Annotated in this window: 43 protein-coding genes, 1 tRNA gene and 1 pseudogene (1 of these 45 cut by a window edge); 13 read left to right on the top strand and 32 right to left on the bottom strand. The window is 65.0% G+C overall.

The genetic code is table 11. From position 1 onward, the window contains the following. Positions 1–532 precede the first annotated feature (532 nt). The 10 genes from AWB68_RS10785 to hemN all read right to left on the bottom strand — a co-directional run bounded on the left by AWB68_RS10785 (position 533) and on the right by hemN (position 13,870). Positions 533–964, bottom strand: a complete 432-nt coding sequence (locus AWB68_RS10785) for a hypothetical protein (RefSeq protein WP_087644326.1) — start codon at positions 962–964, stop codon at positions 533–535. 182 nt (positions 965–1,146) lie between these two features. Further along, the gene (gene guaD / locus AWB68_RS10780) at positions 1,147–2,475 is read right to left on the bottom strand and encodes a guanine deaminase (RefSeq protein WP_087644325.1); all 1,329 of its coding nucleotides are present in this window, start codon (positions 2,473–2,475) and stop codon (positions 1,147–1,149) included. Between the two features lie 32 nt (positions 2,476–2,507). After that, positions 2,508–3,878, bottom strand: a complete 1,371-nt coding sequence (locus AWB68_RS10775; protein WP_087644324.1) for an NCS2 family permease — start codon at positions 3,876–3,878, stop codon at positions 2,508–2,510. Between the two features lie 9 nt (positions 3,879–3,887). Further along, positions 3,888–4,916, bottom strand: coding sequence for an adenosine deaminase (locus AWB68_RS10770; RefSeq protein WP_087644323.1), 1,029 nt, complete (start codon positions 4,914–4,916; stop codon positions 3,888–3,890). Positions 4,917–4,954: 38 nt separating this feature from the next. Further along, on the bottom strand, positions 4,955–5,965 hold the full coding sequence (xdhC, locus tag AWB68_RS10765; RefSeq protein ID WP_087644322.1) for a xanthine dehydrogenase accessory protein XdhC: 1,011 nt from the start codon (positions 5,963–5,965) through the stop codon (positions 4,955–4,957). A 33-nt stretch (positions 5,966–5,998) separates the two neighbouring features. Next, positions 5,999–8,419, bottom strand: coding sequence for a xanthine dehydrogenase molybdopterin binding subunit (gene xdhB / locus AWB68_RS10760; protein ID WP_087644321.1), 2,421 nt, complete (start codon positions 8,417–8,419; stop codon positions 5,999–6,001). 10 nt (positions 8,420–8,429) lie between these two features. After that, on the bottom strand, positions 8,430–9,947 hold the full coding sequence (gene xdhA / locus AWB68_RS10755) for a xanthine dehydrogenase small subunit (RefSeq protein ID WP_087644320.1): 1,518 nt from the start codon (positions 9,945–9,947) through the stop codon (positions 8,430–8,432). Between the two features lie 290 nt (positions 9,948–10,237). Next, positions 10,238–10,756, bottom strand: coding sequence for a disulfide bond formation protein B (locus AWB68_RS10750; protein WP_087644334.1), 519 nt, complete (start codon positions 10,754–10,756; stop codon positions 10,238–10,240). A gap of 110 nt (positions 10,757–10,866) precedes the next feature. Continuing rightward, a complete protein-coding gene (locus tag AWB68_RS10745) occupies positions 10,867–12,246 on the bottom strand; it encodes an amidase (protein ID WP_087644319.1) in 1,380 nt (459 codons plus the stop codon). A gap of 247 nt (positions 12,247–12,493) precedes the next feature. After that, positions 12,494–13,870: an oxygen-independent coproporphyrinogen III oxidase gene (gene hemN, locus AWB68_RS10740; RefSeq protein WP_087644333.1), complete on the bottom strand. Its 1,377-nt coding sequence runs from the start codon at positions 13,868–13,870 to the stop codon at positions 12,494–12,496. Between the two features lie 215 nt (positions 13,871–14,085). Here hemN and AWB68_RS10735 point away from each other — a divergent pair, with 215 nt between their 5' ends. The 3 genes from AWB68_RS10735 (at position 14,086) to AWB68_RS10725 (ending at position 15,917) form a co-directional block, all read left to right on the top strand. Then, positions 14,086–14,352: a YkgJ family cysteine cluster protein gene (locus AWB68_RS10735; RefSeq protein ID WP_087644318.1), complete on the top strand. Its 267-nt coding sequence runs from the start codon at positions 14,086–14,088 to the stop codon at positions 14,350–14,352. 87 nt (positions 14,353–14,439) lie between these two features. Beyond that, positions 14,440–15,027, top strand: coding sequence for a DUF1439 domain-containing protein (locus tag AWB68_RS10730; protein ID WP_087644317.1), 588 nt, complete (start codon positions 14,440–14,442; stop codon positions 15,025–15,027). 56 nt (positions 15,028–15,083) lie between these two features. Then, the gene (locus AWB68_RS10725; protein ID WP_087644316.1) at positions 15,084–15,917 is read left to right on the top strand and encodes an undecaprenyl-diphosphate phosphatase; all 834 of its coding nucleotides are present in this window, start codon (positions 15,084–15,086) and stop codon (positions 15,915–15,917) included. A gap of 82 nt (positions 15,918–15,999) precedes the next feature. On the opposite strand, the gene trmB is transcribed toward AWB68_RS10725, so the two are convergent. From trmB to AWB68_RS10700, 5 genes are all read right to left on the bottom strand, one after another. Continuing rightward, positions 16,000–16,734: a tRNA (guanosine(46)-N7)-methyltransferase TrmB gene (trmB, locus tag AWB68_RS10720; protein WP_087644315.1), complete on the bottom strand. Its 735-nt coding sequence runs from the start codon at positions 16,732–16,734 to the stop codon at positions 16,000–16,002. Between the two features lie 109 nt (positions 16,735–16,843). Further along, positions 16,844–16,918, bottom strand: a tRNA-Gly gene (locus tag AWB68_RS10715). A gap of 95 nt (positions 16,919–17,013) precedes the next feature. After that, a complete protein-coding gene (locus tag AWB68_RS10710) occupies positions 17,014–17,574 on the bottom strand; it encodes a YggT family protein (RefSeq protein ID WP_087644314.1) in 561 nt (186 codons plus the stop codon). Positions 17,575–17,660: 86 nt separating this feature from the next. Then, on the bottom strand, positions 17,661–17,981 hold the full coding sequence (locus AWB68_RS10705; protein ID WP_087644313.1) for an EthD family reductase: 321 nt from the start codon (positions 17,979–17,981) through the stop codon (positions 17,661–17,663). 159 nt (positions 17,982–18,140) lie between these two features. Further along, the gene (locus AWB68_RS10700; protein WP_087644312.1) at positions 18,141–19,085 is read right to left on the bottom strand and encodes a Rossmann-like and DUF2520 domain-containing protein; all 945 of its coding nucleotides are present in this window, start codon (positions 19,083–19,085) and stop codon (positions 18,141–18,143) included. A gap of 198 nt (positions 19,086–19,283) precedes the next feature. On the opposite strand from AWB68_RS10700, the gene AWB68_RS48840 reads away from it, so the two are divergent. From AWB68_RS48840 to AWB68_RS10690, 3 genes are all read left to right on the top strand, one after another. After that, positions 19,284–19,445 carry a hypothetical protein gene (locus AWB68_RS48840; protein WP_200828672.1) on the top strand — a complete coding sequence of 54 codons (162 nt, stop codon included), beginning with the start codon at positions 19,284–19,286 and terminating at the stop codon, positions 19,443–19,445. 359 nt (positions 19,446–19,804) lie between these two features. Further along, positions 19,805–20,110: a hypothetical protein gene (locus AWB68_RS10695; protein ID WP_087644311.1), complete on the top strand. Its 306-nt coding sequence runs from the start codon at positions 19,805–19,807 to the stop codon at positions 20,108–20,110. A 150-nt stretch (positions 20,111–20,260) separates the two neighbouring features. Beyond that, positions 20,261–21,226: a threo-3-hydroxy-L-aspartate ammonia-lyase gene (locus tag AWB68_RS10690; RefSeq protein ID WP_087644310.1), complete on the top strand. Its 966-nt coding sequence runs from the start codon at positions 20,261–20,263 to the stop codon at positions 21,224–21,226. A 20-nt stretch (positions 21,227–21,246) separates the two neighbouring features. On the opposite strand, the pseudogene AWB68_RS10685 reads toward AWB68_RS10690, so the two are convergent. The 3 genes and pseudogenes from AWB68_RS10685 to AWB68_RS10675 all read right to left on the bottom strand — a co-directional run bounded on the left by AWB68_RS10685 (position 21,247) and on the right by AWB68_RS10675 (position 24,566). Next, a pseudogene (locus tag AWB68_RS10685) lies at positions 21,247–21,923 on the bottom strand (LysE family translocator). 19 nt (positions 21,924–21,942) lie between these two features. Beyond that, on the bottom strand, positions 21,943–22,968 hold the full coding sequence (locus AWB68_RS10680; RefSeq protein ID WP_087644309.1) for an asparaginase: 1,026 nt from the start codon (positions 22,966–22,968) through the stop codon (positions 21,943–21,945). Then, positions 22,965–24,566, bottom strand: coding sequence for a UbiD family decarboxylase (locus AWB68_RS10675; RefSeq protein ID WP_087644308.1), 1,602 nt, complete (start codon positions 24,564–24,566; stop codon positions 22,965–22,967). The genes AWB68_RS10680 and AWB68_RS10675 overlap by 4 nt, the downstream gene beginning before the upstream one ends. Positions 24,567–25,125: 559 nt before the next feature. On the opposite strand from AWB68_RS10675, the gene AWB68_RS10670 reads away from it, so the two are divergent. Continuing rightward, positions 25,126–26,301: a lytic transglycosylase domain-containing protein gene (locus tag AWB68_RS10670; protein ID WP_087644307.1), complete on the top strand. Its 1,176-nt coding sequence runs from the start codon at positions 25,126–25,128 to the stop codon at positions 26,299–26,301. Between the two features lie 78 nt (positions 26,302–26,379). Here AWB68_RS10670 and AWB68_RS10665 read toward each other — a convergent pair whose 3' ends face one another. From AWB68_RS10665 to ribBA, 4 genes are read right to left on the bottom strand one after another with little or no spacing between them, the layout of a single operon-like run. Further along, complete coding sequence (locus AWB68_RS10665) at positions 26,380–27,573, bottom strand: pyridoxal phosphate-dependent aminotransferase (RefSeq protein ID WP_087644306.1); 1,194 nt, start codon at positions 27,571–27,573, stop codon at positions 26,380–26,382. A 51-nt stretch (positions 27,574–27,624) separates the two neighbouring features. After that, a complete protein-coding gene (gene nusB, locus AWB68_RS10660) occupies positions 27,625–28,059 on the bottom strand; it encodes a transcription antitermination factor NusB (RefSeq protein WP_087644305.1) in 435 nt (144 codons plus the stop codon). After that, positions 28,056–28,559, bottom strand: coding sequence for a 6,7-dimethyl-8-ribityllumazine synthase (gene ribH / locus AWB68_RS10655; protein ID WP_035926090.1), 504 nt, complete (start codon positions 28,557–28,559; stop codon positions 28,056–28,058). Before ribH ends, nusB begins: the two co-directional genes overlap by 4 nt. Positions 28,560–28,613: 54 nt before the next feature. After that, on the bottom strand, positions 28,614–29,771 hold the full coding sequence (gene ribBA / locus AWB68_RS10650) for a bifunctional 3,4-dihydroxy-2-butanone-4-phosphate synthase/GTP cyclohydrolase II (RefSeq protein WP_087644304.1): 1,158 nt from the start codon (positions 29,769–29,771) through the stop codon (positions 28,614–28,616). 221 nt (positions 29,772–29,992) lie between these two features. On the opposite strand from ribBA, the gene AWB68_RS10645 reads away from it, so the two are divergent. Both AWB68_RS10645 and AWB68_RS10640 read left to right on the top strand, forming a co-directional pair. Then, positions 29,993–30,289 carry a type II toxin-antitoxin system Phd/YefM family antitoxin gene (locus tag AWB68_RS10645; RefSeq protein WP_087644303.1) on the top strand — a complete coding sequence of 99 codons (297 nt, stop codon included), beginning with the start codon at positions 29,993–29,995 and terminating at the stop codon, positions 30,287–30,289. After that, positions 30,286–30,675 (top strand): type II toxin-antitoxin system RelE/ParE family toxin, encoded by a 390-nt coding sequence (locus tag AWB68_RS10640; RefSeq protein ID WP_087644302.1) that lies wholly within the window; start codon positions 30,286–30,288, stop codon positions 30,673–30,675. Before AWB68_RS10645 ends, AWB68_RS10640 begins: the two co-directional genes overlap by 4 nt. Positions 30,676–30,680: 5 nt before the next feature. Here AWB68_RS10640 and AWB68_RS10635 read toward each other — a convergent pair whose 3' ends face one another. The 4 genes from AWB68_RS10635 to AWB68_RS10620 form a co-directional block, all read right to left on the bottom strand. Further along, positions 30,681–31,319, bottom strand: a complete 639-nt coding sequence (locus tag AWB68_RS10635; RefSeq protein ID WP_087644301.1) for a riboflavin synthase — start codon at positions 31,317–31,319, stop codon at positions 30,681–30,683. Positions 31,320–31,340: 21 nt separating this feature from the next. Continuing rightward, positions 31,341–32,453 (bottom strand): bifunctional diaminohydroxyphosphoribosylaminopyrimidine deaminase/5-amino-6-(5-phosphoribosylamino)uracil reductase RibD, encoded by a 1,113-nt coding sequence (ribD, locus tag AWB68_RS10630; protein WP_087644300.1) that lies wholly within the window; start codon positions 32,451–32,453, stop codon positions 31,341–31,343. Between the two features lie 19 nt (positions 32,454–32,472). After that, positions 32,473–33,756 (bottom strand): glutamate-1-semialdehyde 2,1-aminomutase, encoded by a 1,284-nt coding sequence (gene hemL, locus AWB68_RS10625; protein WP_087644299.1) that lies wholly within the window; start codon positions 33,754–33,756, stop codon positions 32,473–32,475. Positions 33,757–33,880: 124 nt separating this feature from the next. Continuing rightward, positions 33,881–34,399, bottom strand: a complete 519-nt coding sequence (locus AWB68_RS10620; RefSeq protein WP_087644298.1) for a hypothetical protein — start codon at positions 34,397–34,399, stop codon at positions 33,881–33,883. A gap of 160 nt (positions 34,400–34,559) precedes the next feature. Between AWB68_RS10620 and AWB68_RS10615 the strand changes: the two genes are divergently transcribed. Then, positions 34,560–35,774, top strand: coding sequence for a Bcr/CflA family multidrug efflux MFS transporter (locus AWB68_RS10615; RefSeq protein ID WP_087644332.1), 1,215 nt, complete (start codon positions 34,560–34,562; stop codon positions 35,772–35,774). A gap of 90 nt (positions 35,775–35,864) precedes the next feature. Here AWB68_RS10615 and AWB68_RS10610 read toward each other — a convergent pair whose 3' ends face one another. From AWB68_RS10610 to AWB68_RS10580, 6 genes are all read right to left on the bottom strand, one after another. Next, positions 35,865–37,166 carry a mechanosensitive ion channel family protein gene (locus AWB68_RS10610; protein WP_160109995.1) on the bottom strand — a complete coding sequence of 434 codons (1,302 nt, stop codon included), beginning with the start codon at positions 37,164–37,166 and terminating at the stop codon, positions 35,865–35,867. 146 nt (positions 37,167–37,312) lie between these two features. Continuing rightward, entirely contained in the window at positions 37,313–39,424 is a 2,112-nt protein-coding gene (locus AWB68_RS10605; RefSeq protein ID WP_087644296.1) for a prolyl oligopeptidase family serine peptidase, read from the bottom strand. 850 nt (positions 39,425–40,274) lie between these two features. Then, positions 40,275–41,393 (bottom strand): ABC transporter ATP-binding protein, encoded by a 1,119-nt coding sequence (locus AWB68_RS10595; protein ID WP_087644294.1) that lies wholly within the window; start codon positions 41,391–41,393, stop codon positions 40,275–40,277. 88 nt (positions 41,394–41,481) lie between these two features. After that, entirely contained in the window at positions 41,482–42,339 is an 858-nt protein-coding gene (locus tag AWB68_RS10590; RefSeq protein ID WP_200828671.1) for a carbohydrate ABC transporter permease, read from the bottom strand. Beyond that, entirely contained in the window at positions 42,329–43,273 is a 945-nt protein-coding gene (locus tag AWB68_RS10585) for a carbohydrate ABC transporter permease (RefSeq protein ID WP_087644292.1), read from the bottom strand. The genes AWB68_RS10590 and AWB68_RS10585 overlap by 11 nt, the downstream gene beginning before the upstream one ends. A 160-nt stretch (positions 43,274–43,433) precedes the next feature. Then, positions 43,434–44,684 carry an ABC transporter substrate-binding protein gene (locus tag AWB68_RS10580; protein WP_087644291.1) on the bottom strand — a complete coding sequence of 417 codons (1,251 nt, stop codon included), beginning with the start codon at positions 44,682–44,684 and terminating at the stop codon, positions 43,434–43,436. Positions 44,685–45,256: 572 nt separating this feature from the next. Between AWB68_RS10580 and zwf the strand changes: the two genes are divergently transcribed. The 3 genes from zwf to AWB68_RS10565 form a co-directional block, all read left to right on the top strand. Continuing rightward, positions 45,257–46,717, top strand: a complete 1,461-nt coding sequence (gene zwf, locus AWB68_RS10575; protein WP_087644290.1) for a glucose-6-phosphate dehydrogenase — start codon at positions 45,257–45,259, stop codon at positions 46,715–46,717. Between the two features lie 156 nt (positions 46,718–46,873). After that, positions 46,874–47,575 (top strand): 6-phosphogluconolactonase, encoded by a 702-nt coding sequence (pgl, locus tag AWB68_RS10570; RefSeq protein WP_087644289.1) that lies wholly within the window; start codon positions 46,874–46,876, stop codon positions 47,573–47,575. Next, positions 47,556–47,958, top strand: the 5' portion of a protein-coding gene (locus AWB68_RS10565) for a bifunctional transcriptional regulator/glucokinase (protein WP_087644288.1). Its footprint extends 1,520 nt past the window's final position; only the first 403 of its 1,923 coding nucleotides appear in the window; its start codon is at positions 47,556–47,558; the stop codon falls past the right edge of the window. The genes pgl and AWB68_RS10565 overlap by 20 nt, the downstream gene beginning before the upstream one ends.

The raw sequence follows: 47,958 nt of genomic DNA, 5'->3' as shown, positions 1-47,958 counted from the left end.
CGGTGGTGAATTGAAGCATGCAGCAAGCACGAACGTAGGATGGTGATATAGCGATAGTGATAGCGATGGGTGTTGGTTTTGCCTGACGGGTGAGCGCGTAGCGCGAGGCTGGATGAATGACTGCTGGTCCACTTCGTTTAGCGGTGCGATGTCCGTGCCTCTTCTACATGCCAACAACGGGGAAACCCCGCTAACGACACTCCCCCGGTTGGACCACTCAGAGGGAACGGGCTAGCGGCGCCTGGCAAGGATTGGCGGTGGGAAGCTGCTTTCTTTGCTTACTTTCTTTGCAGCAGCAAAGAAAGTGAGTCCCGCCCCGGACAGGGGCAGAGCTAATAAACCGCTAAGAAAACAAGTTCCATAGGAATACAAGCGCATCAAACGGTTGAAGCCGGCCCCAAGCGCAAGCGATCATCCTTCCCGCCCCGGACAGGGGCAGCGCTAATAAACCGCTAAGAAAACAAGTTCCACAGGAGCGCAAAAACATCAAACGGCGTAAACCACACCCCACCTCCAAGCGCCAGCGCCCCCCTCACCCCGGTTTGCAGAATATCGCCGTGATGAACGGCGCGACATGATGCACGGTCGCATCGCTGCCCGCCGCACGCACTCTCGGCTCCACCGCACCATCGCGGCCAATCACGACCACCCCATACGCCGTGTCCGCAATGGGCTGGCCGCTTCCCTGCCTGAAGATCGCATCGTCCTTCTGATACCCGACGACCGCATACACGTCGAAGCCGAACGCCGTCAGGTGGCTACCCTTCACCGGACGAAACGCGTTGACCGAATTCGGCTCGACGTGCATCGGCTTGTCTTCGATCAACTGCTGTTGCAGCAGCGGCGCAATAAACGCGTGCGCGGTCGACTTGCAGTCGAGCTGGGCGTCCAGCGCGAGGGCGTGGGAAAGTGCGGGCGAAGCGGCGCAAGCCAGCGCGCAAGCGATTCGAACGAGTTGCTTCATGACCGATGCCGGAGCTAAAACCAGACTGTAGCGGCAAGCGAGCGAGCGTGCTCGACCCTGGCGACCCATCTTTACGTAACGAGTAAAAAGCGCCCTGGTTGAACTGCACCGCCAATCGCCGGATGGTTGCGGCGCCGGTTCAGTTTCCAGGGCGCTCTCATTCGAGCCGAATCGAACGCGGACTAAGCGGCGAGTTCCAGCGCCGACGTCTTGCGCGCGCCCCGCCGATGCACGCAGTTGCCGGCCGCATAAGTCTCGAACACCGCGCGATCATCCCCGAGCAGCGCGAACGCGAACAGCAATTCTTCAAGCGATCCCGCCCGCGCCGTGCGGCGCGCCAAAAGCGGCGTACCGGCCGGATCGAGCACGACGAAATCGGCTTCGCTGCCGGGCGCGAGCGTGCCGATCCTGTCGTCGAGATCGAGCACCTTCGCCGCGCCCGTCGTCGAGAGCCAGAACATGCGCGTCGCGGTCAAATGATGGCCGGTCAGGCGCGCGATCTTGTGCGCTTCGTTCATCGTCTGCAGCATCGAAAACGACGTGCCGCCGCCGACGTCCGTCGCGAGCGCGACCGGCATGTTCGCGGCGCCGGCCTTGTCGAAGTCGAACAGGCCGCTGCCGAGGAACAGGTTCGAGGTCGGGCAGTGCGACGCCACCGCGCCCGTTTCGGCCATCCGCTGGCGATCGGCGTCGTCGAGATAGATGCAGTGGCCGTACACCGCGCGACGGCGCAGCAGGTCGTAGTGATCGTAGATGTCGAGATAGCTGCGATGCCCCGGGAACAGGCTCTCGACCCACTTGATCTCGTCGGTGTTCTCGGCGACGTGACTCTGGATGAACACGTCCTGATGCGCACGCGCGAGCACACCGCACGCTTCGAGTTGCGCTTCGGTCGAGGTCGGCGCGAAACGCGGCGTGAGCGCGTATTGCTGGCGGCCGCGGTTGTGCCAGCGCGCGATCAGCTCGGCGCTGTCGTCGTAGCCGGACTGCGCCGTGTCGCGCAAAAACTCCGGGCAGTTGCGATCCATCAGCACCTTGCCCGCGACCATGCGCAGGTTGCGCGACTCGCTCTCGGTGAAGAACGCGTCGGCGGATTCCTTGTGCACCGTGCAGTACACGAGCGCAGTCGTCGTGCCGCAGGCGAGCAGTTCGTCGAGGAAGAAGCTCGCCGTTTCGCGCGCATGCGACGGATTGCCGAACTCGCGCTCGGTCGGGAACGTGTACGTGTTGAGCCACGGCAGCAAACCCGGCGCCGGCGACGCGATCATGTCCGTCTGCGGATAGTGGATGTGCGAATCGATGAAGCCCGGCACGATCAGCTTGTCGCGCATCGTCTTGATGGTGGCGTCGGGCGCGAGGCGCGCGCGCAGCGCCGCGTATGCGCCTGCCGCGACCACGCGGCCGTCCTCGACGATCAAGAGGCCGTCTTCCTCGAATACCGCGCCGTCGGCGGCGTGCGCGGGATCGTCGCGGAAAGTCAGAAGCTGGGCGCGATAGGCGGTTTGAGTCATGGTGCAACGTCTCCGGAGACTTTAGTCATGTTTTAGAGCTGTGTGAGCAGCAGCAGCGAGAGCGCGGCGACAATCCACATCGCCGGCTTGATGGCCTTCATCTGTCCGGTGAAGGCCTTGATCACGACGAACGCGAGAAAACCATACGCGATGCCGTCGGTGATCGAATACGTGAGCGGAATCAGGATCATCGCGAGAAAGGCGGGGATCGCTTCGTCAAAGCGCTGCCATTCGATCTGCGTGATCGACTCCATCATGAACACGCCGACCAGCACGAGCGCGGGCGCCGTCGCGATGGCGGGCACGAGCGAGAGCAGCGGCGAGAGAAACAGGAACGGCAGGAAGCACAGCCCCGCGACCACCGCGACGAGCCCGGTGCGCCCGCCCGCCGAAATGCCCGCGGCCGATTCGATGTACGCGTTCGCCGGGCTCGTGCCGAGCGGCGCCGAAACGAGCGCGGAGAACGAATCGACGATCATCGACTGGCGGATGTTGCGCGGGTTGCCGTCCTTGTCGTAGAGCTTGCCGGCCTCCGAGATCGCCATGAAGGTGGAGAGCGCATCGAAGAACGACGTGAAAAGCATCACGAAGATGAACGGCCAGTAGATCACCTTCAGCGCGCCGATGAGATCGAGTTGCCCGATGCCGGAAAAGTCCGGCGCCGAGATGAGGCCGTTCCAGTTGACGAGCGTTTTCGTCGCGATCGCGGCGGGCCAGTACGCGGTGCCGTCGCCCCAGAAGCGGCCAATCGGAATCGCGATGAGGGTCGTGAACACGATGCCGAGCATCAGCGCGCCGGTCACGCGGCGGGCAACCAGGATCGTCGTCACCGCGAGGCCGATCAGGAACGTGATCACGACCGGATTGAGCGAGGCCGAATGCACGATCGTCACCGGATCGCCGACGACGAACTTCGCGTTGACGAGCCCGATCAGGCTGATGAACAAGCCGATGCCGCACGACACTGCGTGCCGCAGGTTCGCCGGAATCGCATCGACGACGAGCTTGCGCGCGTTGAACGCCGCGAGCACCGCGAAGATCACGCCGGACCAGAACACGCAGCCGAGCGCGGTCTGCCACGGCATCTTGCCGCCGTGGACCATCACGAACGCGAAGAGCGCGTTCATGCCCATGCCGGGCGCGACGAGCACCGGGTTGCGCGCGTAGAGGCCCATCGCGCAACTGCCGAGAAAACTGACGATCACGGTGGCCGTGAGCGCTGCGGGGAAGGGCACGCCGGCTTGCGAAAGAATGCCCGGATTGACGACGATGATGTACATCGCCGTGAGGAACGTCGTGATGCCGGCGACGACTTCCGTCTTCACGCGCGAGCCCGCCGCGCGGATGCCGAAGTACCGTTCGAGCGTGGTCGTATCGCGTTCGAGTGGTGCGGTGGTTTCCATCTTCATTCTTCAAGCCGCCGCGTGCCAGTACGCATCGAGGTTGGCGACCATCGCGTCGCGCTCGGCGGGCGTCACGAACGACGCTTCGAGGCTGTTTTTGAGCAGCGTGTAGACCTCGTCTTCCGAGAGCTTCAGCGCATCGACGATTGCGAAGTAGTTGGCGTTCACGTAGCCGCCGAAGTACGCGGGATCGTCCGAGTTGACCATCACCGCGACGCCGCGGTCGAGCAGGTCCTTGAGCGTATGCCGGGTCATGTCGTCGAAGACGCAGAGCTTCAGGTTCGACAGCGGGCAGACGGTCAGCGCGATGCGCGCATCGGCGAGACGCGCGACGAGCGCCGGGTCTTCGATGCTGCGCACGCCATGATCGACGCGATCCACCTTGAGCAGGTCGAGCGCTTCGTAGACATACGCGGGCGGTCCTTCCTCGCCCGCATGCGCGACGAGTTTCAGGCCCTTGTCGCGCGCCTTCGCGAACACGCGCTCGAACTTCGACGGCGGATGGCCTTGCTCCGACGAGTCGAGCCCGACTCCGATCAGGCGGTGCCGGTACTGGTCGAAGAGCGGTAACGCGGAATCGAAGGTGGCGAGCGCGTCTTCTTCCGAAAGATGGCGCAGGAAGCAGAGAATCAGCTTGCTCGTCATGCCGCGCTTCTCGCCGTCGGCGAGCGCCCGCTCGATGCCCGCGACCACCGTTTCCATCGGCACGCCGCGTTCGGTATGCGTCTGCGGGTCGAAGAAGATTTCCGCGTGCGTGACGTGATCGGCGAGAGCGCGTTCGACGTACGCCGTCGTCATGTCGTAGAAGTCCTGCTCGTGCAGCAGCACGCTCGCGCCCGCGTAGTAGATGTCGAGGAACGATTGCAGGTCGGTGAACGCGTAGGCGGCGCGCAGCGCATCGATCGATTCATACGCGAGCTTCACGCCGTTCCTTTGCGCGAGCTGGAAGATCAGTTCGGGTTCGAGCGAGCCTTCGATGTGGATGTGCAGTTCGGCCTTGGGCGCGCGTGCGATCTTGTCAGCGAGTGTGGGGTTCATGCGTTTTTTTAGGGCTTGAAAATAGGGCTGGGGTGATGTCACGCCATCTGTTGCGATGACGCGTGGGCATGCGCTTCGACCGCTTGCAGCAGTTGGGCTGCCGCTGCAACGGCGATGACTTCCGGCGCCTTGTCGACGATGCCATCGACGCCGATCGGGCAAATCATGCGCGCGATGCGCACCGGGTCGATGCCGCGCGCCGCGAGCCGGTGCTCGAACTGCTTTCGCTTCGTATGCGAGCCGATCATGCCGAAGAACGCGAAGTCGCCGCGTCGAAGGATGCGTTCCGCGAGCACGAGATCGACCGTATGGTTGTGCGTCATCACGATGAAAAACGTGTCGGGCGGCGCGGCATCGACGGCTGAATCGGGCGCGTCGTTCGGTTCGATCGTGACGTTGTCCGGTACGAACTGCGCAGCGGGGAACGCGGCATCGCGTTCGTCGACCCAGGTGACATGGCACGGCAACGTGGCGAGCACGCGCACCAGCGCCGCGCCGACATGGCCCGCGCCGAACAGCACCACCGAGAATTCGCGCGGCGCGATGGTCTCGGTGAGGAGCGCGCCGCTGTCGTCGAAGCCGGCGCCGTCCCAGAGCAGGCAGTCCGAACCTGCGACGCCCGGTTCCGGGTCCGAGAGCATCACGGCATCGGGCGCGGCGCTGAACGACACGCTACGCACCGTCGACAAACCTTGCGCGGTGCGTTTGCCGAGCGTGGTGACCCAGCCGAGATCGGACACGTCGAGCCGTTCGAACGCAAGGACGACCGCGCCGCCGCAGCATTGTCCGAGGCTCGGGCCGAGCGCGAAGCGTTCCAGCCGCCGCATGCGCGGGCTGCGCATGCCGTCCTTCAGCACTTGCCGCGCGGTCTCGATCGCCTTCCATTCGAGATGGCCGCCGCCGATCGTGTAGCGTGCGTCCTCGCGCGTGACGATCATCTTCGTGCCGGGCTCGCGTGGTGCGGAGCCTTCGACGCGCGCGACCGTCACGAGCACGAGAGCATCGCCGTGCGCGAGCAGTTGTTGCAGGTCGTGCAGCCATGCTTGCATCGGATGCGCTCCTATGAGTTGAGGTTTGAGGCGCTAGTTTACCGGGGCCGGTTGGGCCGCGTCGTTCGTGCTTGGCTGGCTCGGTTCACCCGCTTGAGCCGGTTGACTGAGCAGCGCGGCGCAGCCGTCGAGCGCATCGAGGATGGCTTCCGGCGTCGCGGGTGCGCGCAGCTTTGGCGCATCTGTCGCATCGGGCGCAACCGACGCGATCGCCGCGCGGATCGCGAGCAGCACCGAGAACCCCAGCAAGAGCGGCGGCTCGCCGACCGCCTTCGAGCGGAACACGGTCGGCTCGACGTTGTCGTTGCGATAGAGCGCGACGTTGAACGCGGCGGGCGTATCGCTGACAGCCGGGATCTTGTACGTCGAGGGCGCGTGCGTCATGAGCCGTCCGTCGCGGTTCCACCAGAGTTCTTCCGTGGTGAGCCAGCCCATGCCCTGAATGAAACCGCCTTCTACTTGTCCGATATCGATCGCCGGGTTGATCGACTGGCCGGCGTCGTGCAGCAGATCGGCGCGCACGAGCTTCCACTCGCCGGTGAGCGTATCGACGACCACCTCCGACACCGCCGCCCCATACGCGAAGTAGTAGAACGGATGGCCTTGGAGCGTCTTCGCGTCCCAGTGGACCTTGGGCGTCGCGTAGAAACCGTCGGACCACAGTTGCACGCGCGCGAGATACGCCGCCGCGACCAACTGACTGAACGGCATCTCGCCGCCATTCGAATCGACGACGCCGTTGTGAAAGCGCACCTCGTCCGCCGTGCCGCCGAGTTGCTTGGCGGCGAGTTCCGCAAGCCGCGCGCGGATCGTCAGCGCGGCGGCTTCGGCGGCCTTGCCGTTGAGGTCGCTGCCCGTCGAGGCGGCCGTCGCCGACGTATTCGCGACCTTCGATGTATCGGTCGCCGTCACGCGCACGTGGGAAAGCCCCACGCCGAGCGCGTTGGCCACGACCTGCGCGACCTTGGTGTTGAGCCCCTGGCCCATCTCCGTGCCGCCGTGATTCACGAGCACCGAGCCGTCCTTGTAGACGTGCACGAGCGCGCCCGCCTGGTTGAGGAACGGCACGTTGAACGAGATGCCGAACTTGACCGGCGCGAACGCGATGCCGCGCCGGAGCACCGGGCTCTTCGCATTGAACGCGGCGATCGCGGCGCGGCGCGCCTGATAGTCGCTCGATTCGACCAGCTCGTCGGTGAGCGGCGCGATGACGTTGTCCTCGACCTTCTGGCCATACGGCGTCGTGTCGCGCTCGCCGATGCCGTAGTAATTCGCGCGCCGCACGTCGAGCGGATCGCGCTTCAACCGGTGCGCGACGTCGTCGAGCAGCACTTCCATCACGAGCGCGCCCTGCGGCCCCCCGAAGCCGCGAAACGCCGTGTTCGACTGCGTGTTCGTCTTGCACGCCAGCGCGACGATATCGACGTCGCTCAGGTAATACGCGTTGTCGAAGTGGCAGACGGCGCGCGTCGCGACCGCGCCCGACAGGTCCGCCGAATAACCCGCCCGCAACGCGATTTCGACCCGCGCGCCCGCGAGCCGGCCGTCGTCGTCGAAGCCGGCCTCGTAGGCGTAGACGGCGTCGTGGCGCTTGCCGGTGATCATGAAGTCGTCGTCGCGATCGGCGCGCAGCTTGACCGGCCGGTGCAGCTTGTGCGCCGCGAGCGCCGCGACGCACGCGAACACCGCCGACTGCGATTCCTTGCCGCCAAAGCCGCCGCCCATGCGCCGGCATTCGCACATCACGTTGTGCGTCGGCCAGCCGAGCATGTGCGCGACGAGGTGCTGCATCTCGCTCGGATGTTGCGTCGAACTGTGCACGAGCATGCCGTCGAGTTCCTTCGGGATCGCATACGCAACCTGGCCTTCGAGATAGAACTGCTCCTGTCCGCCGACCTCGAATTCCCCTTTGATGCGGTGCTTCGCCGCCGCAATCGCAGCGTCCGGGTCGCCGCGCCGCAGATGCAGCGGCGGCAGCACGAACTGCTTTTTCTCTTTGGCTTCGCGCGGCGTCAGCACGGCTTCGAGCAACTCGTAGCGCACGACGTCCTCGCTTTTCGCGAGCGCCGCCGCGCGCCGCGCGAGATCGTGGCTCTCTGCGATCACCGCGAACACCGGCTGGCCGAGATACTGCACGAGGCCGTCCGCGAGAATCGGATCGTCGTGGAGCACCGGGCCGCAATTGTTCTCGCCGGGGATGTCGGCGGCGGTCAGCACGGCAACGACGCCCGGCGCCGCGCGCACCGCATCGAGATCGAGCGACACGATGCGCGCATGCGCATGCCGCGACAGCCCGAGCGCGGCGTGCAGCGTGCCGCGCAATTCGGCGATGTCGTCGGTGTAGGTTGCCTCGCCGCTCACATGCAGCGTCGCCGATTCGTGCGGCAGGCCGACGCCGATCGCCTGCGCTTCGAGCGCCGCGCCCGTTGCAAGCGGTTCGCTTACCTTGTTCATGGCTGCTCCTTCAGTGCACACCGTTGGCCCGTGCTTCGAACGCGAACGCATTCACGTCGAAGAGGGCGAGCGGAGCATCGCCGCGCGTTTCCAGGTAGAAACGCCACAGCACGTTGCGCGCCACCTTGCTGCGGTACGCGCTCGACGCGCGCATGTCGGTGAGTGGCTGGAAATCGGCGTCGAGCGCGCGCATCGCTTCGCGGACGTTCGCCTCGGTCCAGTCCCGGTCGAGCAACGCCGCTTCCGCACGCGCCGCCCGCTTGGGCGTCGCCGCCATGCCGCCGAACGCGATCCGCACGCTCGTCACGCGCGTGCCCGCGAGCTTCACCGCGAACGCCGCGCAGACCGCCGAGATATCCTGGTCGTAGCGCTTCGCAATCTTGTAGGTGCGAAACCGCAGGCTCGCCGAGGGCCTCGGCACGCGGATCGCCGCGACGAATTCGCCGGCATCGAGCGCGGTCTTCTGATAGCCGAGATAGAACGCATCGAGCGGCAGCGTGCGGGTCTTGTCGGCCTTCTGCAGCACGACTTGCGCGTCGAGCGCGATCAGCGCGGGCATCGAATCGCCGATCGGCGAGCCGTTCGCGACGTTGCCGCCGAGCGTGCCGGCGTTGCGGATCGGCAGCGATGCGAAGCGCGTCCACAGTTCCGCGAGTTCGGGGTAATCGGCGGCGAGCGCCGCGTACGCGTCTTCCAGCGATGCCGCGGCGCCGATCGTCAGATATTGCGCATCGTGCGCGATGGTCTTCAACTCGTCGACGTTGCCGATGAACAGGATGTCGCCGAGTTCGCGGAACTGCTTCGTGACCCACAGGCCGACGTCGGTGCTGCCCGCAAGGAGGCGCGCGTTCGGATGGGCCGCGCGCAGGCGGGCGAATTCGGCGAGTGTGGCGGGCGCGCGGAAGGTGGGCGACCCGAAGGCGGGGCCGCGCGCGTCGGGCGCGGCGTATTCGAAGGTGGCGCCGCGCCGGATGCCTTCGAGCGACGCCTTCAGCGCCTCGCGATCGAACGGCACACGCGGGTAATCGAACATTTTCTGCGCGGCATCGACGATCGGCCGGTAGCCGGTGCAGCGGCACAGGTTGCCGGAGAGGGCGGCGCTGATTTCGTCGCGCGTCGGCAGGCCGGCGCCGGGCGGCTGGTTCTGGTAGAGCGCCCACATCGACATGACGAAGCCCGGCGTGCAGAACCCGCACTGCGAGCCGTGGCAATCGACGAGCGCCTGTTGCACCGGATGCAGCGTGCCATCGGCGGCGCGCAGGTCTTCGACCGTGATCAGCGCGCGGCCGTCGAGGGTCGGCAGGAACTGGATGCACGCGTTGACGGCCTTCAGCGCGACGTTGCCGTGCGCGTCGAGTTCGCCGACCACGACCGTGCAGGCGCCGCAGTCGCCTTCGGCGCAGCCTTCCTTGGTGCCGGTGCATTGCTGCGTTTCGCGCAGATGCTGGAGCACGGTGCGCGTCGCGGGCGCATCGCCGATTTCATGGACGGCGCCGTGCTGGAGAAAACGGATGGTTTGCGTTGTCATAAGAGAATCCGAGACATTGCGGATCGGGCGCGCGTTACGCGTTCCGGCAACGTCCCGCAGGCGAGCCGGATAGAGCGCACGTAGATCGCCATCCATACCGGAAGGTATCACCCCAATATCCCAAAAATATTGCGGCGCGCATATCAAGATTATGCGGATGCGCTGATGGGGGAAAGGGGCGCGGCGGAAAAGAGGGAGGGGTGGGGTGCTGGCGGGGTGGGTGACTTCGACCGGTTGCGTTTCGGCCGGGGCAGAAAGCGTGGCCGCTCCCGGAGCGGCCGGCACAAAATTCACATCGACGGCGTCCGCAGCCGGCGCTTGCTTCTCAGGCTCGCCACGACGGCCAGGAAGATGATCGCGAACGCAAGCAGCGACCATTGCGGCAGCGAGAGCCCGAGAATCGGCGGATAAGGCGTCTCGCACAGCCCCGCGACCTTGAACACCTGCGGCAGCCAGCGCGCGGGCGGCAGATTGTCGACGATCGGCTGCAAGGTGTCGAACCCGCAACTGAACCCGGGCCGGGCCTGGATGTAGACGTGTCGCGCCGCCGCCACGATGCCGCCGAGCGCGGAAAGCGCCACCATGGCTTCGAGCACCGCCACGCCGCGCCAGCCGCGCAGCCCGGCGCCGAGAAACGCGAACACGGCGATCAGCACGAAGAAATAGCGCTGGATGATGCAGAGCGGACAGGGGTCCTCGCCTCGATAGAACTGCAGGTAAAGCGCTCCGCCGACCAGCGCGAGACAGACGAAGGCGAGCACGACCAGCAGCCGCCGTTCACGCCGCAGAATGCGGTCGTCTTCGTGCATGGTGAAATGATGTAGAGAGTTGTGCATTTATTGCATTCGATTCGAGGATAAAGCACCTGAAAGTGCGCGCGGATTAAACGGATTCTAGCGCGAACCCCATCTCAAAAAATTCAGCGCGTCGTTGCGAGCACCGCTTCGACCGCGCGTCCGATCGACAGCAGCGCATCGTCGGCGTGCGGCGCGCCCGACAGCATCAGGCCTACCGGCGCCTCGCCGCGCGGATGGCAAGGCAGCGAAAGCCCGCAGGCGTCGAGGAAATTGAACGCGCTCGGATTGCGCAGGATCAGCGCATTGGCCTGGCCGAACGCGGCGTCGTCGTGTTCGAGATCGGCGATGCGCGGCGCCACGACCGGCACCGTCGGGCACAGGATCGCGTCGAAGCGCTGCCACAGCGTGGTGCGGGCCGCCTCGATCATCGCGGCTCGCGCGTGCAGCAAATCGAGGTAATCGGCGGCGCTCGCGGGCTGTCCCTTCATGATGCGCACCAGCACGCGCGGGTCGTACTCGGCCGAGTGCCCGGCGAGGAGCGGCCGGTGCCACGCGTACGCCTCGATCGGCGCGAAGCCGAAGCGGTTGATTTCCGGCAGACGGTCGAGCGGCGCGAAGCGCACGTCTTCGACCAGCGCGCCCGCCGCCGACAAATGCTTGATCGCAGCGGAAACCGCGCTCGCGACGGTTTCGTCGACGCCATCCGTCACGTAGTGAGTCAGCACGCCGAGCCGCACGCCGTCGAGCGGGCGCCTGGCCGGCACGTCGGGCTCGCGGGCGGCGAGAATGCGGTCGACGAGCGCGCAGCATGCCACCGACACCCCGATCGGCCCGAACGAATCGAGCGAGCTGGAAAGCGGCAGGCCGCCTTGCATCGGAATGCGGCTCGCGGTCGGCTTGAAGCCGGTGAGGCCGCACAGCGCCGACGGGATGCGGATCGAGCCGCCGGTGTCGGTGCCGAGCGCAATGGCCGCCATGCCGTCGGCGACCGACGCCGCCGCGCCCGACGACGAACCGCCCGCGATGCGTTCGTCGCCCTTTACGTCGCCGCGATAGGGCGAATGCGGCGTGCCGTAGTGCGGGTTCAGGCCGAGCCCGGAGAACGCGAATTCGCTCATGTTCGTACGACCGACGATCACGGCGCCCGCGCGTCGCAGGCGGGCGACCGCGAGCGCGTCGGTCTTCGCGGGCGGCGCGTCGGCGAGCACGCGGGAACCGGCGCGCGTCACCTGGCCTTCGATGTCGAAGAGGTCTTTCACCGACACTGGAATGCCCGCGAGCGGCGAGAGCACGGTGCCCGCGCGGCGGAGCGCGTCGTGGGCGTCGGCGGCGGCCCGGGCGGCGGCGGCATCGACGTGCAGGAACACGGTGGAACCCTGGCCCGAGGCGTCCTCGATGCGCTCCAGCGCGCGCTCGACGAGCGCGCGGCTGGTCGTGCGGTTCTCGCGCAAGTCGGCGGCTAGCTGGGCGAGCGGGGCAAACTGAGGAGACGTGATCGGCATGGTGTCGGCGAGAAAGGGCGCGGCGTGCAGCGGACCGGCGGCATGAAAATGCGGGCGACGGATCGCTCGCCCAGGGTGGCTGTCATTCTATGCCAGCGAAGTAATTAATACTGCATGCGGGTGCGGGTGCGGGTGCGGGTGCGGGTGCGGGTGCGGGTGCGGCTATCGCGGCGAGGCGAGACGACACGAGGCGGGAGGGCGGCTGGCGATGCGGGCGTCGGTGGCGCATTGGGAAACGCCGGGCGTGTCAGATCGTGCGCGAGAAGCGCTGAAGCGTCGCCTGGCCGAGATACCGGTCGAACGTCATCGCGACGTTGCGTGCCAGCAGGCGTCCCGCGGGCAGGACGCGGATCGCGTCGCAATCGATCACGACGAGGCCGTCGTCCGCGAGCGGCTTCAGACGCTCCAACTCGTCGGCAAACGACGCCGCGAAGTCGATGGCATGCGCGCTTTCGATTGCGTCGAAGTGCACTTCGTACTGACACATCAGCCGCGTGATGATGTCGCGGCGCAGGCGATCGTCGGCGGTGAGGCGCACGCCGCGCGTGATCGCGAGGTTTCCGCTGTCGATCGCCGCAGCGTAGCCGGCGAGGTCGCGCGCGTTTTGCGCGTAGACGTCGCCGACCTTGCCGATCGACGATGCTCCGAAACCGATCAGGTCGCAATCCGCGCGCGTGCTGTAGCCCTGGAAATTGCGCTGCAGCGTGCCCGCCTTTTGTGCGAGCGCGAGTTCGTCGCCGGGCAGCGCGAAGTGATCCATGCCGATGTAGACATAACCCGCCTGCGTCAGTGTCTCGATAACGCGCTGGAGAATCGCGAGTCGTACGGCGGGCGAGGGCAGCGTGGCTTCGTCCATCTGGCGCTGCATCTTGAAAAGAGTCGGCATGTGCGCATAGCCGAACACCGAGAGGCGGTCAGGCGCGAGTTGGACGATCGCGTCGAGCGTGCGGCTGAAGCTCTCGACGCTCTGATGCGGCAGCCCGTAGATCAGATCGACGCTCACCGACGCGAAGCCCGCATCGCGCGCCGCCGCGAGCACGGTTTCGGTCATCTCGCGTGGCTGGACGCGGTTGATCGCGTGCTGCACGCGCGGATCGAAGTCCTGCACGCCGAGGCTCAGCCGGTTGAAGCCGATATCGCGCAGAAGACGAATCGTGCGCGCGGACGCCTCGCGCGGGTCGACTTCGATGGAATATTCGGCTTGGGTCTCGGGCAGGAGGTTGAAGTGCTCGCGCGTCGCGGCCATCAGTTCGGCCATTTCGTCATGCGACAGGAAAGTCGGCGTGCCGCCGCCCCAGTGCAACTGCGAGACGGGACGGGTCGTGTCGAAGAGTTCGGCCTGCAATGCGAGTTCGCGCTTCAACCGGTCCAGGTAGGGGCGTGCGTGCGCGCGATTCTTCGTCGCGACCTTGTTGCAGCCGCAGTAGAAGCAGACGGTGTCGCAAAAGGGGATGTGGAAGTAGAGCGACAGGTCGCCCGTGCCCGTGGACGCGGCGCGCCGGTAGTGCCCGGAATCGAACGGCTCGGTGAACTGGACGGCGGTCGGGTAGGACGTGTAGCGCGGACCGTTCGCGCTGTATTTGTCGAGGAGATCGGGGCGAAAGAGCGTGTCGGCGGGAGTCATCGCGGGGGCCTGGGACGGATTCGTCGAGTTTAGCGAGACGCGCGGCTCGTCCATTGCGTGATAACGCCGCAGCGCGGCGGCGGGGCGTGGGAAAATACGCGGCTATCCGCATCGTTTCGATTGGGCACCTTCCGCCTTGCTTCAATCTCGCCACGCCATCGACGCGTGCCACATCGCGCCCGATAGCGAACCCTCTGCCCGGTAACCGCACTCAAATGAACTGTCGTCCGAACTGCGGGGCGTGCTGCATCGCTCCCTCCATATCGAGCCCGATTCCCGGAATGGCAAACGGCAAGCCCGCCGGCGTGCGCTGCATCCAGCTCGGCGACGACCTGCGCTGTATGATCTTCGGCGATCCGCGCCGGCCGGCGTGTTGCGCAGGCTTGCAGCCGTCCGCGCAGATGTGCGGAGCCACCGACGACGCGCGCGGCCACGCGCTCGCGTGGCTCACGCAACTCGAAATCGACACGCAACCGGATTGAGCGGGCGCGGTCGAATGCTCGTCGCTGATGTGTCGGCTGATGCGTCGGCTGATGCAAGGATTCACGCCACAACCTGGAGGATTTCGCATGACTCAAACCGTCGCGCTCAAGCGGCGCCGGTTCCTGATCGCGGGGCTGACGTGCGCCAGCACGCTCGCTTTGGCTTCGACGGCCCGCGCGGCCTCGATTTTCCCGTTCATCCCCGATCACTACACGTTCTCGCAACAGCAGGTGCAGGAGGCGGTCGCGCGCAAGTTCCCATTGCAGCGCACAGCCTCGCAAATTTTCGACGTCGTGCTGAGCAATCCGGTCGTGGGCTTGTCGCCGGATCGCAATCGCGTGACGGTGCGGCTCGACGCCCGGTTGTCCACGCCGTTCATGCCGAATCCGGTCAACGGCGTCTTCACGCTGTCGAGCCAGCTTGCCTACGATGCGCCGAGCCATTCAGTCATCCTGATGTCGCCGACGGTCGACGATTCGCAGGTCACGGGCGATGCCGCGCAGTACAACCAACAAATCAACGCGGCGGGCGCGCTCATCGCCACGCAATTGCTCGACCGCTATCCGATCTACACGTTCAAGCCCGAACAGCTGCAATTCGCCGGGGTGAATTATGAACCCGGTACAATCACGGTCCTTACAAACGGTATACGTGTGCAGATTCTGGAAAAGTAAGTTGAAACCTGCGCCGCATGCTCGACCAGCGACTAGAAAAGCGAAAGGGCTGACGGATGGACTGGATTCTTATGGCGAAGGCGCTGATTCTGGGCGTCGTGGAGGGCTTGACCGAGTTTTTGCCGGTGTCGAGCACGGGGCATCTGATTGTCGCTGGCAGCTTGCTGAACTACAGCAACGCGCAGGCAAAGATTTTCGACGTCGTCATCCAGTTCGGCGCGATTCTTGCGATTTGCTGGGAGTTTCGACGCAAGATCGGCTCCGTTGTCGGTGGGTTGCCGACACGGCCCGAAGCGCGCCGCTTCGCCGTCAACGTGATCATCGCGACGATTCCGGCGATCGTCCTCGGCCTCATGTTCGAGAAGGCGATCAAGTCCGTGCTGTTTTCGCCGGTGCCGGTTTCGGTGGCGCTGATCGTCGGCGGGATCGTGATTTTGTGGGCGGAAGGGCGGCATCGGGAGCGTGGCGTCGCGCCGACCGTGACCTCCGTCGACGATCTTTCCTACGCCGACGCGTTCAAGGTCGGCCTCGCGCAGTGCTTCGCGCTGATTCCGGGCACGTCGCGCTCGGGCGCGACGATCATCGGCGGGATGCTGTTCGGGCTAGAGCGGCGGGTCGCGACCGAGTTCTCGTTCTTCCTCGCCATTCCGATCATCTTCGGCGCCACGCTGTATGAGATGGCGCGTCACTGGCGCACGCTTTCCGTCGACGATCTCGGCCTTTTCGCGATCGGACTCGTCGCCGCGTTCGTGAGCGCGTTCGTCTGCGTGCGCTGGCTGCTGCGCTACGTCGCGACGCACGATTTCACCGCGTTTGCGTGGTACCGGATCGGGTTTGGCTTGCTGATCCTGATCGTCGGGTATAGCGGCGGGCTGAGCTGGGCGGAGTAGGCGCCTGTACGGGAAAGCTGGAAATGCAAAACGCCACGGCATGCCGTGGCGTTTTGCATGGGTCGAACCGTATTTGCCTAACCTATCTGCGCCTGAACACCAGATCCCACACGCCGTGTCCGAGCTTGAGCCCGCGCCGCTCGAATTTGGTGACGGGGCGATAGTCGGGGCGCGGCGCGTAGCCATCGGCGGTGTTTTGCAGCTCGGGTTCCGCTGACAACACGTCCAGCATCTGCTCGGCGTAATTCTGCCAGTCGGTCGCGAGGTGGATATAGCCGCCCGGCTTCAGGCGCGACACCAGCAGCGCGACGAACTTCGGCTTGATCAGCCGGCGCTTGTGATGCCGCGCCTTGTGCCACGGATCGGGGAAATAGATGTGCACGCCGTCGAGGCTTTCGGGCGCGATCATGTGTTCGAGCACTTCGACGGCGTCGTGCTGGATGATGCGGATATTCGTGAGATCGTGCTCGCCGATCAGTTTCAGCAACGCGCCGACGCCCGGTTCGTGCACTTCGACGCCGAGGAAGTCATCGGAGGGACGCGTCGCCGCGATTTCCGCGGTTGTCGCGCCCATGCCGAAGCCGATCTCCAGCACGCGCGGCGCGCGGCGGCCGAACACGGCGTCCCAGTCTGGCTGCTCAGGCGAAAACCCGAGCACGAAACTGGGGCCGAATTCGTCGAGCGCGCGGCGCTGCCCGGTCGATACGCGACCCGCGCGGGTGACGAAGCTACGGATGCGGCGGTGATGCGGCGCGGCGGTTTCACTGGCTACCACGGGATCGGCCGGGTCTGCGTCGTCTTGAGGGTCGTGAATCATCGCTGGAGGCGGTTACTTGCGCTGGTACGCGAATTGGAGCGGAAGCGGACGAAAGCCACGCCGCTGAAAATCAAAAAGCCGCCCGAGAGGCGGCTTTTTGTTCGATGTCTGGAGCGGGCGATGGGAATCGAACCCACGTCTGTAGCTTGGGAAGCTACGGTAATAGCCATTATACGACGCCCGCGTGAGCCGGCTATTGTAAGCGCTACGCACCGGAATGCGCAATTGGCGGACCTTGCGGGCGCCGCCGGCCGGTGTCTTCGACTACGTCCCGATGCGTCAAATGCCAAACAGCGTCATCGAAACCGCGATCCGCGTCACGACCATCAGCAGCACCTGCACGATGACGAGCAGCAGGACCGGCGACAGGTCGATTCCGCCGAGGCGCGGCAGGATGCGCCGCAGCGGATCGAGGAACGGCGCGGTGATCTGATAGAGAAGCGGCATCGCGGGGGATTGCGGATTGAGCCACGACAGCAGCGCCATCAGGATCGTCATCCAGGTGATCAGGTTGAGCGCCCACTTGACGACGGTCAGCACGGCGACGAGCAGCAGCATCGGCAGCATGAGCATCGGATCGACGCCTGCCAGCACCACCATCAGCACCACATACACGACCGACGCGATGAACGTCGCCAGGATGCTCGCCCAGTCGACCTTGCCGCCCGGCAAGATCTTGCGCAATGGCAGCACGATCCAGTTGGTGGCCTGCATCACGGCGTTGGACACCGGGTTGTAGGGCGGCATGCGGACGACCTGCATCCACGCGCGCAGGAGCAGCGCCGCGCCGAACAGCGTGAAAACGGTATTGAGCAGAAAACGGGCGATATCGCCGAACATCTCGGGTCCTTTTTTTATGCTTGCGCAGCGTGCGGGCTGCGTTGGGTCACTGGAAACGGTTCTGGATCAAACGACGGAAGGCCGCCTCAACGACTCACGCGGATTTCGCTGATCTGTATCGTGGGTGCCGGGCCGTCGGAATAGTTGACGAGGTCGCCCTGCAGTTCCCGGGCGACGGGCGCGAGCGCCTTCTGGAACGCCTCGACCGACTCGAACAGCACATGCCCCACGGCGACATACGGCGGCGGCGAACCGGGCGCCACGCTGGCAATACCCGCATCGACGGACCAGCCTTTCACCGCCTCGCCCAGACGCGCGGCCGCGAACGGCATGTGCTGGTCGCAGTAATAGTCGACGTCAAAACGGCCGTTCTCGCGATACGGATACAGGAAGCTGACCTTGATCATTGTTCGTTCTCTTTGCTGGAATGCCCGCCCGAGCGTCGCGGCTTTTGTGGTGCGCGGCGGCTTGGTCCCCGCCCACCGTTCATGCTCGGTGGGGCGCCGGTCGTCACCTTATCATGGCTTCAGCGGCGCTTGCGCGTGTTGTCTAACGGATTGAAAGCGTCATTCGCCGCCTTGCTGGCCGGGGCCTGGAATACCCGATCCGTCACGCGCGCCCAGCACGTTTTCGATCGACCGTTCCATCGCTGCGAGCGCGCTCGCCGATGGCGGCACCGGACGGCGCCGCGCGAGTCCGATTGCGCGCCGGGTCATCAGCGCGTAGAGCGTCGCGTGGTCGCCGCCCAGGCTGTCGAGCAGGGTCAACTGCTTCTCGACGATCCCCGCGTCGCCCCGCGACACCGGTCCGGCAAGCGCGCCAGCGAGGCCTTTCTCGCGCGCCGTTTCGATGGTTCCGGCGAGCATCGGCAGCACGGCGCGCAGGGCGTCGTCCTCGGAAAACCCTAGCTGTTGCCAAAGCGAGACGGTCTCGGAAAGCGCGGCGAGCGCAAAACTGGCAGCATAGTGAGCAGCGGCGTGGTACAGCATGCGGCCGCCGGGCGGGATCGAAAGCGGGTGGCAGCCGAGCGCGCGGGCAAGCGCAGTCAGCGTTTCCGACAGCGGTCCGGCGGCTTCGATGGTCACCGAGCAGCCCTGGATGCGCGCCAGATCGCCGTCGACACCGCCAAAAAGATAGAGCGGGTGAAAGCCGCCGATGTCGCCGCCTTGGGCGCGCACCGGCGCGAGAACATCGACGGGCGTCGCGCCGCTGCAGTGGACGACGGCGCGCGCGCCGCTCTTCGAAAGATCGATTTGCAGAGCGTTCGCCGCCGCACCGATTTTGTCATCAGGAACTGTCAAAAAGACGATATCGGAGCACGCCGCGACCTGTTGCGGATCATCGACGACGCGGCAGCCCGGCAGTTGACCCGCGAGTTCGCGTGCGGGGCCGGGTGAGCGGCTCGCGATGGCGGCGACGGGATAGCCTGCGCGCGACCAGGCACGCGCGACACAGCGTGCGAGCCGTCCGGCGCCGACGAATCCGAGACGCGGCGTCGCTGAATATGGCATGTTTTGTGCTCCTGTCTGATGAAAGGGCAAGATGGGCGCCGCAAGGCGCCAGATCGAAAGTATCGCGCAACCCGAGGATCGCTCGCCACGCGGCTCGCAGCACTTCGGCCGGCACACGAATTACAACGAATCCGGTTTTGCAGTCGTCATTGGTTGCTGTCTTTCCTTGGTTGTCATTCGCTACGTTCGGAGGTCGCCATGAGCATTTTTTCTTACCGAAAACATCTGCGGTTCCTTAGCCAGTCGCAGCGGCGTCGCTGGTGGGACCAGAAGAAGCGGCTAACTCCGCGCGTCGTGATCGGCGCCGCCTATGTGCCGCCGAACGTGAGTCGTGAATTCGCCTACGTCAAAGTGGCTTGAGACAGCAAGTTTCGAATTCAATGCAGCCATTGCGCTGCACGCCGGCCGGTTCACCGGCCGAAAGCCCCGCCGAACTCCGTTCCGCGGGGCTTTTTTAAACTGATTTGTAAATAAAAATTACCGACAGGATCGGTACCGACGCATCAGGGTAATCGCTTAGCCTGTCAGCCGATCGTCAACTCGGCCAGTGGCGCGGTTGTAGCCGGCGCAGCCGATTATTACGGCCACCGGCACCTGTAAGACGAATTGCAATTTGCTACAAATGGACGCAACTGTCCCGACGCTTTTTCGCTAAATTGAATCCATACCGTCGCAAAGTTTCAGTCGCGTGCACTGAAGAGCGGCGAGGAGAAGAGAAAGTGAAAAAGATCGTCCCGTTGATGGTTGTCGCAGCGCTCGGAGTCGGGGTCGCGAGTGCCGCACAGGCGCATGTTTCCGTGGGCATCGGCATTGGAGTGCCGGCCTATCCGGTGTATGCCGCACCGCCCGCGCCTGTTTATGTCGCGCCGCCGCCTCCTGTCGTTTATGCGCCGCCGGTGGTTTATGCGCCGCCGGCTGTTGTGGTCGGCGGCTACTACGGCCGTCCTTACTATCGTGGCTACTATGGTGGCCACGGCTACTACGGTCGTGGTTACTACGGCCACGGTTATAGGCATTGGCATTAAGCGCAAGCCAGATAGTCGTATCGATCGAGCGGCGTAACGCCGGCATGATGCCGCGTTACGCCGCTTTCCATTTGCGTGCCGCATTGCGCCAGGCAGATCCGCGATGAAGCTGGGACAATGACGGCTCCCCAAGCTCGCCGTTCCCTAACGATGCCTACTCTCTCCGCCCCGACCTACGCCGACGTCGCCGATGCCGCCCAGCGCATCGCCGGCGCCGCGCACCGCACGCCCGTCCTGACTTCGCGCACCGCCGACGAACGCGCCGGCGCCTCGCTCTTCTTCAAATGCGAGAATTTCCAGCGGATGGGCGCCTTCAAGTTCCGCGGCGCGTACAACGCGATCTCGCATTTCGACGACCGCCAGCGCGCCGCCGGCGTGCTCACGTACTCATCGGGCAATCATGCGCAGGCGATCGCGCTGTCGGCGAAGCTTGCCGGCATCCACGCGACGATCGTCATGCCGGAAGATGCGCCCGCCGCGAAAATCGAAGCGACGCGCGGTTATGGCGGCGAAGTAATCACCTACGACCGCTACACGCAGAATCGCGAGGAACTCGGCCGCAAACTTGCTGAGGAGCGCGGCATGACGCTGATCCCACCGTACGACCATCCGCACGTGATCGCGGGGCAAGGGACGTCGGCGAAGGAATTGATCGAGGAAACCGGGCCGCTCGATTACCTTTTCGTGTGTCTCGGCGGCGGCGGGCTGATCGGCGGCTGTGCACTGGCGGCCGCGGCGCTGAGTCCGTCGTGCAAGGTGATCGGCGTCGAGCCCGAAGCCGGCAATGATGCGCAGCAGTCGCTCGCGCGCGGCGAGATCGTGCATATCGAGGTGCCGCGAACGATCGCGGACGGCGCCGCATCGACGCACGTCGGCGAATACAACTTTCCGATCATCCAGCGGCATGTCGAGCAGATCGTGACCGTCAGCGATGCCCAGCTCATCGAGACGATGCGGTTTTTTGCGCAGCGCATGAAGATGGTCGTCGAGCCGACCGGGTGCCTCGCGGCCGCAGCCGTGCTCAACAAGCTGCTGCCGGTGGAAGGCAAGCGCGTTGGGGTGCTGGTGAGCGGCGGCAACGTCGATCTCGCGCGTTTCGCGCAATTCATCGCGTAGGGCACGCGCTGCAGGGGAGATCAGGAAGCCGCGTTCACGATCAGATCGCGGTAGCCGTTCACGATCACGCTGTACGAGAAGTACGCGAACAACACGGCCGACATCACATGGCACGCGCGCAGGAGCGTCGTGCCCGCGCGTTTGCGTCCGTGCGTCCGTGGCTCGCGAGTGTGCAGATGAAAAGCGTCCAGCCGAGTCCGCCGAAGAAAAAGCCGGTGAGAAACACCGATGCGCTGACCGGGCTTGTCGCGCCGGCTTTCGCGATCAGCGCACCGCCGACGGCCGCGAACCAGAGAATCGCGCTGGGCGACGACACCGCGAGCAAGGCGCCGCGCCCGAAGCTTTTCGCGTGGCTGGGGCGCGGTGTGGCGAGATCCGCCGTGCCCTCGACGGGCGGCGCCGACGCCGGATAAAGCGCCTCGCGCGCCATCTTCCAGGTCAGGAACAGCAGCACGATCGCGCCGCCGATCCACACGACCCACCGCACCGCGCTGAACTGCAGCAGCGCCGACATGCCCGCGAGAGCAAGCGCGGCATAGAACAGGTCGCCGGCGCACGTGCCGAGCCCGAGCACGAGGCCCGGTTTGAATCCGTGCGAGAGCGCCAGCGAAATGATCGCGACGTTGGCGATTCCGATATCGAGACACAGCGACAGCGACAGAAAAAATCCATCCGACAACAACGACCACGGATGCATCGCGGGTGATTCCTTTCTATTAATGGCGTTCCAGTTTCAGCGATACATCGAGGCGTCCGATATCGATGCCCATCGTGTTGCGCATCGGCGGATGGCGGAACGCGTCGAGGCGTCGGCGTTGATCCGGGGTGCCGATGCCAAGTTGTTCCAGCAATTCGGCGACGATCGCATACAACGCGGTAGCGTTGCCGTCTTCCACCTTCACCGCGATGCCGAGCGCGCCTTCGCCTTTGTCTTTGCCTTCGCGTTGCCTCACGCCGATCGCGTAGCTCGCATCGGCGCCGACCTTGCCGACCAGCGCGCCGTCAAACGCCTGCATCAGCAGCGTGCAGAACCGTCCTTCGCCCGCGACCAGTTCCGGATAAGTCGTCATCGCGCGATAGATGCGCGCGAGCGGCGCGGTGTCCGCTGCTGTGTCCGCCTTGGCGGCGGCAAGCTTCACAAAGAGACGCGCGAGCCGGTCGAGCGGGAAGGCGGGCGTCGGCAGATTGCAGCCGTCGATGGCCCATTGCACTTCGTCGTCCGGCAGGTCGAGCACGTGCGCCACCGTGTGCTTCACGCGCACCTGCAGCGGATGCTCGGGCAGATGATAGTCGGCGAGCGCCGCGCCGATCGCCTGCGCGCCCGCGAGCATGCCCGCATGCTTGCCGGAGCAGTTGCTGCACGCGGGGCTCGGCGAAAACCCGCGCCTGATCCAGTTCTTGTAGACGGCTTCCGAGATCGGCGGATGGCCGCCGCAGCGCATGTCGGCTTCGGTGGCGTGCGCCTTTGCGAGCATCGCCCGCGCGCGCTCGATGTGCCGCTCCTCGCTGCTGTGCGAGCCGCACATCAGCGCGAGGTCGGCGTCATCGAAGCCGAAGCGCTCCAACGCGCCCGTTTCCAGCACCGCGAGCGCTTGCGCTGGCTTCGCCGCCGAGCGCGCGAGCGTCATCCGATAGGGATCGCCGAACGAATAAAGCAGGCGGCCTTCGTGATCGACCACCGCGACGTGCGCCTCGTGCGTGTTCTCGATTGCCTCGCCGCGATACACCGTCACCGCTTTCATGTCCGCGTCCCCAGTCCGATTTCGTCCCACAGCGTATCGACGCGACGTTTCACCGCGTCGTCCATCACGATCGGGCGGCCCCATTCGCGATCCGTTTCGCCGGGCCACTTGTTGGTGGCGTCAAGCCCCATCTTCGAGCCGAGCCCCGCCACCGGCGACGCGAAATCGAGATAGTCGATCGGCGTATTGTCGACGAGCACCGTATCGCGCGACGGATCGATACGCGTCGTGATCGCCCAGATCACTTCTTTCCAGTCGCGGATATTCACATCCTCGTCGACCACGACGATGAACTTCGTATACATGAACTGGCGCAGGAAACTCCAGACGCCGAACATCACGCGCTTCGCGTGACCCGGATAGCTCTTCCTGATCTGCACGATCGCCATCCGGTAGCTGCATCCTTCGGGCGGCAGGTAGAAGTCGGTGATCTCGGCGAACTGCTTCTGCAGCAGCGGCACGAACACTTCGTTCAGCGCGACGCCGAGCACGGCGGGTTCGTCGGGCGGCTTGCCGGTATAGGTGGAGTGATAGATCGGATCGCGGCGCATCGTGATTTTCTCGACCGTGAACACCGGAAACCACTCCTGTTCGTTGTAATAGCCCGTGTGATCGCCGTATGGGCCTTCCAGCGCGTGCTCGTATCGCGCCGACGCGCCTTTCGACGGCCGCGGCGGCGCACCCGCCGGCGCGACCAGGGGCGCACCGTCGTGCGGATAGATGAAGCCTTCGAGCACGATTTCCGCGCGCGCCGGCACTTGCAGCGTGTCGACGCCCGGCGTCAGGCAACGGGCGAGTTCGGTCTTGCCACCGCGCAGCAATCCCGCGAACTGGTATTCCGAGAGCGTGTCCGGCACCGGCGTCACCGCGCCGAGGATCGTCGCGGGGTCTGCGCCGAGGACGACCGCCACCGGATACGGCTTGCCCGGATTGGCGAGCGCGAACTCGCGAAAGTCGAGCGCGCCGCCGCGATGCGCGAGCCATCGCATGATGAGCGTGTTGCGGCCGATCAGTTGCTGCCGGTAGATGCCGAGATTCTGACGCGTCTTGTTCGGCCCGCGCGTGACGGTCAGTCCCCACGTGACAAGCGGACCGGCGTCGCCGGGCCAGCAGGTCTGGATCGGCAGGCGCGTCAGGTCGACGTCCCTGCCTTCCCACACGATTTCCTGGCACGGCGGCGAACTCACGGTTTTCGGCGCCATGTCCCAAACGGCCTTCACGAGTGACAGCAGCTTTCCCGCGTCCTTCAGACCCTTCGGCGGCTCCGGTTCCTTCAGCGCGGACAAGAGCCGTCCGACGTTGCGTAGCGATTCGAGCGCGGCGGTATCACTGAGCAGGCCGGAATCGTTCGAGCCTTGCGCGTCCGTTTCGATACCCATGCCGAGCGCCACCCGCCGCGGCGTGCCGAACAGGTTGGCGAGCACGGGAATCGAGTGCCCGGCCGGGCGTTCGAACAGCAACGCCGGGCCGCCCGAGCGCAATACGCGGTCGGAGAGTTCGGTCATTTCGAGGACGGGGGATACGGACTGGCTGATGCGGCGTAATTCGCCGAGCCCTTCGAGGCGGGCAGTGAAGTCGCGCAGGTCTTTGTATTTCATCGATGTTCGGAGAGGGCGCGCTGCGCGCAAAACGATTGTCGATTTTACCTGTGTTGGTGTCCGTACGTTTGCGGACATTCGGCAAATTCCTATTGAAATCGCCGCGACAGCGTGCGCCCAGGACCCTAAACAGTGTTCATTATAACTGTAAGTAATTGAAACGGCGTTCTATAGCATTGACGGATCATTAAACCCTGCCTAGAATCCGTCAAGAACTCAAGTTGCCTTTGCAACTTTTTACCTTTCCTCAGAACTTTTTGAGGTGCGACGGATCGATGGCGCCCGAATGTGCGCCTTGGTTCATCGCTGCGGTTATCCTTGCCGGCGCTCAACTCCGCCGGTTTTTCGCGTGGAAGCCTTCTGCGCCACGGCATGCGGTTCGTGCCGTTCGCTACCGGAAACTAAATGTTCCGGTTCGGCTTCCCAGACGGCGCAGGCCGTTTTCCCGATGCCGCTCTCGACTTGCCAAGAGGCGAGCGGTGTCTGATTTGCGCTTTTGAGTACCGAGCTCGTTCTATTGGTATTAATCAGCGGAAATCAATGCAATATGGGAGCACTAATGAACGCTTGGTTGTCGTGGCGTCCCGACACTCGCATCGCGCAGAGACTGCGCGTCGCGCTGCGTCGCGGAACCCGCATGAGTCACTATCTATTCAGTCTGGTCGGTTGCGCCGCTGTGGTGACCGCGCTTGCACTCTGGCTGCTGCCTTCCTGGCGCGGTACGTTTGCAGCACGGATCATGCCTATCGTCTCGGCCGCCGTGCAGGCGGGCCCCGCACGGCTGCTCGCGGGCCAGCCGCTGCCGCCGTTCTCGGTCAATCACCGGTACGAGCAGGAAGTGGCGCCGGTCGCCCAGGTCGCGCCGTCGTCTCCGGCGGCCGATACGCCGCCGTCGCTCGGCGCCGTCGCGTCCGACGACGACAGCACGCACCAGCTCACGGGCGGCATCAGCCTCGCTGTTTCCCCGAACGGGCTCGATCCGCGCACGTTGCCGACCGCCACCGTCGCCAGTCTCGCAAGCGCGATTCCCTCGCAACGCGTGGTTGCGGATGCGCGCGACGATCGCGTGCTCGTCTCGACGCGCGAGCAGAAGCTGGTGTCGAATTTCCTCGCGCGGCGTTATCGCGTGGCGCAGGAGCCGGTCAGCGAACTCGTGCGGGCGGCATTCGATACGGGCCGCGAGGTCGGTCTCGATCCGCTGCTCCTGCTGTCCGTGATGGCGATCGAATCCGGGTTCAATCCGTATGCGGAAAGCGGTGTCGGCGCGCAAGGGCTGATGCAGGTGATGTCGAAGGTTCATTCCGACAAGTTCGAGTACTTCGGCGGCTCGCACGCGGCGCTCGATCCGCTCGCGAACATCAAGGTGGGCGCGCTCGTGCTGAAGGATTGCATCGCGCGCGGTGGCTCAGTGGCGGGCGGCCTGCGGTATTACGTCGGTTCGTCGACGCAGGACGACGGTGGCTACGGCGCCAAGGTGCTGGCGGAACGCACGCGTCTGCGTGACGTCGCGCGCGGCCGCAATGTGCCGACCACCACGCCGCAAGCGCCGGCGCAAACGGCACCGAAGCAGGTTCTGGCATCGACCGACTCGAACAAGCAGCGCGTCCACGCGACGCTCGATGGCGCGAAGGCGATCACGGCGCCGAAGGCGGGCGCTTCGTCGGCGCACGATCAGGACGACGCGGACAGCGATACCGCGCCGAAGCATGTGGCATCGGCGGAGTTCGGCGCCTGATCTGAACCCGGTCTCGCTGACGAAATGCAAAAAGGCACCTCTCGGTGCCTTTTTGCATTTCCGGCCGTGGCGGGGAAGTCAGCGCTTGAACAGCGTCGCCAGCCGGTCTGTCGCTTCCTCCAGCTTCGAATAAGCGGTCGCATACGACACCCGAATGTATTGGCTCGGCGCATGAACGCCGAAGTCGGCGCCCGGCACGAGCACGACGCCCGCGTCGTGCAGCATCGAGCGCGTGAGGGCGTCGCTGTCGCCCGCCGCGGGATGCGCGACGCCGCGCGTGTCCGCGTAGACGTAGAACGCGCCGTCGGGCACGACCGGCACGCCAAAACCGAGCGAACGCAGCGCGGGCACGATGAAGTCGCGGCGCCGCTTGAATTCCATCCGGCGCGCTTCGTAGATCGCGAGTGTGGCCGGCTCGAAGCAGGCGAGGGCGGCATGCTGCGCAAGCGCCGACGGGCAGATGAACAGGTTCTGCGACAGCTTTTCCATCGCGCCGACCAGCGCGTGCGGCACGACGAGCCAGCCGAGCCGCCAGCCGGTCATGCTGAAGTACTTCGAAAAGCTGTTGACGGTCACGACATCGTCGCCGAACGACAGCGCCGACACCGGTTTCGCGTCATAGCTCAAGCCCTGGTAAATCTCGTCGACGATCGTGAAGCCGCCCTTCGATCGGACCAATTCGACGATGCGCCGCAGTTCGTCAGGTTCGATCGACGTGCCGGTCGGATTCGACGGTGACGCGAGCAGCACACCCCGCGTACGCTCGCCCCAATGCGCTTCGACGTGTTCGGCGGTCAACTGGAAACGCTCGGCCGGACCGCTCGGGATCAGCACCGGCTTGCCGTCGGCCGCCGCGACGAAATGGCGGTTGCACGGATAGCACGGGTCGGGCATCAGCACTTCGTCGCCGTGATCGACGAGCGCCATGCACGCGAGCAGCAGCGCCGCCGACGCGCCCGCAGTCACCACGATCCGCTCGGGCTCCACCTCCAGGCCGAACGCATCGCGATAATGCCGCGCGATCGCCTCGCGCAGCGGCGCGATGCCGAGCGCGTTGGTGTACTGCGTGACGCCGCGCGTGAGCGCATCGGAGGCGGCGCGGATCACCAGTTCGGGCGCGGTGAAGTCGGGCTCGCCGATGCCCATGTGGATGATGTCGCGCCCGAGGCTTTCGAGCAGTTGCGCTTCCTTCATCAGCTCCATCACGTAGAACGGCTCGATGGCGTTCACGCGGGAGGCCAACCGAACGAGCGGTTCGGCAAGGGTGTGCATCGTTGCAGTTCCAGTTCTGGCGGGCAGGGCAGCCGGCAATGAAGGGGGAATTCAGCCGCGGCCGCGGCTTTGCGCTTCGGCCGGGCGCAGTTGCACGGCGAGCCTGTCGAGCACCCCGTTCACGTATTTATAGCCGTCCGAGCCGCCGAACGTCTTGGTCAGTTCGACCGCTTCGTTGATGACCACACGATACGGAATGTCGGCGTGATGCTTGAATTCGAACGCGGCGACGAGCAGCACCGCGCGTTCGACCGGCGACAACTGCTCCAGCGGCCGGTCGAGGCACGGCTGCAAATCGGCGGAAAGCACGTCGGATTCCTTGATCACGCCCTTGATGATCGCGTCGAGGTGATCGTGATCGGCCTTGTCGAAGCCTTGCGCGTTGCGCAACTGGGCATCGATCTCACTGGCCGTCGCACCCGACAGCAGCCACTGGTAAAGACCTTGTGTCGCGAGTTCACGCGAGCGGCGTCGAGCGCTCTTCATGCGCGGTCCTCGTCTTCGTCTTCGTCGTCATCGCCGCCGAGCTGCTCCAGCGCGACCGACAGGTTCGCCATTTCCACCGCCACGCGCGCAGCGTCGCGGCCTTTTTCCGTCATGCGGGCGACGGCTTGCTCGTCGTTCTCGGTCGTGAGCACCGCGTTCGCGACCGGCGTGCCGAAGTCGAGCGCGATGCGCGAAATGCCCGCGCCGCTCTCGTTCGACACCAGTTCGAAGTGATACGTCTCGCCGCGCACCACGGCGCCGAGCGCGATCAGCGCGTCGAACTGGCCCGATTCGGCGAGCTTTTGCAGCGCGAGCGGGATTTCCAGCGCGCCCGGCACGGTGACGAGCAGCACGTCCTGGCCGATCACGCCGAGCCGTTCCAGTTCTTCGATGCACGCGTCGGCCAGGCCGTTGCAGACCGGTTCGTTGAAGCGCGATTGCACGATGCCGATGCGCAGTCCGTCACCGTCGAGGTTCGGCTGGTATTGTCCGATTTCCATTGATTGAGTCCGTTTTTTGAGTGTGTGGTGGAGGGGCCGCGGCGGGGCGTGCGCTCAGACCGAGCGCAGATGAGCGATGGCAGCGTCCGCCGACGTCGCCGGGCAGCCCGGCATCGGAATGAAGCCGGTCACTTCCAGCCCATAGCCGGACATGCTGCCGAGCTTGCGCGGATTCGACAGCACCTGCATCTTGCCCACGCCGAGTTCGCGCAGGATCTGCGCGCCGATGCCGTAGGTCTTGAAATCGATTGGGCGGCGCTTCAACTGGTCCGCCTTGTCTTTCCGGTCGAACGCCTGGAATACGTCGATCAGATGCTCCTTCGAATCGTGGCAGTTCAGCAGCACGATCGCGCCCAGGTCGCGCGCGGCGATTTCCTTCATCGCGGCATCGAGCGTCCAGGAATGCGTCGACGAGTCGATTTCCAGCAGGTCGAGCACCGACAGCGGCTCGTGCACGCGCACGGGCGTTTCGTGATCGGGCGTCGGCGTGCCGCGTACCAGCGCGATGTGCGGCGAGCCGCTCGGCTGGTCGCGATAGAGCACGGCGCGAAATGCGCCGTGCGCCGTCTGCATCGTGCGCTCGGCCACCCGCTCGACGATCGATTCCGTGCGGCTGCGGTAGTGGATCAGATCCGCGATCGTGCCGATCTTGAGCCCGTGCTGCTGGCCGAATTCGATCAGGTCGGGCAGGCGTGCCATCTCCCCGTCGTCCTTGATGATTTCGCAGATCACGGCGGCGGGCGTGAGGCCCGCGAGCGCCGTGAAGTCGCAGCCGGCTTCCGTGTGGCCCGCGCGTACGAGCACGCCGCCCGGTTGCGCCTGGATCGGGAACACGTGGCCGGGCTGGACGATGTGCTCGGCACGCGCGTCGTGCGCGACGGCGGCGGAGATCGTGCGGGCGCGGTCGGCGGCGGAGATGCCGGTGGTCACGCCCTCGGCCGCTTCGATGCTGACCGTGAACGCCGTGCCGTACTGCGTGCCGTTGCGGTGGGTCATCGGCGGCAGGTTCAACTGGCGGCAGCGTTCCTGCGTGAGCGTGAGGCAGATCAGGCCGCGGCCGTAGCGCGCCATGAAGTTGATTGCCTCGGGCGTGACGAATTCGGCGGCAACGACGAGGTCGCCCTCGTTTTCGCGGTCTTCTTCGTCGACGAGGATCACCATCCGGCCGGCTTTCAGTTCAGCGATGATCTCGAGGGTAGAAGCGAGCGACATGATGACGTCCGGAACGGGAAAGGCCGTATTTTACGCCACGGCTGATGGACGGGCGGGAATCCGGAGCCGGAATTGCCGGTTTTGTCGGCGTGCTTTCTTGGCGGGGTCGGCCGTTCGGCCGAATGGTGCGGCGCGTGTCGGTCTGCGACACTGAGGACTTTACAACTCTACAGCGCGAATTCTGTACAATGATATGTACTATCCCGATCATGGAGCCAGTCATGGCTTTCTCAGCAAAAGACGTCATTCCTCTTTCTCAGGCGCGCGCGAACCTGTCCGAACTCGCGGACGAAGTGAGCGCCGGCGCCGAGAAGATCATCACGAAGAACGGCGAGAGCTACGTCGCGATGATCGGCGTGGACAAGCTCGACCGGTTCCATCGGCTGGAGAAGGCACGCATTCATCTGGAATTGCTCGCGCAGGCGGAAGCCGGGCTGGCCGACGTCAAGGCCGGCCGCGTGCGGGATGCCCGGGAGGCGATCGCGGAGCTCAAAAAGCGTCGCGCGGAACGCCAATGAAGGGCGACACACGTGCGAGCGTCCGGTTCACGGCCAACTTCGATGCGAATCTCGCGGATATCGAGGCGTTCTGGATCGAGGCGGGATTCGAGCAAGGCTATGACCGGTTGCTCGACGCCATCGAGAACACCGTGGTCGCCAACCTGGAGCGCTTCCCCGGAATGGGAAGGCCGTTTCTGGGTGCGAAGCCCGACACGATCGAAGCGTTCGTGGCGTGTGAACGGCTCGCTGACCTGGAACGGGAGAACGGCACGATTCGCGAGTATCTGCTGGACGACTATTTGATTTTCTATGTCCATACGGCCGAGGTTGTGAACCTGCTGTCGGTTCGGCATTTCAAGCAGGTTTCGTTCGACTTTGAAGACCTGTGGCTTGGTGGGCGTTGACGGCGTTATATGCCTGACGCGTCGTTCCCCGTTCCCGACACGCTCAAAATCCGCTCCACATACCGAGCGATCAAATCGATCTCGAGATTGACCTTCGTCCCGGTTGCAAGCAGCTTGAGCGTCGTCACTTCGACCGTATGCGGAATCAGATTGATCGAAAACTCGCAGCCATCGGGGCGGTCGGTAACCGTGTTGACCGTCAGGCTCACGCCGTTCACCGTCACCGAGCCCTTGTAGGCCAGATACTTGCCGATATCGCGCGAGGCGAGAATGCACAGCTCATGCGATTCGCCGACCCGCTCGAAGCGCGTGACTTCGCCCAGCCCGTCCACATGCCCCGACACCAGATGCCCGCCCAGCCGGTCATGCGCGCGCAGCGCCTTCTCGAGATTCACCTCGCCGGCCGCCCCCAAACCGGCCGTCTTGTTCAGGCTCTCGCGCGATACGTCTACGTCGAACGAAGCGGCCGACTTTTCGATCACCGTCATGCAGGCGCCCTGAATCGAGATGCTGTCGCCGAGTTCGACATCCGCGAGATCGAGCGCACCCGCGGCGACCGTCAGACGCACGCCCGCTTCCGGTTCGGAACCAAGGGGCGTGACCTTTTCGATGCGGCCCACCGCCGCGACAATTCCCGTAAACATCGAGCGTCCTCTTCTATCTGATCAGGGTGCGGGGTGCGCTTCCACGAAGCGCGCCAGGATGCGCAGATCGTCGCCGAGACGATCGATGCGGTGAAACTTGAGATGCGGCCGCGCGTCGAGTGTGCCCGGCGGCGCGAAGTCGAACATGCCGGGCGCGTTGCCGAGCAGGCTCGGCGCGAGATAGACGAGCAGTTCGTCGACGCAGCCTTCGCGCAACAACGACCCGTTCAGCTTGTGCCCCGCTTCGACATGCAACTCGTTGATGCCGCGATCGGCCAGCACGGCCAGCATCGCCGGCAGATCGACCTTGCCGTGCTCGTTGGCGAGTTCGACCGGTTCGACGCCGCGTTCGCGCAACGCGGCGACTCGCGAAGGGTCGGCGTCGTTGCCGCAGAAGATCCATGGCGGCGCGCCATCGAGAATCTTCGCGGAAAGCGGCACGTCGAGCCGGCTGTCGATCAGGACGCGCTGCGGCTGGCGCGGCGTATCGACGGCACGCACGGTCAGTTGCGGATCGTCCTCGCGCACGGTGCCGATGCCGGTCAGGATCGCGCACGCGCGGGCGCGCCACGCATGGCCGTCGGCGCGCGCATCTTCGCCCGTGATCCACTGGCTTTCGCCCGATGGCAGGCCGGTGCGTCCGTCGAGCGTCGCCGCGACTTTCATGCGTACCCACGGCCGGCGGCGCGTCATCCGCGAGACGAATCCGATGTTCATCTCATACGCCTCGTTCGCGAGCAGCCCGCAGCGCACGTCGATGCCGGCATCGCGCAGCATCGTGAGGCCGCGTCCGGACACGGCGGGATTCGGGTCTTCCATCGCGGCGATCACCTTTTCGACGCGCGCGTCGATCAGCGCATGCGCGCATGGCGGCGTGCGGCCGAAGTGGCTGCACGGTTCCAGCGTGACGTACGCAGTGGCGCCGCGCGGGTCCTTGCCACGCGCGCGGGCGTCCTTCAGTGCGCGGACTTCGGCGTGATCGTGGCCGGCGGGCTGCGTGAAGCCCGTGCCGATCACCTCGCCGTTCTTGACCAGCACACAGCCGACGCGCGGATTCGGTGTCGTCGTGTACATGCCGCGCGCGGCGAGTGCCAGCGCGCGTTCCATGTAGGTGAAATCGGTTTGGGAGAACATCGTTCTGGCGGCCTTCGCTTTACGCGGCGAGCTTCGCGAACGCGCCGCGGGCGGCGTCGAGCGTTGCGTCGATCACGGCGTCGTCGTGAGCGATCGAGACGAAGCCCGCTTCGTACGCGGACGGCGCGAAATACACGCCCGCGTCGAGCATCGCGTGGAAGAACGCGTTGAAGCGCTTCGTGTCGCCCTGCGTGACCTGCGCGAAGCTGGTCGGAATGGCTTCCGCAAAGTACAGGCCGAACATGCCGCCGAGCGCATCGGCGACGAACGGCACTTTGGCCTCGCGGGCGGCGGCGGTGAGGCCGTCGGTCAGGCGTTTCGTCTGCTTCGCGAGTTGATCGTGGAAGCCCGGCTTCTGGATCAGTTGCAGCGTCTTCAAGCCCGCCGCGACCGCGATCGGATTGCCCGACAGCGTGCCCGCCTGGTAGACGCCGCCGAGCGGGGCGAGATGCGCCATGATGTCGCGGCGTCCGCCGAACGCGGCCGCCGGCATGCCGCCGCCGATCACCTTGCCGAGGCAGGTCAGGTCCGGCTTCACGCCGTAGAGCGCTTGCGCGCCGCCGAGCGCCACGCGAAAGCCGCACATGACTTCGTCGAAGATCAGCACCGCGCCGTACTCGCTGCAGCGATCGCGCATGGCATGGAGGAATTCGGGCGTCGCGCGCACGAGGTTCATGTTGCCCGCGACCGGCTCGACGATCACCGACGCGATCTCGTTGCCGAACGCCTCGAACGCTTCGTTCAGTTGCTCGACGTTGTTGTATTCGAGCACCGTGGTGTGCTTCGCGATATCGGCGGGAACGCCGGCGGACGTCGGATTGCCGAACGTCAGAAGCCCCGAGCCCGCCTTGACGAGCAAGCTGTCGGCGTGGCCGTGATAGCAGCCTTCGAACTTGACGATACGGCTGCGGTTCGTGAAGCCGCGCGCGAGACGCAGCGCGCTCATGGTCGCCTCGGTGCCGCTCGACACCATGCGCACCTGTTCGATCGACGGCACCAGCTTGCAGATTTCCTCGGCGATCTCGATTTCGGCTTCGGTCGGCGCGCCGAACGAGAAGCCGTTGGCGAGCACGCGCTGCACGGCGTCGAGCACTTCCGGGTGAACGTGGCCGAGGATCATCGGGCCCCACGAGCCGATGTAGTCGATGTAACGCTGGCCGTCGGCATCCCAGAAATACGGGCCCTGCGCGCGCTCGATGAAACGCGGCGTGCCGCCGACCGAGCGAAACGCCCGCACCGGCGAGTTGACGCCGCCCGGGATGGTTTGCTGGGCGCGATCGAAGAGAGCTTGATTCTTGGACATGGATGAGGGCCTGCGCTGAAAGTGAAAGCTGTTGCCGGGTGAACCGACGGCGCCGGTTCGTGCCCGCGGGCGCGGCGCGTGCCTTTGGGAAAGGGCCGATCGACGAACGACGCAACGGCCGAAATCAAGATGAAATTGTACCGGAGTCGTCCGGATCGGGCGGGGACGGGGCGGCCTTTGGCGCGAGCGACGGCGGCGGCCGCGACCGTCTTCCGGTGCGCGCGGTCCACAGCTTTTCGAGCGCGCCCTCGGCCATCGGCTTGATCACCGTGCCGGAACTCTGCGCGTCCCAGGTCTGCACGGAAAACGGATGCGCGCGCAGTTCATCGCGCGTCACGACGACGCCCTCGTGCGCATCGGCGAGCCAGTCATACACGAAGTCGATGCACAGCCGAAAGCCGCGTTTGCGCGTGGCATCGGGCACTTCGTAGGGCGCGCGCGTCACGTAGCCGGACGCGAACACGCCTTTCGGTTCCTGCGCCACGCGATGCACGAACACGCGATCGCCGGGCATCAGGCTGCGCGAGGAGCCGCAGCCCCACACATCGGTCACGGCCTCACCCGCCGCGACGCGGCGCGCGAAGTCCGGCAACTCGGGCCATGGCCATTTTCGGGGGCTCCAGATGAGGAGAAAGGCGGTCATTCGGGATGCATCGTCTTCGAAAGGAATCGAATGAGCTTACCGGATCGGGGGCCGGATGACCGGAGACCGTCGCGTACAATGCTCGCTCGCTCGCCGGTCCCGCGCGCTCGATTCGATGCAACGCGCATCCGGCCAACCTCACCGCTTCCCGCCGATTCCCATGCCCCACACCAAGCGGCGCCGCCCCGATGGCCGCCTGATCCTGTTGCTCGGCGCACTCGCCGCGTGCGGACCGTTATCGATCGACATGTATCTGCCGAGCCTGCCGTCGCTCGCCGTCGCGTTCAGCACGAGCGCCGCCGCGGCGCAAAGCACGCTGACGAGTTTCATGGCCGGCTTCTCGATCGGCATGCTGCTGTACGGCCCGCTCTCCGATGCCTACGGCCGGCGGCCGATCCTGCTCGGCGGCATCGCGCTCTACACGGTGGCGAGCATCGCGTGCGCGGTGGCGTTCTCGATCGATGCGCTCATCCTCGTGCGCTTTCTGCAGGCGCTCGGCGCGGGCGCGGCGTCCGTGCTCGCACGCGCCATCGCTCGCGACGCGCATGAACCCACCGACGCCGCCCGCGTCCTGTCGATGCTTTCCATCGTGACGTCGATCGGGCCGCTGCTCGCGCCGCTGATTGGCGGGCAGTTGCTGCTGTTGGGCGGCTGGCGGGTGGTGTTCATGGCGCTCACCTTGTTCGGCGCCGTCTGCGCGGTCACCGCGTTCCTGCGCGTGCCGGAAACCTGGCCACGCGAGAAGCGCGCGAGCTCGGCGGTCGGGCGGTCGTTCGCGGCCTACGGGCGCCTGCTCACCGATCCCGTCACGTGGGGCCACATGCTGTGCGGCGGGATGGCGTTCGCGTCGATGTTCGCCTACATCACGGCGACGCCGTTCGTCTACATCGACTATTTTCACGTGAAGCCGCAGCACTACGGACTGCTGTTCGGGCTGAACATCATCGGGATCATCACGGGGAACGTGCTGAATACGCGGTTTGTCGGCAGTGTCGGTTCGCTGCGGATGATCTCGGGCGCGGCGTTCGTCAGCGTGGTCGGGGCCCTGGCGGTCGCGCTCGTGTGCCTGACGGGGTGGGGCGGGCTGTGGTCGATCGTCGTGTGTTTGTTTTTCGTGGTGGGCGTGGTGGGACTTTTGTCGGCGAATTGCACGACTGATCTCATGCATCGCTACCCGCACAACGCGGGCGCGGCGGCGGCGCTCTTCGGCGCCATGCAACTCGCGCTCGGCGCGCTCGCGAGTCTCGCGATCGGCCTCTTTCACGACGGCTCGCCGCGCGGGATGGGCATCGTGATCGGCGTGTGCGGGTTGCTGACCTATGCCGGGCGCACCCTGGTATTGCGGTGGCACGAGACGCCGGTGCGGGCGGTTTGAACAGCGCGCCGCCGACCCGAATCGTCAAAGGCCGCGTGGCGACGCGGCTTCACCAGGAACCAAGGAACTTGAACGGCGCAGCAGCCCGCATCAGCCGCGCGCAGGCTCCCTGAGCGCGAGCGGACGTGCCATGCGGATATTGTCCGCATTGAACGCGCGGAGAATCGCCTCATTGATATCCGACGTCAGATTCAACTGGCCGTTGGCCGGGTCCGCGATCCAGTATTGCGCTTCCAGGCGAATGCGGCCGTCCGACACGTCGGCGATATACACCGCCGGCGCAGGCGATTGCAGCACCCGCGCCTGCGTACTCAAAATCTTCAGAACCGCTTCCTTCGCCGCGGCCGTGTCGCTTTCCATGTCGATGTGAAGCGAGTTCGAGAGGCGCAGCATGTTGTCCGTCCACGACTGGTTGATCACCGTGTTGACGGTCAGCGTGTCGTTCGGCACGAGCGCTTCGATGCCGTCGCCCGTCGTGATCGTCGTGTATCGCACGGTCATGTGCGTGACGCGTCCCTTGACGCCGCCGGCTGCGATCGTGTCGCCGATGCGCACCGACTGCTCGAACAGCACGATCAGCCCGCTCACATAACTTGCAGCGAGCCGTTGCAGCCCAAGCCCCAGGCCGATCCCGAGCGCGCCGGCGAAGGCGGCCATAGCCTTCACGTCGACGCCCGCCTGGGAGAGCACGATGACGATCACCACCGTCCACACGGCGATATCGACGATGCGCCGGATCGCGAGCGCGAAGTTCGGCGGCAGCCGCGTGCTTTCGCTGAGCAGCCGCCCGAGCCACTTCAGCGTGCCGTGCGCGACGATCACGACGATGATCGCGGTCGCCGCACCCGCCGCGAGCGACAACAGATCGACGTTGACCGGGCCCGCCGTAAGCCGGATCGCGCGGGCTGCATCGAGCACACTTTCGAGGTCGCGCTCGGGTTGCAGTGCGGCGAACACCAGGCAGAACCACGCAAGCCAGCTCAGACAGCGCAACGCCACGCGCAGCGCGGGCACCGGACGAAAGATCAGCTCGAGGAGGAGTGCGGGGATCTGCACGAGCAGCAGCAGGCCGCTCGCGAGCGCCATGACGAGAAGCAGTTCCGGACTGATCCCCGGGCCCGCCGTGAGCCAGGCGATCAGCAGGACGAAGAGGGCACAGATCGCGGGAAGGACGCAAATGCAGATGCTCCAGAGCCGGCGCCAGCGCCGCGTCTCGGGAACCCTGGCCTTGAGCCAGCCGAGCAGGAAAACGGCGAGTGCGCCTGCGGCCAACGCGAGCAGCAATAGCGCGACAAGTTCGCTCTTGCTCGCGTTCGCAAAGGCGCGCGCGCTGAAATCGGCAAGAGACTCGAAGTGTTCTGTTTTGGGACGGGTGAGATAGAACTCGGGCATGGAATGGGTCGCGCGGCGAGAGCAAACGGCTCGCCGCGACATCGGGAAGCCGTGGGAGCCTCATACTGAGTGTGCCTACCTCGCAAACGGATAGGAAAACTCCCAAACGCCATGCCGCCCCGTCCCGCCTGGCCCCGCCGCGAGGCTTAGCCTGCCGAACCGATCGTCTGCTTCAGGAACGTGAACGCCGTCGCCTCGACGCGCGCCACCGCTTCCGGCTCGACGCCGGCGCCGTGGCCGCCGTCGCGATTCTCCAGATACCAGGTCCGGGCGTGGCCCTGCGTCTGCATCCGCGCCGTCATCTTGCGGGCGTGGCCGGGATGCACACGGTCGTCGGTCGTCGACGACGTGAAGAGCACCGGCGGGTAAACCGCTTCGGCCTTCACGTTCTGATAGGGCGAATAGGTCATCAGGAAACGCAGGTCGTCGGCATCGTCCGGGTCGCCGTATTCGTCGATCCACGACGCGCCCTGCAACAGCAGGTGAAACCGCGCCATGTCGAGGAGCGGCACCTCCGACAGCACCGCGCCGAACAACTCGGGCCGCTGGATCATGGAGACGCCCGTCAGCAGGCCGCCGTTGCTGCCCCCGCGGATCGCGAGTTGCTTCGGCGTCGTCACACCCGAATCGATCAGCGACTCTGCGACCGCGATGAAATCGTCAAACGAGACCTGGCGCTTCTCGCGTTGCGCCGCCTGATGCCAGAGCGGCCCGAATTCGCCGCCGCCGCGGATGTTCGCGATCGCGAGGAGGCCGCCGTCTTCGAGCCACGCCATGCCGGTCGTCGCGTCGTAGTGCGGGTCGAGCGCGACTTCGAAGCCGCCATAGCCGTAGAGCAGGCACGGCGCGGGCGCGCCCGCGAGGTTCGCGTCGCGGCCGATCAGCCAGTACGGAATCTCGACGCCGTCGGGCGCGCGTGCATGACGGCGCACGGCAGCAAGACCGGTGGCGTCGAACTGTGCGGGAAGCTGCGCGAGCGGTGTCCACGGATCGTCGTTCGCGAGATCGGCGAAATACAGCGACGGCGGGCTCAGGAAATGTTCGACGTGGATGAGCACGGTGTCGTCGCGTTCGGAATCGATGGAATCGAGGTATGACTGGCTCGCGGCCGGCAACGCGAAGTCGCGCTTTTGCCACGACGCGTGTTCTTCCGCAGGCGGCTTCCACAGCGCGACGCGCGGTTCGCCATCGTCCATTTGCGACGCGATCAGCCAGTGCTTGGTGAAATCGATGTCGGCGAGCACGCTGCGTTCCGACGGTTCGAAGAGCACGGTGAAATCACGCGCGCCCGCGAGAAACGCGTCGCGCTGGATCACGAGCAGCGCGCCGCTCGCACGGCGCGTGCCGCCCACTGCCCAATCTTCGCGCGGCGTGACGAAGAACCAGCCGTTCCAGTGCTCGATTTCGGCGTGCAAGGGCACGTCGTATTGCTGCCATTCGCCCGATGTCTCGTCGAGCCAGAAGTGCATCGTCTCGTAGAACGTCACCGCGCGCGACGCGAAGTGCAGCTTCTCGAGCGGATCGTAGTCCGCGCCTGCCGATACGTCGCGCCGCTTGCCTTCGAACACGACGGGCGCGCTCGCGAGCGGCATGCCGCGCGACCAGCGGCGCGCTTCGCGCGGAAAGCCGGAGGTCGTGAGCGCGGGCTTCTTGCTGTGCGCGCTGTCGTCCCAGCCGACGTACACCGTGTCGTGATCGATCCATGAGATGCCGTGCTTGCCGACATCGGGCAATTCGAAGCCCCCCGCGACGAATTCACGCGACTCGACATCGAATTCGCGCACGATGCACGCGTCCGAGCCGCCCGGCGACAGGCTCACCAGCGCGCGATCCCAGGTGGGGTAGAGCAGGTCGAAGCCGTGCAGGGCCCAGCGGGTATCGTCGCCTTCGAGGGTGTTCAGGTCGAGCGCGTCGACGTCGAGCACGGTCTGCCATTCGGGCTTGCCCGCGAGCCAGGCGCTCCACGGCGTGCGGCGCGTGATCCCGAGCGGATGTTCGTCGTCCTGCCAGGTGTTGTAGCCCCAGTCGCCGTAGCGCGAACACGTGACGATGCGGTCTTTCGAGGTGTATGCCTTCGCGAGCCGTTGGGTCAGCGCGTCGGCGGCGGGGGTGTTGCCGAAGGCTTTTGTCGTACGGTCGTTTTGTGCGCCGACCCAGGCGTCGACGGCGGCGCTGTCGAGCGCTTCGAGGGCGATGAAGGGGTCTGCGTCGGTTGAGGGCTTGAAGACGAGCTGGGGATGCGAGGACAAAAAACTCATTTCGATGGGGTGGGCTGGAGCGCCCGGGGGTGGCTGGAATGTTCGATTATGGGCCGCTGGCGCTTGGGGTGGGGTGGGGGTCGGGGTGGTTTACACCGTTTGATGCGCTTGGGCTTCTATGGAACTTGTATTGGTTTTGGTTTATTTGCTCTGCCCCTGTCCGGGGCGGGACTCACTTTCTTTGCTGCTGCAAAGAAAGTAAGCAAAGAAAGCAGCTTCCCAACGCCAATCCTTGCCAGTCGCCGCCAGACCGCTCCCTCGGAGTGGTCCAACCGGGGGAGTGTCGTTAGCGGGGTTTCGTCGTTGTTGGCATGTAGAAGAGGCGCGCACGTCGCACCGCTATACGAAGTGGACCAGCAGTCATTCATCCGGCCTCGCGCTACGCGCTCACCCGTCAGGCAAAACCGAAACCCGAAACCAATCGCTACATCTACGTCCTACGTGCGTGCTTGCTGCATGCTGCTATTCACCACCGCTAGCAGACCTGTCGTCGGGCACGCAGTGCCTAGACGGATGTATGACTGCTGTTCCACTCCCTGTCGCGGTGCGACGTGCGCGCCTTTTCTACATGCCAACAAAGATGAAACCCCGCTAGCGACACTCCCCCGGTTGGACCACTCCGAGGGAGCGGTCTGGAGGCGCATGGCAAGCATTGGCGGTGGGAAGCTGCTTTCTTTGCTTACTTTCTTTGCAGCAGCAAAGAAAGTGAGTCCCGCCCCGGACAGGGGCAGAGCAAATAAACCAAAACCAATACAAGTTTCATAGGAGCCCAAGCGCATCAAACGGCGTAAACAATGACAACCCGCCCCAAGCGCCAGCGCGAAACCCAACCCAAGCGCCAGCGACCCCCTTAGGCCAGTCGTTCCTCGCTCTTCGAATCGAACAACACCGCCTTCGACACATCGAACAGCAGCGTCGTATTGGTCAGCGGCTGCGGGTTCGACGCCGGGTGCACCCGGCTCACGATGCGCTTGCCGTTCACCTGCGCGAACACGAGCGTATCCGGCCCGGTCGGCTCGATCACGTCCACCTTCACTTCCACCGGCTGCAGCCGCGCATCATCGACATCGTGCGCGCTGCGCGCATCAGTGATGCGTTCCGGGCGCAGGCCGAGAATCACCTCCTGGCCGATCTTGTCGCGCACCTTCGCCGCATCGAACGGCAGATTCAACACCTGGCGCGCGACGCCCGTATCAAGCTCCAGCCCGACGCCCGAGCCCGCTTCCACCAGCTTGCCGCTAATGAAATTCATCGGCGGCGCGCCGATAAAGCCCGCGACAAACAGGTTCGAAGGCGAATCGTAGATTTCCTGCGGCGCGCCGAACTGCTGCACGACGCCATCCTTCATCACCGCGATGCGGTCGCCAAGCGTCATCGCCTCGATCTGATCGTGCGTCACGTAGACGATCGTCGTGCCAAGGCGCTGATGCAGCAGCTTGATCTCCGAACGCATTTCGATACGCAGCTTCGCGTCGAGGTTCGAGAGCGGTTCGTCGAACAGGAACATCACCGGATCGCGGGCGAGCGCGCGGCCCATCGCGACCCGCTGGCGCTGGCCGCCGGAAAGCTGCCCGGGCTTGCGGTCGAGCAGATGCTGGATCTGCAGCGTGTCCGACACGCGGTCGACGATCTTCTTCTGCTCGTCCTTCGGCACCTTGCGGATGTTCAGGCCGAACGAGATGTTGTCGCGCACGCTCATGGAAGGGTAGAGCGCGTACGACTGGAACACCATCGCGATGTCGCGGTCCTTCGGCGAGAGGTTGTTCACCGTCTTGCCGTCGATCATGATGTCGCCCTTCGTGACGGTCTCGAGGCCGGCGATCATGTTGAGAAGCGTCGACTTGCCACAGCCCGAGCCGCCGACGAGGATCAGGAACTGACCGTCGTCGATGTCGATGTTGACGCCCTTGAGAACCGGCACCCCGTTCGGGTAGGTCTTGTACACGTCACGGATGGAAAGGCTTGCCATTGTGAATCCTCTTTGATCTCTTGCTGCTCGTTTGTCTTTGGCCGGCGGGCGCGCAAAGGTTGCGCCAGGCGCCGCCCGCCAGAAAAAATCAGCCCTTCACCGCGCCCGCCGTCAGGCCGCGCACGAAGAACCGGCCGGCGATCATGTAGACGACCAGTGTCGGAAGCGCCGCGATGATCGCGCCCGCCATGTCGACGTTGTATTCCTTCACGCCGGTGGACGTGTTCACGAGGTTGTTCAGCGCCACGGTGATCGGCATCGAATCGACGCCGGAGAACACGATCCCGAACAGGAAGTCGTTCCAGATCTGCGTGAACTGCCAGATCAGGCAGACCATGAAGATCGGCAGCGACACCGGCAGCAGGATCTTCGTGAAGATCACGAAGAAGCCCGCGCCGTCGATGCGCGCCGCCTTCACGAGTTCAGCCGGAATGCTCACGTAGAAATTGCGGAAGAACATGGTCGTGAACGCGATGCCGTAGACCACGTGCACGAGCACGAGCCCCCCGATCGTGTTCGACAGGCCGAGGATCCCCTGCAGGCGCGCCATCGGCAGGAGGATCGCCTGGAACGGGATGAAGCAGCCGACCAGCAGCATCGTGAACACCGCGTCCGCGCCGCGAAAGCGCCAGTGCGTGAGCACGTAGCCGTTGAACGCGCCGATGATCGACGAGAGCAGCACGGCCGGGATCACCATCATCACGGAGTTCAGGAAGAACGGCTTCATGCCGTCGCAGCGCACGCCGGTGCACGCTTCCTGCCACGCCTTCACCCACGGCGCGAAGGTCCAGTGCGTGGGCGGCGTGAGCAGGTTGCCGGTGCGCAACTGGTCGAGGTCCTTGAACGACGTTGACACCATCACGTAGATCGGGAACAGGAAGTAGAGCGCGAACAGGATCAGGGCCGCATAAATGACGGCGCGGCTTATCGTCATATTAGGCTGCATTGCGGGTGCTCCTCGATTCGAGATACATCAGCGGCACGAGCACCGCGACGACGGTCGCGAGCATCATCATCGACGACGCGGCGCCGACGCCCAGTTGTCCGCGATTGAACGAAAACGTGTACATGAACATCGCCGGCAGCGAGGAGGAGGTGCCCGGGCCGCCCGCCGTCAACGCGACGACGAGGTCGAAGGTCTTGATCGTGATGTGGCAGAGAATCAGCAGCACGGAGAAGAACACCGGCCGCATGCTCGGGATCACGATCTTGCGGTAGATGGTCGGCAAGCCCGCGCCGTCCATCTGCGCAGCCTTGAAGATTTCCGCGTCCACGCCGCGCAGGCCGGCGAGAAAGAGCGCCATCACGAAACCGGTCGACTGCCACACCGCCGCGATCACGACGCAGAAGATCGCCTTGTCGGGATTGCCGAGCCAGTCGAACGAAAAGCTCGTCCAGCCCCAGTCGTGCAGCACTTTCTCGAGACCCAGGCCGGGGTTCAGGATCCACTGCCACGCGGTGCCGGTCACGATGAACGACAGCGCCATCGGATACAGGAAGATCGCGCGCAACGCGCCTTCGTTGCGGATCTTCTGGTCGAGAAGGATCGCGAGGAAGAGGCCGAGCCCGACGCAGATCGCGATGAACGGAATGCCGAACCAGCCGAGATTCGCGGCGGACGTCCACCAGACGTCGTTGGCGAACAACTGGCGATAGCGGTCGAGGCCGGAGAATTCATAGCGCGGCATCAGTCGTGAATTGGTCAGCGACAGATAACCGGTGATCAGGATGAAGCCGTAAACGAAGACCAGCGCGATCAGCACGCTCGGAGCGAGCACGAGCTTTGGAATCCATTTATCGGCCAGCGCCGCCGTAGGGGAACCACGACGGGGCGGGTTTTGCGGATTCTTGTCCGCGGTACCGCTGAGGGAGGCAGCCACAACTCGACTCCTGGAAAACGTGCGGCGTTCGGGAACCGGGAGCGCGAAAGAGCGGCGCTACGCGGGGTCACGCCAGTACAGGGTGCGACGATTTTGTTGCCGCTGTCGAAGCGGATGCCATCGGGGCAAAACCCGAACGGCACCCGCTTGCTTCACGTCGTTACTTCGTCTTCGCAGCGTTCGCGAGCGCCTGCACCGCGCTCTTCGAATCCTGCGTCGAGTTCATGAACTTCGTGACGACGTCGGTGATCGCGCCAGCGGTCGCGTCGCCCTGGGCCATGCCGTGAGCCAGCGACGGCACATAGCCGCCCGACTTGATCGACGTCTGTTCATCCGAGTACGCCTTCTTCGCGCAGTCGTCGAACTTGTCCATCTTCACGCCGAGGCGCACCGGCACCGAACCCTTGTTCAGGCTGAACTGCTCCTGGAATTCCGGCGACATGATCGTCTTGGCGAGTGCCAGTTGACCCGGCGTCGCGGTCTTCTGGCCCTTCTGCTGGAAGAACACGAACGAGTCGACGTTGAACGTGAAGGCCTTTTCCGTGCCCGGAACCGCCGCGCAGACGTAGTCGGTGCCGGCCTTCTTGTTCGCGCCGGCGAATTCGCCCTTCGCCCAGTCGCCCATGAACTGCATGCCGGCCTTGCCGTTGATGACCATGGCCGTGGCGAGGTTCCAGTCGCGGCCGGTGCGGCCGTTATCGAAGTACGACTGGACCTTGCGAACCGTGTCGAACACCTTGACCATCTGGTCGGAAGTCAGCGTCTTCTGGTCCAGGTCGACGATCGCCTTCTTGTAGAAGTCCGCGCCTTGCGACAGCACGACGTCTTCCCACAGCGTCAGGTCCTGCCACGGCTGGCCGCCTGCCGCGACCGCGATGAGGCCGGCGGCCTTCATCTTGTCGGCGACTTCGAAGAACTCGGGCCAGGTGGTCGGCACCTTGCCGCCGGCCTTGTCGAGCGCCGCCTTGTTGATGTACAGCCAGTTCACGCGGTGCACCGAGAAGGGCGCCGCGACGTAGTGGCCGTCCGCATGCATGATCTTGTCGATTTCGGGCGGCAGGTTCTTCTTCCAGTCACCGGCGACGGAATCGATCGGCACGAGCACGCCTTGCTCGGCCCATTCCTGGATCAGCGGGCCCTTGATCTGGGCGGCCGTCGGGGCGTTGCCCGAGATCACCTGGGTCTTGAGCGCGGTCATGGCCGCGGCGCCCGCGCCGCCGGCGACGGCGAAGTCCTTCCACGTGTAGCCCTGCTTGGTCATGTCGTCCTTGAGCACGCCAATCGCCTTCGATTCACCGCCGGACGTCCACCAGTGCAGCACCGACACGGCTTCGGCCGCCTGCACCGACGCCGACGCGCCACACATGAAACCGGCGGCGCAAAGCGCGCCCATGAGCTTACGGACTTTCATTGTTTATCTCCTCCGAAACACCTGAACAAAAAACGATTGGCCCCTGATGCAGCAGGAAGCAGTGGTGGAAAAACGGGTGATACACGGGTGGCCGCGCTCGGCTTGGTCGGCGGGATGTGTGCAGCGGGCCGGCGCAACCGCGCGGCGCACGTGCATAGCCGGCAGACCGATACACGGCCGAACGGCTCTCAAGAGATGAGTGTTCTGAATCGCAACGGTTGTCTCCTCTTTTGATTTTGCTTTGAGCCCCCGGCCGCCGATGAACACTGGCGCTCAAGCCAGGGTGAAGGCGCGAAGGCACGAGGTTGCTGAAAAACGGACTTTCGGCGCGGCGGAACGCCAAAGCGTCGGTGCCGCGGGTTCCGCAGGGCCGGATTCGAGTCCGACGCCCTGTTTTCGTCCATTACCATGCAAATAAAACGTCAACCTCGGGAAAACGCTCATCTTCTGATTGACATAAGCTTTTTATTCCGGGATGACATTACCTCTTGATTTGGATTGTAGTTAAACTACAATTCAGTGTCAAAAATATTTTTATCGGACTACGGTCCTCCTCTGGATGACGGAGACACATGCAAACCGATTCGAATTTCATCTTTGTGCTGTTCGGCGGAACGGGCGATCTCTCGATGCGCAAGATCCTGCCGGCACTCTTCGAAGCGCACCGTGCCGGGATGCTCGCGCCGGCCGGAAAGATCGTGGCCGTGGCGCGCGGCGTCGAGACGCGTGCGGCTTACCTGGAGTGGGTCGAGGAGCATGTGAAGCCGCACGTCGCGAAAAATGGCGTGGATGAAGCGGCGTGGCAGAGTTTTCTCGAGCGCGTCGAGTACGTCCATATCGACCTCGGCAATCCGGAAGACTTCAAGATCCTGCGCGACGCGGTGGCCGAACTCGACGGCACGCGCGTGTTCTATCTCGCGACGGGTCCGTCGCTGTTCGTCCCGATCTGCCGCGCGCTCGCCGATGTCGGCCTGAACCAGAACGCGCGCATCGTGCTGGAAAAGCCGCTCGGCTACGACCTGGAATCGTCGAACGCGATCAACGACGCGGTCGGCGAGATCTTCCAGGAAGAGCAGATCTACCGGATCGACCACTATCTCGGCAAGGAGCCGGTCCAGAACCTGCTCGCGCTGCGCTTCGGCAATGCGCTCTTCGAGCCGCTCTGGCGCCGCGAGTGGGTGGAGAGCATCCAGATCACGATCGCGGAAGAGCTCGGCGTGGAAGCCCGCGGCGATTTCTACGACAACACCGGCGCCTTGCGCGACATGGTGCAGAACCATCTGCTGCAACTGCTTTCCATCGTGACGATGGAACCGCCGCATTCGATGGATTCCGATTCGGTCCGCGACGAAAAGCTGCGCGTGCTGCGGGCACTGAAGCCCGTCGACGAGCGCGACATCAGCAAGGTCGCGGTGCGCGGCCAGTATCACGCGGGCGTGATCAAGGGCACCTCGGTGCCGGGTTACGCCACGGAGCACGGCGTGCGCCCCGACAGCCGCACGGAGACCTTCGTCGCGCTGAAGGTGGAGATCGAAAACTGGCGCTGGGCGGGCGTGCCGTTTTTCCTGCGCACGGGCAAGCGACTGGCCGACCGGGTCGCGGAAATCGTCGTGAATTTCCGGCCGGTGCCGCATTCGGCGCTCGGTGCGAACGCGCTCCGCGCGGGCGCCAACCGCCTCGTGATCCGCCTGCAGCCGAACGAGACCATCCGTCTCTACTGTCTCGCGAAGCAGCCGGGCGAAGGCATGAACCTCGCGAGCGTGCACCTCGACCTCGCATTCGACCAGTTCTTCAAGGAAGGGCAGATGGAGGCGTACCAGCGCCTGTTGCTCGACGTGATCCGCGGGCGCCTCGCGCTGTTCGTGCGGCGCGACGAACAGGAAGCGGCGTGGCATTGGGTCGAGCCGATCCTGAACGAATGGGCCGTCTCGACCAAGCCGCCGAAGCCTTACGCGGCGGGCACCTGGGGGCCGGCTGCATCGAGCGCGATGCTGGCGCAGCACGGCACTTGCTGGCTCGAAGAAGAGAATTGAAGCGGTCGCAACGGTAGCTGGACCGCAGTGAAGCTTACGAATCAAGAACACAATAGCGGGACGACAATAAAGCGCAGAACCGAGCCGGGGAGTACACCCGCCGCCGCATCCGCGCGGCGGGCTGATCAAATCAAAACAATGCAGGATGGAGGAGCAGTGATCGAGCTTCACACTTTCGACGACCCGCGCGCCCAATCGGACGCGCTGGCGAAAGCCGTGGGCGACGCGCTACAGGCGTCGCTGGCGGCTCGCGGCGCCGCGTCCACCGACGCCGCCCATCATGCGACGCTCGCCGTTTCCGGCGGCACGAGCCCGCGTCCCTTCTTGCAGACGCTGTCGTCGCAGGCGCTCGACTGGGCGCACATCGACGTGACGCTCGTCGACGACCGCTGGGTGCCCGAAACCGATGCCGCGAGCAACGCGCGCCTCGTGCGCGAGACGCTGCTGCAGAACGCGGCGAGCGCGGCGTATTTCTGGCCGCTCGTCGACACGGCGCAGGCGCTCGAAACGCATATCGCCGACCTGAACGGCGACGCGCAGCGCCGCCTGCCCGATGTCGCGGTGCTTGGCATGGGCGAGGACGGCCACACGGCGTCGATCTTCGCCGACGCCCCCGAGTGGGACGTCGCGATCACCACCGCCGACCGTTTCATCGCCGTGCATCCGGGCAACGCGCCGCATGCGCGCGTGAGCCTGTCGATGTCGGCGCTGAAGCAGGTCGGCCAGCTTTACCTGCTGATCGCGGGACAGAAGAAGCTCGACGTATTGAACGCGGCGCTCGCCGCGCCGCAAAAAAACGCCATCTCGACGTTGGCCAATGCTCAGGGAGTCAAGCTCGATGTCTACTGGTGTGCATAGCAAGGCCGCGCCGGCCGGCAACCAGCATGCCGACGGGCCGAGACTCCTCGCCGACGTCGGCGGCACCAACGCGCGCTTCGCGCTGGAGACGGCGCCCGGCGAGATCGGGCAGATTCGCGTGTACGCGGGCGCGGACTATCCGGGCATCGCGGAGGTCATGCAGCAGTATCTGAAAGACACCAAGGTCGGGCGCGTGAACCACGCGGCGGTGGCGATCGCGAATCCGGTCGACGGCGATCACGTCGCGATGACCAATCACGACTGGAGCTTCTCGATCGAGGCGACGCGCCGCGCGCTCGGGTTCGATACGCTGCTCGTCGTGAACGACTTCACCGCGCTCGCGATGGCGCTGCCGGGCCTGACCGACGCGCAGCGCGTGCAGG

Source organism: Caballeronia choica (assembly GCF_001544535.1).
Taxonomy (GTDB): Bacteria; Pseudomonadota; Gammaproteobacteria; order Burkholderiales; family Burkholderiaceae; genus Caballeronia; species Caballeronia choica.
The sequence above is the reverse complement of the archived record's forward strand: the minus strand, read 5'-3'. Positions and strand labels throughout refer to the sequence as shown.

Excerpts from the sequence above, each read along its gene's own strand:
- AWB68_RS10785 (WP_087644326.1), bottom strand. The coding sequence starts at position 964 with ATGAAGCAACTCGTTCGAATCGCTTGCGCGCTGGCTTGCGCCGCTTCG.
- guaD (WP_087644325.1), bottom strand. The coding sequence starts at position 2,475 with ATGACTCAAACCGCCTATCGCGCCCAGCTTCTGACTTTCCGCGACGAT.
- AWB68_RS10775 (WP_087644324.1), bottom strand. The coding sequence starts at position 3,878 with ATGGAAACCACCGCACCACTCGAACGCGATACGACCACGCTCGAACGG.
- AWB68_RS10770 (WP_087644323.1), bottom strand. The coding sequence starts at position 4,916 with ATGAACCCCACACTCGCTGACAAGATCGCACGCGCGCCCAAGGCCGAA.
- xdhC (WP_087644322.1), bottom strand. The coding sequence starts at position 5,965 with ATGCAAGCATGGCTGCACGACCTGCAACAACTGCTCGCGCACGGCGAT.
- xdhB (WP_087644321.1), bottom strand. The coding sequence starts at position 8,419 with ATGAACAAGGTAAGCGAACCGCTTGCAACGGGCGCGGCGCTCGAAGCG.
- xdhA (WP_087644320.1), bottom strand. The coding sequence starts at position 9,947 with ATGACAACGCAAACCATCCGTTTTCTCCAGCACGGCGCCGTCCATGAA.
- AWB68_RS10750 (WP_087644334.1), bottom strand. The coding sequence starts at position 10,756 with ATGCACGAAGACGACCGCATTCTGCGGCGTGAACGGCGGCTGCTGGTC.
- AWB68_RS10745 (WP_087644319.1), bottom strand. The coding sequence starts at position 12,246 with ATGCCGATCACGTCTCCTCAGTTTGCCCCGCTCGCCCAGCTAGCCGCC.
- hemN (WP_087644333.1), bottom strand. The coding sequence starts at position 13,870 with ATGACTCCCGCCGACACGCTCTTTCGCCCCGATCTCCTCGACAAATAC.
- AWB68_RS10735 (WP_087644318.1), top strand. The coding sequence starts at position 14,086 with ATGAACTGTCGTCCGAACTGCGGGGCGTGCTGCATCGCTCCCTCCATA.
- AWB68_RS10730 (WP_087644317.1), top strand. The coding sequence starts at position 14,440 with ATGACTCAAACCGTCGCGCTCAAGCGGCGCCGGTTCCTGATCGCGGGG.
- AWB68_RS10725 (WP_087644316.1), top strand. The coding sequence starts at position 15,084 with ATGGACTGGATTCTTATGGCGAAGGCGCTGATTCTGGGCGTCGTGGAG.
- trmB (WP_087644315.1), bottom strand. The coding sequence starts at position 16,734 with ATGATTCACGACCCTCAAGACGACGCAGACCCGGCCGATCCCGTGGTA.
- AWB68_RS10710 (WP_087644314.1), bottom strand. The coding sequence starts at position 17,574 with ATGTTCGGCGATATCGCCCGTTTTCTGCTCAATACCGTTTTCACGCTG.
- AWB68_RS10705 (WP_087644313.1), bottom strand. The coding sequence starts at position 17,981 with ATGATCAAGGTCAGCTTCCTGTATCCGTATCGCGAGAACGGCCGTTTT.
- AWB68_RS10700 (WP_087644312.1), bottom strand. The coding sequence starts at position 19,085 with ATGCCATATTCAGCGACGCCGCGTCTCGGATTCGTCGGCGCCGGACGG.
- AWB68_RS48840 (WP_200828672.1), top strand. The coding sequence starts at position 19,284 with ATGAGCATTTTTTCTTACCGAAAACATCTGCGGTTCCTTAGCCAGTCG.
- AWB68_RS10690 (WP_087644310.1), top strand. The coding sequence starts at position 20,261 with ATGCCTACTCTCTCCGCCCCGACCTACGCCGACGTCGCCGATGCCGCC.
- AWB68_RS10680 (WP_087644309.1), bottom strand. The coding sequence starts at position 22,968 with ATGAAAGCGGTGACGGTGTATCGCGGCGAGGCAATCGAGAACACGCAC.
- AWB68_RS10675 (WP_087644308.1), bottom strand. The coding sequence starts at position 24,566 with ATGAAATACAAAGACCTGCGCGACTTCACTGCCCGCCTCGAAGGGCTC.
- AWB68_RS10670 (WP_087644307.1), top strand. The coding sequence starts at position 25,126 with ATGAACGCTTGGTTGTCGTGGCGTCCCGACACTCGCATCGCGCAGAGA.
- AWB68_RS10665 (WP_087644306.1), bottom strand. The coding sequence starts at position 27,573 with ATGCACACCCTTGCCGAACCGCTCGTTCGGTTGGCCTCCCGCGTGAAC.
- nusB (WP_087644305.1), bottom strand. The coding sequence starts at position 28,059 with ATGAAGAGCGCTCGACGCCGCTCGCGTGAACTCGCGACACAAGGTCTT.
- ribH (WP_035926090.1), bottom strand. The coding sequence starts at position 28,559 with ATGGAAATCGGACAATACCAGCCGAACCTCGACGGTGACGGACTGCGC.
- ribBA (WP_087644304.1), bottom strand. The coding sequence starts at position 29,771 with ATGTCGCTCGCTTCTACCCTCGAGATCATCGCTGAACTGAAAGCCGGC.
- AWB68_RS10645 (WP_087644303.1), top strand. The coding sequence starts at position 29,993 with ATGGCTTTCTCAGCAAAAGACGTCATTCCTCTTTCTCAGGCGCGCGCG.
- AWB68_RS10640 (WP_087644302.1), top strand. The coding sequence starts at position 30,286 with ATGAAGGGCGACACACGTGCGAGCGTCCGGTTCACGGCCAACTTCGAT.
- AWB68_RS10635 (WP_087644301.1), bottom strand. The coding sequence starts at position 31,319 with ATGTTTACGGGAATTGTCGCGGCGGTGGGCCGCATCGAAAAGGTCACG.
- ribD (WP_087644300.1), bottom strand. The coding sequence starts at position 32,453 with ATGTTCTCCCAAACCGATTTCACCTACATGGAACGCGCGCTGGCACTC.
- hemL (WP_087644299.1), bottom strand. The coding sequence starts at position 33,756 with ATGTCCAAGAATCAAGCTCTCTTCGATCGCGCCCAGCAAACCATCCCG.
- AWB68_RS10620 (WP_087644298.1), bottom strand. The coding sequence starts at position 34,399 with ATGACCGCCTTTCTCCTCATCTGGAGCCCCCGAAAATGGCCATGGCCC.
- AWB68_RS10615 (WP_087644332.1), top strand. The coding sequence starts at position 34,560 with ATGCCCCACACCAAGCGGCGCCGCCCCGATGGCCGCCTGATCCTGTTG.
- AWB68_RS10610 (WP_160109995.1), bottom strand. The coding sequence starts at position 37,166 with ATGCCCGAGTTCTATCTCACCCGTCCCAAAACAGAACACTTCGAGTCT.
- AWB68_RS10605 (WP_087644296.1), bottom strand. The coding sequence starts at position 39,424 with ATGAGTTTTTTGTCCTCGCATCCCCAGCTCGTCTTCAAGCCCTCAACC.
- AWB68_RS10595 (WP_087644294.1), bottom strand. The coding sequence starts at position 41,393 with ATGGCAAGCCTTTCCATCCGTGACGTGTACAAGACCTACCCGAACGGG.
- AWB68_RS10590 (WP_200828671.1), bottom strand. The coding sequence starts at position 42,339 with ATGCAGCCTAATATGACGATAAGCCGCGCCGTCATTTATGCGGCCCTG.
- AWB68_RS10580 (WP_087644291.1), bottom strand. The coding sequence starts at position 44,684 with ATGAAAGTCCGTAAGCTCATGGGCGCGCTTTGCGCCGCCGGTTTCATG.
- zwf (WP_087644290.1), top strand. The coding sequence starts at position 45,257 with ATGCAAACCGATTCGAATTTCATCTTTGTGCTGTTCGGCGGAACGGGC.